Here is a 56695-nt window from a genome sequence, read left to right as displayed (position 1 = left end):
GCCAGGGTGGAGGGGGAGACGCTGGCGGTCACCCTATACGCCGAGTGCCGGGAGGAGATCACCACCGAACAGCCCGGACGGGCGCTGCGTGAATTTCAGGGGGCACAGGCCCCCACAGGATAAGGCAGGAGATCAATACCAATGACAGAACAGACCATCAGCCTGGAGCGGCTGGAGGAGACCATCAACGTCTTCGGCTCCTTTGATGAAAACATCCGCCTCATTGAGCATGAGCTGGGGGTGACGGTGGTAAGCCGGGATTCCCAGCTGAAGGTGGCGGGGGAGGACCCGGAGGGCGTCATGCTGGCCGTCCGGGCCATTGAGAACCTCATGCAGCTGGCCTCCAAGGGGGAGACCATCCATGAGCAGAACGTGCGCTATATCATCCAGCTGGTGCGGGAGGGCAAGGAGAGCCAGATCGTCAGCCTGGCCGCCGATGTGCTGTGCATCACCGCCAAGGGGAAGCCCATCAAGGCCAAGACCCTGGGCCAGAAGAAGTATGTAGAGGCCATCCGGGACAATGTGGTCACCCTGGGCATCGGCCCGGCCGGTACCGGCAAGACCTATCTGGCGGTGGCCGCGGCGGTGGCCGCCTTCCGGGCCAAGGAAATTAACCGCATCATCCTCACCCGCCCCGCCGTGGAGGCGGGGGAGCGGCTGGGCTTCCTGCCCGGCGATTTGCAGAGCAAGGTAGACCCCTATCTGCGCCCCCTGTACGATGCCCTCTTTGAAATGCTGGGCCCGGAGACTTATCAGAAATACCTGGAGCGGGGCAACATCGAGGTAGCCCCCCTGGCCTATATGCGCGGGCGCACCCTGGACGACTCCTTCATCATCCTGGACGAGGCCCAGAACACCTCACGGGAGCAGATGAAGATGTTCCTCACCCGCCTGGGCTTCGGCTCCAAAATCGTCATCACCGGCGACGTCACCCAGATCGACCTGCCCGGAGACAAGGTCTCCGGCCTGCGGGAGGCCATGCGGGTTCTCAAGGGCGTGGAGGGCATTGCCATCATGCGCCTGGGAGAGGCCGACGTGGTCCGCCACGCCATGGTGCAGAAGATCATCAAGGCCTATGAGGCCGATGAGCAGCGCCGGGAAAAGAAGGAAAAGCGGTAAGGAGATTTTTTCATGGTACAAGAGACAAAGCGGTTCCTCTCCTATATCTGCCCCCACTGCCTGCAGTCGGTGATCGTGGAGCGGGACCTGTTTTCCCTGGCGGCCCAGCCCGCCCACATCAAATGCCCCTGCGGCAAGTCGGAACTGCTGGTGGAGTTTCTGCCCAATCGGGTGCGGCTGAAGGTACCCTGCCTCTTCTGCGGGCGGGAGCACGAGGTGTCCTGTTCCTCCCAGGCGTTCATCCGGGAGAAGGCCCTAGCCTTCTCCTGTGCCCAGTCGGGGCTGGATTGCTGCTACGTGGGGGAGGAGGGCCCCGTCTACGCCGCCACCGCCCGGCTGGAGCAGGCGGTGGACAAGCTGGGGGAGGACGCGGCCAAGGACGGCGCATTCCTCGACCCCCTGGTGATGGAGGAGGTCCTGGGGGAGATCCGGGACATTGCCAAGCGGGGGGGCATCTCCTGCGCCTGCGGGTCGAAGAAGTGGACCTTCCGGGTGAATTTCAGCTCCGTGGACCTTCTCTGCCAGGACTGCGGGGCCGAAATGCGCATTCCCGCCGCCACCGCCGACGATATTGACGACATCTGCTGCAAGACTACGCTTCTCATTCGGGGAAAGGACAAAACATGAGCACATTTTATGAGTGCAGCTTCCGCCTGTCCGGCCTGGACGTGGACGGGCGGGGACACTGCAAGGCGTCAGCCCTCTTGAACCACCTGCAAAACGCCGCCACCCTGGCCGCGGAGGATGGGGGCTTTGACCGGGAAGTCCTTGTGGAGCGGTACGGGGCCTTCTGGATGCTGGCCCGGTCCTGGTTCCGGCTGTCCCGGCCCCTTCACTATGAGGACAAGCTCACCATCCGCACCTGGCACCGGGGCGGCCACGGGGCCATCATGTACCGGGACTATGACATCTTCGCCGGGGACGAGCAGGTGGGCGAATCGGTGTCCGCCTGGGTGCTGGCCAGCCTCAACGGCCATAAGCTCATGCGGCTGGGTGCCATTACTGAGCTGGCGGGCACCAGCGGAGAGGAGCTGTGCAAGACCATGACCCTCTCCAAGCTCCACCGGCCTGACGGCCTTCAGAGCGTGGACTGTCGGAAGATGCGCTACAGCGACACCGACGTAAACGGTCACGTGAACAACACCCGCTACGCCGACTTTATCTGTGACGCGGTGGAGCTGGAGAAGCTGCCGGAAAACCGTTTTCTGGCGGAGATGCAGATCGGCTATCTGGCCGAGTGCCGCCCTGGGGAGGTGCTGGACATCCAGTGTGCCGGCCAGGGGGATGGACGGTTTGTGTTAGGGGTGGATGAGGCGGGGAAATCCCGATTTGAGTCCGCCATGATTTTCGGTGAACTCTTTTCTTGACAGGATTTCCCACAGAGGTTACAATAAATCTAATATCCATTCACGGAAGAATGCGGCCCCGGAAACGGGGCGGAAAAGGAGTTGTTTGAGTATGGTCAATCAGGACGCCGCTCAGAAGTTCGTCAAGCAGGGGCTGACCTTTGACGATGTGCTGCTCATCCCTGCCGCCAGTGATGTGCTGCCCGCCGACATTGATCTGCACACCCGCCTGACAAAGAAGATTCGTTTGAATATCCCTCTGATCAGCGCCGCCATGGATACCGTTACCGAGTACCGCATGGCCATCGCCATCGCCCGTGAGGGCGGCATTGGCATCATTCATAAAAATATGTCCATCAGCCAGCAGGCTGAGCAGGTGGACATGGTCAAACGCAGTGAGAACGGCGTCATCACCAATCCCTTCTGGCTGGGCCCAGGCCACACCCTGGCTGAGGCCGACGAGCTGATGGCTAAGTACCGCATCTCCGGCGTGCCCATCTGTGACAATGGCCGGCTCATCGGTATCATCACCAACCGCGACATGAAGTTTGAAACCGACATGTCCAAGCTCATCGACAACGTGATGACCAAGGAGAACCTGGTCACCGCGCCCGAGGGCACCACCCTGGCCGAGGCCAAGGAGATCCTCCGTCAGCATAAGATCGAGAAGCTGCCCATCGTGGACAGCGAGTTCCGCCTGAAGGGCCTCATTACCATCAAGGACATCGAGAAGGCCGAGGTCTACCCCAACTCCGCCCGTGACGAGAAGGGCCGTCTGCTGGTGGGCGCCGCCATTGGTGTTACCGCCGACGTGCTGGACCGGGTGGCCGCCCTGGTGGAGGCCGGCGCCGACGTGCTGTGCCTGGATTCCGCCCATGGCCATTCCCAGAACATTATCAACTGCGTCAAGCGCATTAAGTCCCTGTACCCCGACGTGCAGCTCATCGCCGGCAACGTGGCCACCGCAGAGGGCACCCGCGCCCTCATCGAGGCGGGCGCCGACTGCGTGAAGATCGGCATTGGCCCCGGCTCCATCTGTACCACCCGTGTGGTGGCCGGTATCGGCGTGCCTCAGATCACTGCCGTCTACGACGCCGCCTGCGTGGCTGCGGAGTACGACATCCCCATCATTGCCGACGGCGGCGTGAAGTTCTCCGGCGACATCGCCAAGGCTCTGGCTGCCGGCGCCAGCGTGGTCATGCTGGGCTCCCTGCTGGCCGGCTGTGAGGAGTCTCCGGGGGACACCGAGGTGTTCCAGGGCCGTCAGTTCAAGGTCTACCGGGGCATGGGCTCCCTGGCCGCTATGAACCACGGCTCCAAGGACCGCTACTTCCAGCAGAACAACAAGAAGCTGGTGCCCGAGGGCGTGGAGGGCCGTGTGCCTTACAAGGGACTGGCCAGCGAGACCATTTACCAGCTCATGGGCGGCCTGAAGGCCGGTATGGGCTACACCGGCTGCCACAATGTGGAGGAGCTGCACACTAAGGCGCAGTTCATGCAGATCACGGCTGCCGGTCTCCGGGAGTCTCACCCCCACGATATCTACATCACCAAGGAAGCTCCCAACTACACCGTCAACCCCACCTAATAGGCAGAGAAAACCCCCGGCCGTCTGGCCGGGGGTTTTTTGTTTATTCGGTTTTGCCGAAGTTCTGATAGAGGAAGGTGACGATCTGGCTGCGGTCACAGATCGCCTCCGGGGAGAAGGCAGCTTCCCCGGTGCCGCTGGTGATGCCCTCCTGCACGGCCCAGGCCACCGCCTGAGCATAGTCGGCATCGGGGTCAACATCGGAAAAGGCGGGGGCGTCCATCTCAGGGGCCCCGGCCAGCTTCCACAGGAAAACCATGGTGTTGGCGCGGGTGCAGGGGGTATCTCCCGAAAGCTGGGGGCCGGAAACCAGGCCCTGCTCATAGGCCCAGAGGGCGGGGGTCCGGTACCAGGCGTCCTCGGCAACGTCGGAGAAGGGATTGTCCGTTGTGGTGGGCTGGGGAGAACCGGCCGCACGCCACAGGAAGGTGAGGATCTCCGCGGTGGTACAGGTTTTTTTCGGGGAGAAGGTATTGCTTCCCGTACCGCTGGTGACGCCCTGTTCCACGGCCCAGGCCACGCTCTTGGCGTACCAGGCGTTGGCGGCCACGTCAGAGAAGGCGGCGGGCTGCTCCGGCTCCTGGGGCTCCGTCTGCCCGCCCGATTCTTCGGTGCTCTCAGAGCCGCTCTGGGCCTGGGAATCAATTTTCACATAGAAGCGCCAGAAGTAGTAGTAGTCCGGTTTTTTGGATTTGGGATAGTGGGCCTGGAAATCCACCCGGTACATCTGTCCCTCGACCGCGTCAGGGAGGGAGAAGGTGTGGGAGCCCCGTTCCTCCACTTTCAGGATGTTCTGGGGGTTGCTGGCCCCATTGACCCAGGTGCCGTCGTCCAGCAGGTACTTTCCGCCCCAGTCGGTCTCGGAGTAGACGTAATAGGTAAGCTCCTCCTCCAGCTCCACCGGCTCGTCGGGGGTGAGGCTATTTTGCTTTTCGATTTTCCGGGCATATTTGGCCTCGATCTGCGCCTTGTCCATCTCCTCAAAGGACACCACGGAGATGGTCAGGTAGCAGTCCTGTACGCCGCCCTGGTTAAACAGGGTCAGGGATGCGTCCGCCGGGATGGTATAGTAGCCCTCCACCGGATAGGTGTTGAAGGTCCCGGATTTCACATAGTTGACTCCCACGTGAAAGCTCTCCTCCACGGAGGGGTAGTCGGCGCTCTGGCCGTCGGCGTCCAGGAACTGATAGGCAATGGGCTTGATCCCATCTTCCAGGGTCAGATCCGGAACAGCTGCCGCGGGGGTGCACATCAGCCCTGCCAGCAGGGCCGCGGACAGCAGCCGGCAGCAGGCAGAGCGGAGGCGTTTTTTCATGAAAAATCTTCCTTTCCAATGAAATAGGCCCGGAAGGAAAAGAGGCCGGGCCGTCAAGGGACTGCGCGCGGCAGTCCAGGCAAATTTTAACAGAAAGGGATGGAAAATACAAGGGAATTTCCAGGATCGTTGGGGTGTTTTCCATATTTTTTATTATATCTGAACCAGATCCAGGGGGATTTTGAAGGTTTGTGGACCGGAAAAAAGCGCCCTTCTCCAAAGGGGAATGGCCTGCCGCGCTTGTTTCCCAGGGCTTTTTTTCCCCGGAAAAGTGTGGTACAATGTCCCATACGAATGTTTGAGAGAGGAGGGGCCCTATGTTCAAGGTCATTCTGGGCCGGGCGGGCAGCGGCAAGACGGAGCTGGTGCTGCGGCGGCTTTGTGCGGCAGGACAGGCGCGTCCTCAGGTGCTCCTGGTCCCCGAGCAGCAGTCCCATGAGGCTGAGCGGGCCCTGTGCCGCTCCGGCGGGCCGGAAATCAGCCTTCGGGCAGAGGTGCTGTCCTTTTCCCGCCTCTGCAACCGGATCTTTCACACGGCGGGGGGACTGGGAGAGGAGGAGCTGGACGAGGGAGGACGGCTGCTGCTCATGTACCGGGCGGTGCAGAGCCTGAGCACCCAGCTGAAGGTCTATGGCCGGCCTTCCAAACGCGCCCCCTTTCTCCAGTCCCTGCTGGCCACGGCGGACGAGCTGAAGGGGGCCTGCATCCCCCCGGACAAGCTGCTTCAGGCCGGACAGGACAACCCCGGACCCGAGGGAGACAAGCTCTTTGACCTGGGGCTGATTCTGGGGGAGTATCAGGCTCTCACCGCCCTGGGGGCCCTGGACCCCCGTGACCGGCTCACCCGTGGGGCGGATAAGCTGCTCACCTGCCCCTGGGGGGAGGGCAAGGACTTCTGGCTGGACGGCTTTACCGACTTTACCCCCCAGCAGCGCCGGGTGCTGGAGCTGCTTATGGCCCAGGGGGCCAACATGACCCTCACCCTCACCTGCGACCACCTGGAGGAGGACGAGGGGGGCACCGGGATCTTTTCTCCCGCCCGCAAGACCGCCCGCCAGCTGCTTTCTCTGGCCCAAAAGCGGGGGATACCCTGTGAAGTAGAATACCTTGTCAATGTGGAAACGGGAAAGAATCCCGCGCTGGTTTATCTGGAACAGAACCTCTTTGCCCAGGAACGGGTGGAACCGGTCCCCGCCGAAGGGGCGGTGGAGCTCTTCCGCGGCCGGGACCGGCGGGGCGAGGTGGAGTGGGCCGCCGGGCGGATGCTGCAGCTGGTCCGGGAGGAGGGCTTCCGCTTCCGGGACATGGGCGTGGCCGCACGGGACTACGCTTCCTACCGGGACCTCATCGAGTCGGTGTTCCCCCGGTATGGGGTACCGGTGTTCTCCTCGGCCATGACGGACATTTTGGAAAAGCCGGTGCTGGCCCTGGTCACCGCCGCGTTGGAGACGGCGGCGGGGGAGTACCGCTATGAAGACGTGTTCCGCTATTTAAAAACGGGCCTCACCGACTTGCCGGAGGAGGACCGGGACCTTTTGGAAAACTATGTGCTCCGGTGGGACATCCGGGGCAGCCGCTGGACGCAAAAGAAGCCCTGGCCCTGGCACCCGAAGGGGTATGGCCTTCCCTGGAGCGAGGAGGACAAGGCCCTGGTAGAGCGGCTGGACGCAGCCCGGCGCCAGGTGGCCGGGCCCCTGGAACGTCTGCGGAAAAATTCCTTGAAAACCGGAGAGGGTCAGGCGAAAGCACTTTACATGTTTATGGAGGAGATCGGCCTTCCGGAGCGGCTGGACGACCGGGTGCGGCAGCTGGAAGAGCGGGGACAGCCCGCCCTTTCCGAGGAGTACCGCCAGCTCTGGGATATCCTGAAGCTGGCTTTGGAACAGTGCGCCCAGCTTTTGGGGGAGGCCCCTATGGAGCTGGAGGAATTCTCCAAGCTCTTCCGTCTGGTGCTCTCCCAGTATGACGTGGGCACTATCCCTGTGTCCCTGGACCGGGTGACGGCGGGAGAGCTCCAGCGGCTCACCGGCCACCCGGTAAAGGTGCTGTTTCTGCTGGGGGCGGACGACAGCTCCCTGCCCCAGGTGAGCGACAGTCCGGGCCTTCTCTCCGATGACGACCGGGCGCTGCTGGCCAGCTACGGCCTGGAGGCGGAGCAGAGCCAGCGGGACCTGCTTTACCGGGAGATGACCTCCATCTACCTGATCTGTGCCCGGCCCAGGGAAAAGCTGCTGGTGTCCTGGCCTGACCTGGGCCCCGGCGGGGAGGAGCGGCGGCCCAGCTTTCTGGTGAGCCGCCTGGAGCTGCTCTTTTCCGACGCAGCGGTGTGCCGGGAGGAGGACCTCCACGGTTCCTTCCGTCTGCAGGCTCCGCTGCCCGCCCTGGAGCTGGCGGGAAGCAATCTGGCGGTGTGCCGGGCCCTGGAGAATGTCCCAGGGCTGGAGCGGCCCCTGGAAGGCCTGCGCCGGGCAGCCCGCTGGCAGCGGGGCAGCCTGTCCACGCAGGCGGCGGAGAGGCTCTACGGGCGGAAGGTGCCCATGTCTGCCTCCCGGATGGACAAGTATAAATCCTGCCACTTCTCCTATTTCATGCGCTATGGGCTCCGGGCAGAACCCCGCAAGCCTGCGGGCTTTACAGCGCCTGAATATGGTACCTTTGTCCACTATGTATTGGAGCATGTCCTCCAGGATGAGATGTTTCAGCAGACCACCATCCCCGGTATGGAGGACACGGCGGACGTTGACCGCCAGGCCCGGCTGCGGGCGCTGACGAAAGCGGCGGTGGAGCGCTATGTCACCGAGGAGCTGGGGGGGCTGGAAGGCCAGACGGCGCGGTTCCAGTACCTGTTCCGGCGGCTTCTGCGCACGGTACAGGCGGTGGTGGACAACGTGGCCCAGGAGCTGCTGTGTTCCAAATTCAAACCCATCTCCTTTGAGCTGGGCTTTGGCCGGGGCGGAGACCTGCCCCCGGTGGAGCTCACTGTAGACGGGGTGACCCTCAGCATTTCCGGCTTTGTGGACCGGGTGGACGGCTGGGTGGAGGATGGAAAGCTCCATCTGCGGGTGGTGGACTATAAGACCGGGCGTAAAAGCTTTGACCTCACCGAGGTCTGGAACGGCCTGGGGCTTCAAATGCTCCTGTACCTCTTCACCCTGGAGGAGAAAGGACAAGCCCTTTACGGTCTGCCCGTGGAGGGGGACGGGGTCCTGTATCTCCCGGCGCGGGAGGCCATCGTCCGGGGCAGCCGCACCATGGGGGACGAGGAGCTTCAAAAGAAGGTGGACAAGGAGCTGACCCGCAGCGGCCTTGTGGTGGACGACCCCAACGTACTGGAGGCCATGGAGGCTGCCGGGGAGGGGGGCTACCGCTTCCTGCCCCTGAAGGTGAGCAAATCTACCGGGGCCATCACCGGTGAGGCCCTGTGCAGTGCCGAACAGCTGGGCAAGCTGGGCCGGCACATCCAGAAGGTGCTGGAGGAGATCTGCCGGGAGCTGAAAGCGGGCAACATCGCCGCCGACCCCTTCTGGCGCAGCCCGGAGAAAAATGCCTGCCGCTACTGTGACTACGCCGCCGCCTGCCACTTTGAGCCCGGCCGGGGCGGGGACTGCAAGCGGTGGCTGCCCGGCCTCAGCGCCCAGGAGTTCTGGACGCTGGTGGAGGAAACAAAAGGTTAGGAGATCATATCGCCATGGAACAAAACAAAAACATTCTCATTATCAACGATATGTGCGGCTACGGCAAGGTGGCCCTGGCCGCCATGCTGCCCATTCTGTCCAGCATGGGCCACAGCGTCTATAACCTGCCCACCGCCCTGGTGTCCAACACCCTGGACTACGGCACGTTCCATATCCTGGATACCACCGATTATATGGTGAAGGCCATCGCCGCGTGGAAGCAGCTGGGGTTCCAGTTTGACTGCATCACCACCGGCTTTTTGGCCTCGGCGGCCCAGGTGGGCATCATCCGGGACTTTATCGCCTCCCAGAAGAAGGAGGGACTTTTGGTGATGACCGACCCCATCATGGGGGACGAGGGGAAGCTCTATAACGGCGTGGACGCCGAGACGGTAGACAACATGCGCCGATTGCTGGGGGTGGCCGACGTGATCGTCCCCAATCTCACGGAAGGGGAATTTCTCACCGGCCAGTGCGAGGGCAAGCAGGCCCTCACACGGGACGAGGCCCGGCGGATGGTGGACGGCCTTCTCTCCTTTGGTCCCAGGAGCGTGGTCATCACCAGCGGCAAGGAGGCGGAGACGGGCAATTCCGTGGTCTGGGGCTACGACCACCACAGCGGGGAGTACTTCACCATCCCCTACCGCCTCATTAAGGTCCATTTTCCAGGGACCGGAGACATGTTTTCTGCGGTGCTGGCCGGGGAGCTGCTGGCTGGCAAGTCCTTCCCCCGTGCGGTGAAGCGGGCTATGGACGTGATCGAGCGGCTCATTTTCCTGGAGCAGGACGAGATCGAAAAGAACAAGGGCATCCGCATTGAGCGGTTTTTGGACATTTTGAAAGAATAAAATATTTCGAACCGGCGGCGTAGCCGCCGGTTCGAGAAGGATTGCACGCATGCGGCGAAACTCCTTGCAGGAGGGCTTTCTCTCCGCAGGCTGAAAAAAGAAAAAGGAAGCGAGAGATATGTGGATCGTATTAGCTATGCTGTCCGCGGGCTTTGCCGCCCTGACGGGCATTTTCGCCAAACTGGGCATGGAGGGCATCAACTCCAATCTGGCCACCGCCATCCGTACGGTGGTGGTGCTGGTGATGGCCTGGGGGATCGTGTTCCTTACGGGCAAGCAGGCGGGGATCGCCGACATCACCACCAAGGGCTGGACCTATCTCATTCTGTCCGGAGCAGCCACGGGTCTCAGCTGGCTGTGTTACTTCTATGCCCTCCAGCTGGGAGAGGCCAGTAAAGTGATTCCCATTGACAAGTTCAGCGTGGTCCTCTCCATGGTGCTGGCCTTTGTGGTGCTGGGGGAGAAGGTGACCATGACCAAAATCATCGGGGGCGTGCTCATTACCCTGGGCACCTTTGTGATGATTCTGTAAGTGATTGAGAGGAGGCGGGGGCCATGGCCTTTCCCCTGACACAGGAACAACGGGATATTGTAGACGACCGGGGCGGGGAGCTGCTGGTGTCCGCCGCCGCCGGGTCGGGCAAGACACGGGTGCTGGTGGAACGGCTGCTGGACCGGGTGACCGGGGAGGGGCTGGACATCGACCGCTTCCTGGTCATCACCTACACCAAGGCCGCCGCCGGAGAGCTGCGGGGGCGCATCGCCCAGGAGCTGTCCAAGCGCCTGGGGGAGCAGCCCAACGACCGGCATCTGCGCCGCCAGACCACCCTGGTCTACAAGGCCCAGATCTCCACCATCCATTCCTTCTGCTCCGCTCTGCTGCGGGAGAGCGGCCACCTGCTGGACCTGGACGGGGACTTCCGGCTGTGTGACGAGGGAGAGAGCGCCGTCCTCCGCTCGGAGGTCCTGGAGGAGGTGTTGGATGGCCGGTATGAGGACCTGGAGGAGGGCAGCCCCTTTGCCCGTTTGGCCGACACCCTGGGGGCGGGCCGGGACGACAGCCGTTTGGCCCAGATCGCCATGGACATCTTCCTCCGGGTGCAGAGCCACCCTGACCCCCGCCGCTGGCTGACCCAGCAGAAGCAGCTCTGGAGCCTGGAGGGGATCGGCGACCTCAGTGAGACCCCCTGGGGCGCCCTCCTCCTGGAGGACGCCAAACGCCAGGCCGCCTTCTGCCGGGAGCGGCTTGGAAAGGCTCTTTCCCTTACAGCGGGAGATGAGCTGCTGGAGCAGAATTACGCCCCGTCCCTCTCCGCCACCCTGGAGGAGGTGGAGGCTCTGCTGAGGGCCAACACCTGGGACGAGGCGGCCGGGCACATGCCCATCCCGTTCCCCGCCGCCGGGCGGAAGAAGAAGCGGAAGGTGGAAGTGAGCCCCATGGAGGAGGAGGCCGCCCTCCGGGCCGGGGAGGAGCTGAAGGCCATCCGCACCCGATGCAAGAAGCTGCTGGACAAGGTGGCCGAGGCCATGGAGGGGGACACCGCCGCCCTGCTGGAGGAGTTATCTTTGTCCCGCCCGGCGGTGCAGGCCCTGATGGACCTGGTGCTGGACTTTGGGCAGGCTTACGCCAAGGAAAAGCGCCGCCGGGGGGTGCTGGACTTCTCCGACCTGGAGCATTTTGCCGTGGAGCTGCTGGTGGGGGAGGACGGACAGCCCACCCAGCTGGCCCAGTTCTGGAGCAGCCGCTATGACGAGATCCTGGTGGACGAGTACCAGGACACCAACCAGGTGCAAAACGCCATCTTCTATGCCATTTCCGATGAGGGGCGGAAGCTCTTTGAGGTGGGGGACGTGAAGCAGTCCATCTACCGCTTCCGCCTGGCCGACCCCACCATCTTTCTGGACAAGTACCGCCGCTTCCCCATGGGGGATGAGGCGCAGGAAGGAGAACCCCGCAAGCGGCTCCTCTCCCGGAACTTCCGCTCCCGTGGGGTGGTGCTGGAGGGGTGCAATGACCTGTTCCGAAGCATTATGTCAACAGAATTCGGCGAGCTGGACTACACCGATGACCAGGCCCTGGTGCCGGGGAAGGAGTTTCTGGGCGAGCCGGAGGACTACGCCCTGGAGCTACACGCCCTGGACCTGTCCTGCCTGGGGGACCAGGAGGGGGAAAAGGAGAGCAAGGACCTGCTGGAGGCCCGGTTTGCCGCCCGGCGGATCCGGGCGCTGCTGGATAAGCCGTTGATGATCGAGGAGGGGGAGGGCCTGCGGCCGGTGTGCCCCTCCGACGTAATGATCCTGCTGCGAAGCCCCGGTACGGTACTGCACCACTACCTGCGTGCTCTGGGGGAGGAGGGCATCCCCTGGACGGCGGAGGGGGGCGGGGACTTCTTTGAGACTACCGAGGTGCAGGTGGCCCTGGCCATCCTCCAAGTGGTGGACAACCCCCGCCAGGACGTGCCTCTGCTGGCTGCCCTGCGCTCGCCGGTGTACGGTTTTACCGCCGACCAGCTCTCGCTGCTGCGCGCGGAAAGCGATGGGGACTTCTACACCGCCCTGGTGAAGGGAGCCGAAAAGGGCGATGAGGACTGCCGGCGCTTCCTTCAGGACCTGGAGGAGCTGCGCTTTGGGGCGGGGGAGCGCACCTGCCGCCAGCTCATCTGGCACATCTATGAGAAAACCAACATCCTGGGGCTGTTCGGGGCTATGGAGGGGGGCGCGGAGCGCCGGGACAACCTGCTCTGCCTCTACGCTCTGGCCGGACAGCTGGAGGAGGGGGGCTGCCGCAGTCTCTTTTCCTTCCTGCTGCGCCTGCAGCGCCTGCGGGAATTGGGTTCCCGGTTCCCGGCCCCAGGAGGGGGCGGGGGAGACGGGGTGTCCATCCTGTCCATCCACCGCTCCAAGGGCCTGGAGAAGCCGGTGGTGCTGGTGTGCGGCCTCACCCGGCGCTTAAACCGGGAGGACCTGATGGGTCCGGTGCTGTTCCATCCGGTGCTGGGGGTGGGCCCCAAGGGCCTGGACCGGGAGCGGATGGTGGAGTATGAGACGGTGGCCCGCCGTGGGGTGAAGCGGGCGCTGGAACGGGAGATGATGGCCGAGGAGCTGCGCCTTCTGTATGTGGCCATGACCCGAGCCAGGGAAAAATTGATTCTCACCGCCGCCCTCCCCGACGGGCTCAATGCCCTGAAGCGGCTGGGGGAGGACCTGTCCCTGCCCATCCCACCCATGGTGCTGGAGGGGCAGCAGAGCGTGGGGGCCTGGGTGCTGCTCCACGCCCTCACCCGCCCGGAGGGGGAGGCTTTCCGCACCCTGGCCGGAGCAGCCGAGGTGGTGGCCCAAACCCTGGGCCCCCGGTGGGAGATCCGCTGGGTGGAGGGCCAGGGGCTTATGGAGCCCTCCCGGCGGGAGGGGCGGCTCACAGACCTGCCCCAGGAGGACCAGGACCAGCTGGAGGGACTGGGGGAGCGGCTTTCCTGGGAATATCCCCACCAAAAGGCCGCCTTTGTCCCTTCCAAGCTCACCGCCACCCAGATCAAGGGCCGGGCCCTGGACCGGGAGGCGGCGGAGGAGGCCCAGGCTCCTACCCGCAGGGGAAAACCCTTGACACGGCCTCAATTTATTGCAAAAGAGCGGGGCCTCACCCCTGCCCAGCGGGGTACCGCCCTCCACCTGGCTATGGAATACCTGCCATTGGAGGGGGAGCACAGCGAAGAGGCCATCGCCGCAGAGCTGGACCGTCTGACGGCGCAGGGCTTTCTCACGTCCCTCCAGCGTGAGGCCATCGATGCGGGAAAGCTCTCCGCCTTCTGGCAAAGCCCCATTGGAAGGGAAATGTGCCGGGCAAAGGAATGCCGCCGGGAGTTCAAGTTCTCCCTGCTGGTGCCGGCCCAGGACTACTACCCCGGCCTGGAGGGGGAGGAAATCCTCCTCCAGGGCGTCATTGATGCCTGGTTTGAGGGGGAGGACGGCCTCACCGTTCTGGATTTCAAGACCGATCAGGTGCGTCCCGGCAAAGAGCGGGAACGGGCCGAGGAGTACCGCCCCCAGCTGGAGGCCTATGGAAAGGCCCTGTCCCAGATTTTGGGGCGGGAGGTTAGGCGGATGGTGCTGTGGTTCTTTGAGACGGATACCGCTGTGGAAGTTTGAGTGTTTTGCCTGCGGGCAGGGATGGAGTGGTTTCGCCGCCGGGGCGGCGAAACCAAATAAAACCCTTTGCACGTTAATCGGTGCAAAGGGTTTTTCCTTGCCGGGATAATTCTGGGGAGATGGGCCTTTACCCCCGCCTGGGGCGGCGGCGCGTCCCCTGTTCCTCCACCAGGATGATGTCCTCCCCAAACCGGCGCACCGCGTTCCAGGGGATGTACCGGTCCTCCTCCCGGCCCAGAAGGCCGAACAGCCGCCGCCGTCCCGGCACCACCAGGGCCCGCACCTGGCCGCTGTCCAGGTCCACCTCCATATCTCCTACAAAGCCGAAGCGGCTGCCGTCCTCCACGCTGATGACTTCCTTATAGCGAAGCTCCGCGATCCTGGTCTCCATGGTCCTGTCCTCCTTGCTGGCATGATCTGATTGGTTCAGACTATGCGCCCTCCGGCCCGTCCTATGTCAAAAAAACGCCCCGGCCTGTTTGCCGGGGCGCTTGAAGTTAGATTGGGTTCTCAGCCCTCCAGAAGGCCCTTTTCCACCAGAAATTCATGGGCCACCTCCTGGACGCCGCGGCCGTCCACGTCCACGGCGTAGGTGAGCTCCACCATGTCCTCGCTGGTGACCTGGCCGGTGAGCAGCTCCAGTACCTGCTCCAGGTTGGGAGCCACATCGTAGAAGTCCTCAAACAGGTCGTTTCGCACCAGGAAAGCTCCGTAATACTCGGGGAAGAAGCCCAGGTCGTCCTCCAGAATGGTGAGATTGGCCCGTTTGTTGAGCCCGTCGGTGGCGTAGACCACCATGGCGTCAAAGGAGCCCGACTCCACGGCGTTATATTTGAGCACCACGTCCACCGGAGTGGCCGACTGGAACGTTAGGCCGTAGAAATCCACGAAGGGCTGGTATTTCATGCTGCCCTCCTCGGTAAAGAACTCGTGCTCCGCCCCAAACCGGAGGGAGGAGGCGATGGGCACCAGGTCGGAAATTTTGCTCACCCCGTACTGGTCCACCACATCCTGGGTGACCCCGATGGCGTAGGTGTTGTTGAGGCCCACCTTGCCCAGCATGTGAAGGCCCTCCCGCTCACTGACCGTCTCATTGACAAAGTCGTAGAGGGTCATCCCCTCCGGGATGTCGGTGGTGTCCAGGCCCAGGAACGTGGTGAGGATGGTGCCGTCATAGCTGAACATCAGATCACAGCTGGGGGTTTCTCCCCTAAGCTCGTTGTGGTTATTGACCTGGGTCATCTGGTCCAGAATGACCACCTCCAGGTCGGTTTTGTCCTCCACCAGCTGCTCCACCATGGCGTGCATGAGCTTTACCTCGGAGTAGTCCCCGTCGTAGAGGGTGAGCTGGCCGGAGGTGTCGGCGGGCAGGAGCATATAGGCCACCAGGGCCACCCCCGCCAGGGCCAGGGCCCCCGCACCCGCCGCTTTTACCGGGGCGGGGAGCTTCTTGCGGCTGTGGGAGGACAGCCGCCGCTCCACATAGCCCAAAAGGGCGTCCAGCACCAGGGCCATGAGCATGAGTACCCCGGTGCCCGCCAGAAGCATGGGGGTATCCTTCTGACGGATGGCGGTGTAGAACAGCCCGCCCAGGCCGCCCCCGCCCACGAAGGCGGCAAAGACGGCGGTGCCGATGGCGTTGACGGCGGCAATGCGGATGCCCGTGACCACCATGGGGAAGGCCAGGGGGAGGTCCACATGGGTCATGCGGTAGCTGCGGCGCATGCCCATGCCCGCCGCAGCCTCTTTCAGGTGGCCGGGGACCTGCTGAAGGCCCAGGCAGGTGTTGCGCACGATGGGCAGCAGGGAATAGAGGGCCAGGCCCAGCATGGCCGTGGGGGAACCGGGGTCCATCACTACCATGATGAGGCCCAGCAGGGCCAGGGCGGGGATGGTTTGGATGAGGTCCACCACCCAGAGAATGACTTTTCCGAATTTGGGGGACAGGTAGGCCAGAAGCCCCAGGGGCACCCCGGCGGCAATGGCCAGGGTCAGTGCGGAGAGCACCAGGGACAGGTGGTCCCAAATCATAGACAGGCTCATGGACTCACCCTGCCTTTCCCCATGGTGCGCCGGGTGACGTACCGCTGGAGCAGATCCACCAGGGCGCCCAGCACCAGGGCCAGAACGGCGGCGGGAATGGCCCCCTGGAGGATGAGGGCGTTGTTGTTGGAGCTGACCCCTTTATAGATAAAGTCCCCCAGTCCGCCCAGGCCGATCATGGCGGCCAGCACCGCCCAGGAGACGGTGTAGACGGTGGACATGCGCAGCCCCCCGATGATGGAGGGCAGGGCCAGGGGCAGCTCCACCCGCCACAGGCGCTGGAGCTGGTTCATGCCGCAGCCACGGGCTGCTTCTTTATATTGCTGATCCACTCCATTGAGGCCGGTGACGGTGTTTTTCAGCACCGGGAACATGGCGTAGATGGACAGGGCGATGATCACCGTGGCGGGGGTCATGCCCAGGTAGATAAAGAGCAGGCCGATAAAGACGATGCCCGGCACGGTGTTCAGAATGGACAGCAAAGGCAGCAGGTACCGGGACAGGGTGGGCAGCCGGGAGAGCCCTATGCCGATGGACACCCCCAGCACAAAGCCGATGGCCACGCACACTAGGGTGTAGCCGGTGTGCACCAGGGTGGCGTGAAGAATGGACATCAGAACATCGCGCATCGTCTCACCCCCACAGCTGCTCGGCCATGGCGGAGGCCATACTGGTTTTGGTGACAATGCCCGCCACGGTCTGGTCCTCGTTGAGGACCACCAGATAGGGGAAGCCGCTGGAAATGAGCTGGTCGAAGCACTCCTTGGCGTTGTCCCCCACGTGGACCACCGGGGTGGTGCTGCGCACCAGGGGGCCGATGGTCTTGACCACATGGCCGGTGAGGCGGATGTCGGCGATGGAGACGGTGCCCTGATACCGCCGGTACTCGTCCACCACCAGCAGGGTGTCCACGTTATAGTGCTGCATGCGGCTGACACACTCGTTGATGCCCCGGTTCTGGTTGACGGTGACGATGCCTGTGCGCATGAAGTGGTCCACGGTGAGCTCGGCAGGGGAGGGCCCGGTGTGGTGCTTGCCCAGAAACTCCCGGATCTGGTCGGTGGCGGGGGACTCCAGCATCTCCTCCGGGGGCGCCATCTGGACGATGCGGCCGTGGTCCATGAAGATGATGACGTCGGCCAGGTCCAGAGCCTCCTCCATGTCGTGGGTGACGAAGATGATGGTCTTATTGAGCTTTTGCTGCAGGTTCTTCACCTCCAGCTGGAGAGAGCGCCTTGTCATGGGGTCCAGAGCGGAGAAGGGCTCATCCATGAGCACAACCGGCGGGGAGGCCGCCAAAGCCCGGAGGATACCGATGCGCTGCTGCTGGCCGCCGGACATCTCGCTGGGGTACTTGTGGGCGTACTGGTCATAGGGCAGGCCCACCATCTCCAAAAGCTCCCGGACCACCTGGTCGCACTTGTCCTTCGGCCACTTGAGAAGCTTTGGCACCACGCAGATGTTCTGGTGGACCGTCATGTTGGGAAACAGGCCGATCTGCTGGATGACGTAGCCCGTGTGCCGCCGCAGCTCATAGCGGTCGATGGTGGCGATGTCCTTCCCATCCAGATAGATGCGGCCGCTGTCGGGCTGGATGAGGCGGTTGATCATCTTCAGGGTGGTGGTCTTGCCGCAGCCCGAGGGGCCGATAAAAACGGCAAACTGGCCCTGCTCAATTTCAAAGGAAATGTCGTTTAAAATGGTTTGTCCTCCGTAGGACAGATTCACGTGTTCAAAGCGAAGCAAAGTGACCTCCTTTTCCGGGCCCCGCCGATGGGGGCTGGGGTGGCCGGACAGCAAAAAAGGCCGCCCCGAGGCAGCCTTTTGGATCTCTTCATTTGGTGCCCTGGGTGGGTGTCCGGCATAATGTACAATTACAGTATAAAACTTTTCGCAAAAACTGTCAAATGAAGAAAATGTAAACGTTTGTCGAGGGACGTAAACCCGCTGCAAAGAAAAAGCGGAAGGGTTTCTTAAGAAAACTTTATCAAATCTTAAAGCTTTTCCCAGTCCATCCTTAACATTCCCCTGCTAGAATCCAGGTATACGATCCGCAGGGAGGTATTGTTATGAACTGGTTATTCCCCGCCGCTCTGGCGCTGACAGGTGCTATGGGCGTAGTGATGGCCCTGTGGGGCCTTTGGTATCTGGCCGGAGGGGCCTTGTGCTGGAAGAAGGCGGAGGACTACGGCTGGCACCCCGCCCGGACAAAGTTTGCCGTCCTCATCGCCGCGCGCAATGAGGAGCTGGTCATTGGCCCGCTCATCAATAGTCTGCTTACCCAGAACTATCCCCCCGAGCTCTATGACATCTGGGTGCTGCCCAACAACTGTACCGACAACACCGCCCTGGCCGCCCGGAACTTTGGCGCCAAGGTGCTGGAGTTTCCCGGTCAGGCCCACAGCAAGGGGGAGGTACTTCAGTTTGCCTACCACCGCCTCCGGGGCCGCCGGTACGATGCCTACTGCGTCTTTGACGCGGACAATGTGGTCCACAAGGATTTCCTGATGGAGATGAACCACGCCTATATGGCCGGGGCACGGGCGGCCCAGGGCTTCCGGGACAGCAAGAACCCCTATGACACCGCCATCTCCGGCAGCTATTCCATCTACTACTGGATGATGAACCGCTTCCACAACGCCGGGCGAAGCGCCCTGGAGGTCTCCGCCATGATCGGCGGGACGGGCTTTATGGTGTCCCAGCGCCTGCTGGACAAGCTGGGGGACTGGCAGGCCCAGACCATCAGCGAGGACCTGGAGCTCACCGCCCAGACCATCCTGGCCGGAGAGCGGGTGCGCTGGGTGCCGAAGGCCATCACCTATGACGAGCAGCCCAACTCCTGGGAGCAGTCCTTCAAGCAGCGCCGCCGGTGGACCAGCGGCACCATTCAGGTGGCCCGTGCCTATTTCCCGGCGGTGGTCCGGGAGATGGGGAAACAGCCCCGCCTGGGCCTGGCCGACCTGGGGGCCACCCTCATCATCCCCGCCTACCAGATCTCCGCCCTGGCCAGCATGGCGGTAGGCGCCCTGGCGGCGGCTATGAGCTGCCTCACGGTGCAGGGGGCCATTCTGGCGGCTTTGGCGGCCGCGGCGGCCAACCTGGGCTCCGCCGCTCTTACGGCCACCGCCCTGGCTGCCATCGTCATCACCATGGAGGGAAAGTGGGACCGCCGTCTGCTGCCCGCCCTGGGGTTCTACTGGCTGTTTTTGCTCACGTGGCTTCCCATCACAGCGGCCAGCTTCCTGAAAAACACCACCGTGTGGGAGGAGATCCGCCACACCCGGAACGTGGCCCCCGAGGCCATGGTGCGGTGAGGCTTTATCATAGAAAACCGCCGGAGGACATCCTCCGGCGGTTTTTTGATGGGGTTCTTACTTCTCAGGGGCAAAGTGGCTCTTGTCGGCGCCGCACAGGGGGCAGACGTAGTCGTCGGGCATGGGGCCCTCCACGGCCTCATCGTAGATGAAGCCGCACAGATCGCAGACCAGTTTCATGGCTATCGCTCCTTTCTGATAAATTTCAGCTCAGCGGCTCAAAGTCGCTGGCGGGACGGCGGCAGATGGGGCAGACAAAGTCCTCGGGCAGGGTGTCGCTCTCATAGATGAAGCCGCAGATCTTGCACACAAAGCCGCGGGGCTTGTCCTGGGGGGCTTCCTCCTGGGCGGGGGAAGGCTCCTCTCCCTTGACGGAGGCCGCCAGAACCTGGGCCAGGGCCTCCAGCTCCTGCTCCTGGCCGGGGGCCAGAGCGGACTTCAGGGTGACGGGGGCCTCCAGCAGCTCCATGTTCTTCATCTGGCACAGAAGCTCGCTCATCAGCTTGCCGCTGGCAGGGGCCCAGGAGCCGTTCTGAATGAGGGCCACAGTGCGGTTCTGGAAGTTGTGGTGGCACAGGTCCCGCATGAGGTGCTCCATGGTGTCAAACAGGCCGTTATTGAAGGTGGGAGCCGCAAAGACGATATGGCTATATTTGAAGCACTCGGCCAGGACATAGGAGTAGTGGGTGACGGACACGTCGTACATCTCCACCTTCACCCCCAGCTCACTGAGGCGGCAGGCCAGGATGTTGGCGGCGGTCTCGGTGCCGCCGTAGATGGAGGCGAAGGGGATGAGCACGCCCTTGACCTCGGGCTCGTAGGCGGCCCACTTGGCGTACTTGTCCACGATGAGGGAGAAGTCCTTACGCCACACGGGACCGTGGAGGGGGCAGATCATCTGGATGTCCAGGGCGGCGGCCTTCTTCAGCAGGGCCTGGACCTGGGGGCCGTACTTGCCCACGATGTTGGTGTAGTAGCGCCGGGCCTCATCCATCCAGTCCCGCGCAAAGTCCACCTCGTCGGCAAAGAGGTAGCCGTTGAGGGCGCCGAAGGTGCCGAAGGCATCGGCGGAGAAGAGGATCTTGTCGGTGGAGTCATAGCTCACCACCACCTCGGGCCAGTGGACCATGGGGGCGGAGACAAAGGTGAAGTTGTGCCGGCCGGTGCACAGGGTGTCCCCCTCGCCCACCAGAACGGCGCCGCTGGGGTCGGTGCAGTGGAACTGGCGGATCAGATTCACCGCCTTGCCGTTGCAGACGATCTTCGTCTCCGGGTGGCGGATGAGCAGATCGCCCAGGGTGGCGGCGTGGTCGGGCTCCATGTGGTGGACCACCACATAGTCCAGCTTCCGGCCCCCGAGGGCGTGGTCCAGGTTTTCGAAGAACTGGGTCTGGACGGCCCGGTCCACGGTGTCAAACAGGACGGTCTTTTCATCCAGCAGCAGGTATGCGTTGTAGGACATGCCCCGAGGCACGGGGTGGGCAGCCTCAAAAACGGGGGACTGCCGGTCGTTGCCGCCGATCCAGAGGAGATCTTCGGTGACCTTGCGGATACAATACATCTATTATGACCTCTCTTTCCGATGGTTTTTTACCATCCCTCATCATATCACAAATTGGGGAAGAGGGGGAGGATTTTTTCCGAAAAGAAGAAATTTCTTCACTTTGGAAAACCTCGTTGAAAACCGGCGGAAAATTTCGTATAATATAGCGACGCTTAGTAAACAAAAAAGGAATGAAGCAGGATGTATCGCATTGACATTATGACATTATTTCCCGATGTGGTGGGAGATATGCTGTGCGAGTCCATTTTGGGCCGGGGGCAGGAGCGGGGCTATATCCGCATCGAGTGCCACCAGATCCGGGACTACACGGTCAATAAGCAAAAGCAGGTGGACGACTACCCCTACGGCGGGGGCCGGGGTGCGGTGATGCAGGCCGACCCGCTCTTTCGGTGCTGGGAGCACATCTGCAATGAGGCGGGGGAGCGGGTGCATACCATCTATATGTCCCCCGCGGGCAAGACCTTCACCCAGAGTGACGCCCGGCGGCTGAAGGCGGACTATGACCGGCTCATCCTGGTGTGCGGCCACTACGAGGGCATTGACGAGCGCTTTATTGAGGAGTGCGTGGACGAGGAGATCTCCCTGGGAGACTTTGTGATGACCGGGGGAGAGATCCCCGCCATGGCCGTGGCCGACGCGGTGTGCCGCCTGGTGCCCGGAGTGCTGTCCGACCCCTCCTGCTATGAAAATGAGAGCCACTGGAACGGCATGCTGGAGGCCCCCCAGTACTCCCGGCCGGAGGTGTGGCACGGTCGGGCGGTGCCGCCCATTCTGCTCTCGGGCAACCACGCCAAGGTGGACCAGTGGCGGCGCAAGCAGTCCATCCTCCGTACCCGCCAGCGCCGCCCCGACCTCTACGAAAAGCTGGACCTCACCTCCAAAGCCGACCGCAAGCTCCTTCAGGAGCTGGAGGCGGAGCTGCAGGCCGAAGCGGGCGGGGGAGAGGACTGATTTCCCCTTTACTTTCCCGCCGGACTATGGTAAACTATTTACACGAATATAATTTTTAAGATTATGTCTGGAGATGGAACACATGAGTTTTAAAATTGTAGTGGACAGCTGCTGCGACCTCACCCCCCAGATGCTGCAGGACCCCTGCTTTGTAAAAGTCCCTCTGACCATCCGGGTGGATGAGAGCACCTTTGTGGACGACGAGACCTTTGACCAGGCCGATTTGCTGTGGGCCATGCACCACAGCGAGCACGCCCCGTCCACCTCCTGCCCCTCTCCCCAGGCATATCTGGACGCCTACCAGGGGGTGGACGACGTCTATGTGGTCACCCTGTCCGCCCTGCTCAGCGGCTCCCATAACAGCGCCGAGCAGGCCCGGATGATGCTGGAGGAGGACGAGCCCCAGGTGAACGTCCATGTGTTCAACTCCTGCTCCGCCGCCTCCGGCGAGGTGCTGGTGGCCCTGAAGATCCGGGAGCTAGCTTCCTCGGGCATGGCCTTTAAGCATGTGGTGCGGGAAGTGGAGCAGTTCATCTATAAGATGCAGACCTTGTTTGTGCTGGAGTCGCTGGAAAACCTGCGCAAGAACGGGCGCCTGACGAAGCTGCAGGCGGTGGTCACCGGGGCGCTGAAAATCAAGCTCTTTATGGGCGCCACCCCCGAGGGAGAGATCTGCAAGCTGGGCCAGGCCCTGACCATCAAGCAGGCCTTGGGCAAGATGGTGGACAAGGTGGCCTCTGACCCCGAGCACAAGGGCCGCAAATTGATCCTCAGCCACTGCAACTGCCTGGAGCGCGCCTTCCAGGTGAAGAAGATGCTGGAGGAAAAGTGCCAGCTGTCTGAGGTGATCATTGTGGATGCCAAGGGCATCACCACCGTCTATGCCTATGACGGCGGGGTCGTCATCGCGTACTGAGCCGTTCCGGTTTTCCTGCGTTTCGCCGCCTGCGGGCGGCGAACTTATTTCCAGAGGCGGTCCGGGGGTGCCGGACCGGAAGAAAAGTATAAGAGGTGTTTCAAATGGCAATGGATCGTTCCCAGGCCTGGGAGCTGCTGAAGGAATATAACAAGGAGCCCTTCCACCTGCGCCACGGGGTGACCGTGGAGCATGTGATGGGGTGGTATGCCCGTGAACTGGGCTATGGGGACGAGGCGGCGTTCTGGTCCCTGGTGGGCCTTCTCCACGACGTGGACTTTGAACAGTGGCCCGAGGAGCACTGCGTCAAGTGCCAGGAGCTGCTGAAAGGCGCCGGGGCGGAGGAGCGCCTCATCCGGGCGGTGGCCTGCCACGGCTGGGGCCACTGCGTGGACATCAAGCCCGAGCACGAGATGGAAAAGGTCCTCTTTGCCGCCGACGAGCTCACCGGCCTCATTGGGGCCGCCGCCCTCATGCGCCCGTCCAAAAGCACCAAGGACATGGAGCTCAAGTCCCTGAAAAAGAAGTTCAAGGACAAGAAGTTTGCCGCCGGCTGTTCCCGTGACGTGATCGCCCAGGGGGCGGAGCTTCTGGGCTGGGAGCTGGACAAGCTGCTGGAGCTGACCCTGCGGGCCATGCAGGAGGAAGAGGACGCCATTGAGGAGGCTCTGGGCTGAAAATCCCCGGAAATCGGCAAAAATCCCCCCAGATGGGCTTGCAAAGGCCACCTGGGAGTGATATAATGTTTGCGCTTTTGATTTGATCAAACAAGAAGGGAAGATTTTCATGTCCGGACATTCCAAGTGGCACAATATACAAAAGACGAAGGGCGCGGCAGATGCAAAGCGCTCCCAGATTTTTACCAAGATCGCCCGTGAGATGATCGTGGCCGTCAAGACCGGCGGCAGCGGCGATCCTGCCAACAACTCCCGCCTGGCCACCGTCATCGCCAAGGCCAAGGCGGCCAACATGCCCAACGACAACATCAAGCGCACCATCGACAAGGCGCTGGGTTCCGGCAACACCGACAACTTCGAGAGCGTGGTCTACGAGGGCTACGGCCCCAACGGCGTGGCCGTCATCGTGGAGGCTCTGACCGACAACCGCAACCGCACCGCTCCTGAGGTGCGCCACCTGCTGGACAAGTACGGCAAGGGCCTGGGCGCCACCGGCTGCGTGTCCTGGAGCTTTGACCGCAAGGGCGTCATTGTGCTGGACAGCGAGGACCTGGACGAGGATACCGTGATGATGGACGCTCTGGAGGCCGGCGCCGACGATATGCAGGCTGACGACGAGGTCTTTGAGGTCTACACCGATCCCGACGCCTTCTCCGCCGTCACTGAGGCCCTGGAGCAGAAGGGCTACACCTTCCTGGAGGCCGGTGTGCAGATGGTCCCCCAGAACTATGTGAAGCTCACCGATGAGGGCGACATCAAGAACATGGAGAAGCTCATCGACCTGCTGGAGGACAATGACGACGTGCAGAACGTCTATCACAACTGGGAGCAGGACTAACCTACTTTTTTCGAGAAAAAAGTAGGCAAAAAAGCTTCCTACGAAGCTCCGCTTCGCCTCTGCAAAAAGACATACAAAAAGGGAACCCGCCAATCGGCGGGTTCCCTTTTTTGCTCTGTTCTTTGCCATTTAATTGAGTTTTAGTCGTCCCAATCCTGCTCCCACTTGAGGAAGCTGCCGGTGACGGCGTCGATCTCAAAGTCATACTCGGTGCGTCCGTCCCGGAGCTCTCCCTCGTAGATGGCCCGGCCGTCGTCATAGTCGAACTCCAGCTTGACGAGGGTGGCGTTGGGGGCTTTGGCCTGGGCCAGCTGCTGGGCCTTCTCCTTGGAGATATAGTCGCCGCTCTGGGAGGCGGAGGGGATGGAGTAATTTTCGATGTCGTAGTCATAGCTGAGGATGGAGCCGGTGGCGGCGTCGATCTCGTAGTCATACTCCTTGCTGCCGGAGTAGAAGTCCACATCATAGACCTGGCGGCCATCGTCCCAGTCCAGCTTGGCCTGGACAAAGGACACCTTGCTGCTGGTCAGCCCCGCGTGGTTCAGGGCAATCTCCTTGGCCTTGGCCTCGCCGATGAGGTTGGTGGAGGTGCCAGTGGAAGGAATGGTGTAGTTCTCAATGTCGTGATCATACCCCACAATGGAGCCGGTGGACGCATCGATCTCATAGTCATATTCCGTGCTGCCGGAGTAGAACTCTACCTCATAGACCTGACGGCCGTTCTCCCAGTCCAGCTTGACCGGACGGAAGGAGGCTTTGCTGCTGGAGACATTGGCGTGGTTCAGGGCGATCTCCTTGGCCTTGGCTTCGCCGATGAGGGTGGAGGCGGTGTCCGCGTCATGGACGACCACGGTGCTGGTGGCGGCATCCCAGCTCACATCTACGTCCAGTAGCTGTCCCAGGGAGGACAGGGGCAGGTAGGTGGTACCGTTGTAGATGAGGGGAGAGACCAGGTTGCCGTTGGTATCCCGGACGTTGTAGGCGGTGCCGTTGACTTCCAGGGTAATGTCGGGACGGAAGGTGGCGACCACGTTCTGGGGCTGGCTGACTGCGGCGGCGCCGACTACCATGCATCCGGTGAGGGCCAGGGCGGCGGCGATGTAAGACTTCTTCATAAATGATTCCTCTCTTTCTTCATTAGGCTGTTTTGTTTGCCGTTCTGACTGTACAATGCGGGAGGACTGGGTTTTATTGCACCCTTCCAAAAATTTTTTTAAAATATTTTTTCTCTCCCTGTTTCGCCCACCGGAAGAGGGCACAGTTTACATAACAGTATTCAAAACTAGCTTTTACACTACTATAACTATAACAGAGACCATTACCATTTCTATTTCCGTAACAGTAACCGTTACCATCTCCCTTCGGTGTACGAAAACATGCAACAAAGCACACATGGCCGCCAGAGGTAAGGAGGGAGTTTTATGGAAAATCAAAAAAACAGTTTCTTACTTTACCTGGACAATTATCCGGTTTTAATGACCCTGCCTCCGGAGCAGCGGGGGTGGCTGCTCACGGCGCTTTACGTCTATGCCCAGAGGCTGAGCCGGGAGGAGCAGGCGGACATGACCCAGATCATGGAGGAATTTCCCCAGATGACGGAGCAGACCCAGGTTGCCTTCGGCTTTATGGCGGGGAACATCTGCCGGGACACCCAAAAGTGGCTGGCCCAGCGCCGCTCCAGGCTGGAGCGAAAAGGCCAGTGGCCCCAGTCCCAATCTTCCGCGGCGCCTCAGCGCCCTGGCGGAGACTGGAGCCGGGAGCGGGAGGATATGGAGCGGATCCGGCGGCTGATGGAGCAGGGCCGGGACACGCTGCCCCCGTCCAAATGGCTCAGGGGAGGCACGGCACAAGAAACCGTTTGACAGAAACGTTTTTTTCCTGTATTATGGTCGGGCAAGCAGGCTGGACAGCCGCGCCGGTGGGGCGAAAGGCCCATTGGTGAGGAAAGTCCGGGCTCCACAGGGCAAGGATAACGGGTAACACCCGCCGGGGGCGACCCTAGGAAAAGTGCAACAGAAATAGACTACCGGCCTTCGGGCCGGAAAAGGTGGAAAGGTGAGGTAAGAGCTCACCCGATGGCTGGGAACAGCCCATCGCTGTAAACTCTATCCGGAGCAACGCCGTGGAGGGACAATAGGCTGGCCCGGCCGTCCCAGGGAGGCGGCTTGAGCGCGTCGGCAACGGCGCGTCGAGATAGATGGCTGTCTTAAAAGACAGAACCCGGCTTACAGGCCTGCTTGCATTTACTTCAAAAAATGGCCCGGCCATTTTTTGAGGGAGCTGCACAAAAATCCCCCCTCGATTTCTTTGAAATGGTCGGGGGTATTTTTGCGAGAAGTGTTTTTGGGGTCGGCAAAGCCGCCCCAAAAACGGATTAGACTTTCTTTCACCGCCTGCGGGCGGCGAAACTCCTTGCAGGAGGGCTTTTTGCCGCTGCATATTATCGGCGCCCGGCCGCTCGTTGTTTCCTTGCCCCGGTCAGAGGACCGGGGCTTTTTTACGCCTGCAGAAGACAAAATTTTTCCATGCCCCATTGTAGACGGGCTTGAAATGTGATAAAATATTTGACCAGTGTATACAATGTGATAGGTATGCCCATGTGTTGTAAACGAGGTGTTTCGAAATGAAAATATTGGTTTTGGCCGGTGGACTGAGCCCGGAACGCAACGTCTCTCTGTCCTCCGGGGCCCTCATCGCCCAGGCCCTCCGGGACCTGGGCCACCAGGCAGCTCTGGTGGATCTGTTTTTCGGTCTGGACGGGATGGATGTGGCCGGGGAGGAGCTCTACCGCCAGCCAATTCCCGAAAAGCTGCGTCACATCAGCCCCCAGGCTCCGGATCTGGGAGAGATCCGGGCCCAGCGGAAAACCGGCGGCCGGTCAGCCATCGGCCCTGGGGTGCTGGAGCTGTGTGCCGGGGCGGACATCGTATTCCTGGCCCTCCACGGCTCTTGCGGCGAGGACGGGCGCATTCAGGCCACCCTGGACCTGTTGGGCGTGCCCTACACCGGCTCGGGGTATCTGGGCTCAGCCATGGCTATGGATAAGGACCTTACCAAGCGCCTGGTGGCCGGTGAGGTCATGACCCCCCGGTGGGAGACGGTCACCGTCACCCAGGAGAACATTCCCCAGCTGGTGGAGCGCACAGAGCTTCCCGTGGTGGTAAAGCCCATCGCCAGCGGCTCCTCCATCGGGGTGTATATCGCCAAAACCCAGCCGGAGCTGGAGCACGCCCTTCAGGAGAGCGTGAAGCTGGGGGGACGCACCGTGCTGGAGCAGTATGTCTCCGGCCGGGAGATCCAGGTGGCCCTGTTGGAGGACCGGGCCCTGCCTTCCATCGAGATCATCCCCAAAGAGGGCTTTTATGACTATGAGAACAAGTACCAGCCCGGCGCCGCCCAGGAGGTCTGTCCCGCTCAGATCCCCCAGGAGTGGGAGACGCGCCTGCGGGAGGCGGCCTTGCAGGTGTTCCATATTCTGGGCCTGGGGGTCTATTCCCGTGCGGATTTCATCGTCACCCAGGACGGGACCCCTTATTTCCTGGAAATCAATACCCTGCCCGGCATGACCCCCACCAGCCTGGTGCCCCAGGAGGCGGCGGCGGTGGGCATTGACTATCCCGCCTTGTGCCAGCGGATCATTGACGCCTCCCTGGAGGAGCGGAAGGAGAGCCTGTAATCGTGGAGACTATTACCTTAGGACAGCTGCTTCAGGCGGTAGACGGGCAGCTTTTGGGGGAGTTTGACAAGAACACCCCTATTTTCCATGTGGACACCGACAGCCGGGACATCCATCCCGGCTCCCTGTTCATCCCCCTGGCCGGGGAGCGCTTTGACGGCCACGCCTATATCAACGCCGCCCTGGAGTCCGGGGCGGCGGGGTGCCTCACCCAGCGGGAACGGGAGAGCTACCAGCCGGGAAAATTCTATGTAAAGGTGTCCTCCACCCAGCGGGCCCTGCGGGATCTGGCCGCCTGGTATAAAGAGCAGTTCCAGATCCCCTTTGTGGCCGTCACCGGCAGCGTGGGCAAGACCACGGCCAAGGATATGCTGGCCGCGGTGCTGGGGGTCAAATATAAGGTCCTGAAAACCGAGGGGAACTTCAACAACAACATCGGCCTGCCCCTGACCCTCCTGCGCCTGGACAGCAGCCACCAGGTGGGCGTGGTGGAGATGGGCATGGATAAATTTGGAGAGATCGACTACCTGGGCGGCATTGTCAAGCCCGAGGTGGGGGTCATCACCAACATCGGCGATGCCCACATTGAGCGCCTGGGCAGCCGGGAAAACATCTTCAAGGCCAAGTGCGAGCTGCTGCCCCACATCAAGCCCGACGGCCTGCTGGTCCTCAACGGAGACGACCCCATGCTCGCCACCCTCCGGGGCCACGCCCCGGTGCAGACCGTGTTCTGCGGCCAGGGGGAGGGGATGGAGTACCGGGCCCAGATCACCGGGGGCGACGGGGTGAGCCACATCCACTGCCGCCTGACCACCCCCCATATGGACCGGGAGGTGTGCATCCCCGCCCTGGGGGAGCACATGGTCTATCCCACCCTCATTGCCGCGGCGGTGGCCGAGCGCTTTGGCCTCACCGCCGACGAGATCGAGCAGGGCATCCGCCAGTTTGTCCCCACCCGCATGCGCATGAATATTCTGCGCCGGGGGAATGGGATCATCATTTTGGACGACACCTATAACGCCAATCCCCAGTCCATGCGGGCGGCCATCAGCGTTTTGTCCGACAGCCAGAGCAGCTATAAGATCGCCGTACTGGGTGATATGCTGGAGCTGGGGCCATTCTCTCCCGCCCTTCACGCGGAGGTCGGGGAGTACCTGGGCCAGGCGGGCATCCAGTGCCTGGTGGCTGTGGGCGAGCAGTCGGCGGCGATGGCCCAGGGGGCACGGGACGCCGGGGTGCCCCAGGTCCTCTATTGCCAGGACAAGGGGGAGGCCATGGAGCGCCTGCCTATGCTGCTGCGGGGGGACTGCACCATTTTGGTGAAAGCCTCCCGTGGAATGAAGATGGAGGACATTACCGCCTTTTTGGTGAAGCAGACACCGGAGCACTGAGCAACAAGCAACAAAAGAGGAACGCTATGATTGACATTTCCGTATCCGGCCTGGTCAAGGAGTTTGAGGTCGGCAGCAAAATACTGGACGGACTCACCTTTCAGGTGGACACCGGCGAACGGGTGGGATTGCTGGGCCCCAACGGCTGCGGCAAGACCACCCTGCTGCGCATCCTCACGGGCGTGGTGGACTATGACGAGGGCGAGGTGATGATCGCTCCGGGCAAGCGCCTGGGCCTCATCTCCCAGATCCCCGTCTATCCCCAGGGCTACACTGTGGAGGACGTGATCGACACCGCCTTTGCCCCCCTGCACAAGATGGAGGAGGAGATGGCCGCTCTGGCCGGACGCATGGCCGACGGGGAGAGCGACCCCGCCATTCTGTCCCGGTATGACAAGCTCACCGCCGCCTTCCAGGCCGGGGGCGGCTATGAGACGGACACCAACAAAAATAAGGTGTGCAACGGCCTGTCCATCCCCCAGGCCATGCGGGAGCAGCCCTTTGACAAGCTCTCCGGGGGTGAAAAGACACGGGTGAACCTGGCCCGGCTCATTCTGGAGGATACGGACATCCTCCTGCTGGACGAGCCCACCAACCACCTGGACCTGCGGGCCACCGAGTGGCTGGAGGAGTACCTGGAAAAATTCAAGGGGACGGTGCTTACCGTCTCCCACGACCGGTACTTCCTGGACAAGGTGGTGGACCGGGTCATCGAGATCCAAAACGGCAAGGCGGAGTTCTACTCCGGCAACTACAGCTTCTACGCCGTGGAAAAGGAGCGGCGCTACGAGGAGAAGCTCAAGCAGTATGAGAAGGAGCAGGCCAAGATCCAGCAATTGGAGAAGGCCGCCGAGCAGCTTCGCATTTGGGCCTACTCGGGCAACGACAAGACCTTCAAGCGGGCCCAGTCCATGGAAAAGCGCATTGAGAAAATGCGCTCCACCGACCGCCCCAAAAAGGAGCGGAAGATGGAGGTCCGCTTTGGCGAGCGGGAGTTCCGGGGGGACGAGGTGCTCACCATCAAAAACCTGAAAAAGTCCTTCGGAGAGCGCACCCTCTTTTCCGACGTGAATTTGGAGGTGGCGGGGGGCGAGCGCATCGCCCTGCTGGGGGACAACGGCACCGGCAAGTCCACCCTCATTAAAATCCTTATGGGGGAGGAGGAGCCCGACAGCGGAAAGCTCCGCCTGGGCCCCACGGTGAAGATCGGCTACCTGCCCCAGATCATCCACTTTGGCCACCCGGAGCGCAGCCTGGTGGACACCATGATCTACGACCTGGACTGCACCGCCCAGACCGCCCGGAACCGGCTGGCTTCCTTCAAGTTCCGGGGGGAGGACGTATTTAAGAGCGTGTCCACCCTGTCCGGCGGGGAGCAGAGCCGCCTGCGGCTGTGTATGCTCATGGACAGCCAAATTAACCTGCTGATCCTGGACGAGCCCACCAACCACCTGGACATCCAGAGCCGGGAGTGGATCGAGGAGGCGGTGGAGGAGTACGAGGGGAACCTGCTCTTTGTCTCCCACGACCGCTACTTCATCGACCGCTTTGCCACCCGGATCTGGATGCTGGAGGACGGGCACATCACCGACTTTAAGGGCACCTATCAGGAGTACCAGGCCGCCAAGGCGAAAAAAGCGGCTCCCGTCCCCCCTCCGGTGAAGGAGGAGCCCAAGAAGGAGAAGCCCAAGCGTCCAGGGGGCACCAAGACCCTGGAAAAGGAAGTGGCCGCCGCCGAGCGGGCGGTGGGCAAGGCGGAGGAGGAGATGTACGACCTCACCCTCCAGATGGAGGAGGCCGCCGCCGATTATTTGAAGCTCCAGGAGCTTTATGAGAAGAAGGAGGCCCTGGAGGAGGAGATCCTGAAGCTCTACGCCCGCTGGGAGGACCTGGCGGCTCAGCTGGAGGAGGCCAGAGGATGAGCAAACTCGAAGTGTACAGCTATAAGGGAAACCGTTTCCCCCGTTGGGCGAAGGCCCTGCTGGCCCTCGTGGGGGCTGGGGTCCTGTCCTTTGCCATTTTGCTGGGGCTGGTGCTCACCGGCTCCTACGACCATATCTCCGGCGATCCCCAGGTGATGATCATCCTGGGCTGTCAGGTGCGCGAGAACGGCCCCTCGGTATTGTTAAAAGACCGCCTGGATGAGGCCCTGGGTTATCTGGAGGAGCACCCGGACCTGACCGTGGTGGTCTCCGGGGGCCAGGGACCGGACGAGCCCACCACCGAGGCCCAGGCCATGGCCGACTACCTGGTGGAGCGCGGGGTGGAAGAGGAGAACATCCTTCTGGAGGGGGAGTCTCACAATACCACCCAGAATTTCCAGTATTCCAAGGAGCTTTTGAGCCAGGAAGACATCGACTGCTCCGACGGGGTACTGGTGGTGTCCAACGGCTTTCACCTGACCAGGGCCAGAATGCTGGCCCAGCGTGCGGGATTTGACAACGTCTCCACCCTGGCCGCCCCGGAGAGCCATCTGCCCTCCCGGCTCTATATGTACATACGGGAGCCGTTGGCCCTGGTGAAGTCCTTTGTCTTTGACCGGTAAATATTCCAACCCTTTGGAGGTCCCCTATGCTGGATAAGCTCAACGCAATCGAAGCAAAATACAGCCAAATCGAGGCCCGCCTGGCCGCGCCTGAGACCTACGATGACCCCGCTCTGGTGGCAAAGCTCAACAAGGAGCAGGCAGAGCTCCAAACCCTGGTAGAGACCTTCCGCACCTACCGGCGTACCCTGGAGCAGCGGGACCAGGCCCAGGAGCTGATGAGCGACCCGGAGATGAAGGAGCTGGCCCAGGAGGAGTACCAGCAGGCCCTGGAACAAATTCCTCAGCTGGAACGGGAGCTGCAGATCCTCCTGCTCCCAAAGGACCCCAACGACCATAAAAACGTCATCGTGGAGATCCGGGCCGGAGTAGGAGGGGAGGAGGCCGCCCTCTTTGCCCATTCCCTGTACCGCATGTACTCCATGTACGCCGAGTCGCGCCGGTGGCGCATTGAAATAGACTCGGTGAGCGAAACGGAGCTGGGCGGGATAAAGGAAATTTCCTTTACCATCGAGGGGGATGGAGCCTATTCCCGTCTGAAGTTTGAAAGCGGCGTGCACCGGGTCCAGCGGGTGCCGGAGACCGAGTCCGGCGGCCGGGTCCACACCTCCACCGCCACCGTGGCGGTGCTGCCGGAAATGGAGACGGCGGACGTGCAGCTAAACCCCGCCGACATCGAGATGCAGGTGTTCCGCTCCTCCGGGGCGGGGGGCCAGCACGTGAATAAAACCTCCTCCGCCGTGCGCCTCATTCACAAGCCCACAGGTACCGTGGTGGAGTGCCAGCAGGAGCGCAGCCAGTTCCAGAACCGGGACAAGGCCATGCGCCTTCTGGCCTCAAGGCTCTATGAGGCGGAGCAGGAGAAAATTTCCAGCGAGTATACAGCCCAGCGGCGAAGCCAGGTGGGCAGCGGCATGCGCAACGAGCGCATCCGCACCTATAACTTCCCCCAGGGCCGGGTCACCGATCACCGCATCGGCCTGACCCTTTATAAGATCGACAGCGTGATGGACGGGGACCTGGACGAGATCCTGGACGCCCTGGCCGCTGCCGACCAGGCGGAGAAATTGAAAGGAAGCGACTGAGCCGCAGCGAGCAGCGCGGATCAAACGATATTAATAGCGCAAAGGAGAATGTTCCATGGAACTCTACATTCATTATACCGCCCTCCCCGAGGGCAAGGAGCTGGGCGACGTGGTAGAGGAGCTCAACCAGGTGCTGGAGGACGGCGGCGCTGTCTGCGGCGGAGAAACCGGCCGCATTGACCTGGAGCTGGAGGACGAGCGCCACAATCCCAAGTACGCCCAGATCGCCGTGAAGGCCTACCTGCAGCAGGCGGGCTTTGCCAAGGACACCAAGGTGGAATTTGGCTGTATGGAGATCGGGCTTTACGAGTAAGAGGGCGTTTTTATGTATCAGAATGTGATTTTTGACCTGGACGGCACCCTCCTCAACACCATTGACGACCTGGCCGACGCGGCCAACTGGGTGTGTGGGAACCACGGCTGGCCCACCCACACGGTGGAGGAGTACAAGCAGTATGTGGGCAACGGCATGAAAAAGCTGGCCCAGCGCTTTGTCCCGGAGGACTGGCGTACCCCGGAGGGCCTGCAGCAGGTGCTGGAGGAGTTTATGCCTTACTACGATGCCCACAAGGAGGACAAAACCGCCCCCTATCCCGGCATTCCCGCCCTGCTCCCGGAACTGAAGGCGGCTGGGGTGAACATCGCCGTGCTGTCCAACAAGGCCCACTCCCTGGTGCCCTCCATTCTGGAGGGGTATTTCCCTGGAGTGTTCTCCCATGCCCAGGGGGCCTTGGACGGCCTGCCCACCAAGCCCGACCCCACCCTTCTGCACCGGCTGATGGAGGAGATGGGGGCCACAAAGGAGAATACCCTCTTTGTGGGGGACAGCAATGTGGATATCCAGACCGCCAAAAACGGCGGCCTCACCAGCTGCGGTGTCCTCTGGGGGTTCCGCAGCCGTGGGGAGCTGGAGCAGGAGGGAGCAAACTTCCTGGCAGAGAATACCCAGCAGTTAAAAGAAGTGATTTTAAGTGATGCGTAACGCAATTCTGACCACCCGGCGGCTCTTGCTCCGGGAGATGACCGATGAGGATTTCCCCGCCCTGTGCCGCATGCTCCAGGACCCGGAGGTCATGTATGCCTATGAGCACGCCTTTCCCGAGGAGGAGGCGTGGGAGTGGCTTCGCCGCCAGCAGGAGCGCTATGCACGGGATGGCATCGGCCTGTGGGCGGTGGTGGAACAAGCCACCGGGGAGATGGTGGGCCAGTGCGGCCTTACCTGGCAGGACTGCGGCCGGGAGGAGCCGGTGCTGGAGGTGGGCTATCTGCTGGAGAAAGCCGTCTGGCACAAGGGCTATGCCACCGAAGCTGCCCAGGCCTGCCGGGACTACGCCTTTGAGCAGCTGGGAGCGGAGGAGGTCTTTTCCATCATCCGGGACAACAACCTTCCCTCCCAGGCTGTGGCCCGCCGCAACGGCATGGAGGTCCGGGGCGTGTTTGTCAAGCACTACTACGGGGTCACTATGCCCCATTTGATTTTCTCGGTGAAAAAGGCCGGGAATTAGGAGTCTTTGTTGTGAAAACCAAGCTTTTGACCGAAACAGAACTGGCTGAGGCCGCCGTCCTCCTGCGGGAGGGGGGCCTGGTAGGCATCCCCACCGAGACCGTGTACGGCCTGGGGGCCAATGGCCTCAATGAGCAGGCGGTAAAGAACATCTTTGCCGCCAAGGGCCGCCCCCAAGATAACCCGCTCATCTTACATATCCCAGATGTGTCCTGGCTGGAGCGGTATTGCAAGGATATTCCCTTGACAGCCTATCAGCTGGCGGAAGCGTACTGGCCCGGCCCCATGACCATGATTCTCTACCACAAGGATATGGTGCCGGAGGCGGTCACCGCGGGACTGGACACCGTGGGCATGCGCTGCCCCGCCCACAAGCTGTGCCGGGACATCATTGCCGCCGCCGGAGTGCCGGTGGCCGCCCCCTCGGGGAACACCTCCGGCCGCCCCAGCCCCACCACCGCTCAGCACATGCTGGAGGACATGGACGGGAAGATCGAGGCCATCGTGGACGGAGGCCCCTGCTCCGTGGGGGTGGAGTCCACCATCATTGACTTGACCTGCAATCCGCCCCGTCTGCTGCGGCCCGGCGGGATTACCCTGGAGCAGCTCCGGGACGTGCTGGGGGAGGTGGACGTGGACCCGGCGGTCACCCGGCTGCTGGGGGCGGGGGAGAAGCCCAAAGCCCCCGGTATGAAGTACCGCCACTACGCGCCGAAAGCCCCGGTGACCGTGGTCACCGGCGACCCGAAGAAGAGCGCGGAGTATATTGCCGCCCACGCCCAGAGCGAGGACGGCATCATCTGCTTTGACGAGTTTTTGCCCCTGTTTACCGGACGCTCCTCCGCCCGGCCCGTGATGGACCTGGGCCCCGCCGGGGACAAGGAGGAGCAGGCAAGGCACATTTTTGACGCCCTGCGCTCCTTCGACCATACCAGCGTCCCCGCCATCTGGGCCCAGTGCCCGGACACCAGCGGCATCGGCCTGGCCATCGCCAACCGCCTGAATAAGGCGGCGGGGTTTCATATCATCGAGGTGTAGGCTATGAAAATCATCGGCATCACCGGCCCCACCGGGGCGGGGAAAACCACCGCCCTGCGTGAGGTGGAGGCCCTGGGGGGCGCAGTCATCGACTGCGACGCCGTGTACCATCAATTACTGGAAAGTGATCTTACTTTACAGAAAAGACTGGAAGCGGAGTTTGGTCCTCTCCGGGGAACGGACGGGGCCATCAACCGGAAGAAGCTGGGAAGTATGGTGTTCGGTGACCCTGAAAAGCTCCAGCGCCTCAACGCCATCGCCCAGCGGGCCACGGTGGAGCGGACAAAGGAGCTTCTGGAGGAACACCGCCGCTCCGGGCGGCCCCTGGCGGCGGTGGATGCCATCGCCCTGCTGGAGAGCGGCCTGGGAGAGCTGTGCCACGCCACCATTGCCGTGGTGGCGCCCCCGGAGGTCCGGGTGCGCCGGATCATGACCCGAGAGGGCATTTCCGAGGAATACGCCTGGGCGCGGGTGCGGGCCCAGAAGCCGGACCGCTATTTCACCGATGGCTGTGATATTGCCTTCGTCAACGACTGCCCCACCCAGGAGGCGTTTGCCTCCCAGGTACGGGCGGTACTACATAAGATCCTGGAAGAATAACATACTAAGTTTCAAAGGAGGTCTTTTTATGGACGAGTTTAAGGAACTGAGCCGGGGCGAGCAGCTTCGGAAGGCCCTGGTTTATGACCGGAAGAACGGCTATGACCGGCTGCTGGATGGGGAGTATGAGGCCATGGAGGCCTACTGCACCGGCTATAAGCAGTTTTTGGATGCGGGCAAGACCGAGCGGGAGTGTGTGGACCGCACCATCGCCCTGGCGGAAAACGCAGGCTTCCGGCCTCTGGTCCGGGGCCAGGAGCTGAAGGCCGGGGACAAGGTCTACCGGGTAAACCGGGGCAAGGCCATTATGCTGGCGGTCATCGGCAAGGAGAGCCTGAGCCAGGGCGCCCACATCGGTGCCGCCCACATCGATTCTCCCCGGCTGGACCTGAAGCAGAACCCCCTTTATGAGGCCGACGAGCTGGCCTTCCTGAAAACCCACTACTACGGCGGGCTCCGGAAGTACCAGTGGGTGACCATCCCCCTGGAGCTCCACGGCGTGGTGGCCCTGAAAAACGGCCAGGTGATCCGGGTGTCCATCGGCAACGGGGAGGGGGACCCCATCTTCACCATTGACGACCTGCTGCCCCACCTGGGGGTGGAGCAGTCCAAGAAGCCCCTGAGCGAGGCCATCCCCGCCGAGACCCTGAACATCCTGGTGGGCAGCCGCCCCCTCAGTGACGACGAGGGCAAGGACCGGGTGAAGCTCCACGCGCTGGAGCTTTTGAACCGCAAGTACGGCATCACCGAGGAGGACTTTATCTCCGCGGAGCTCTCCGCCGTCCCCGCCTTCAACGCCCGTGACATCGGCTTTGACCGCTCCCTCATCGGCTCCTATGGCCACGATGACCGGGTGTGCGCCTACGCCTGTCTGGCCGCCCTGCTCCAGGTGAAGGAGCCCCAGCACACCGCGGTGTGTATGCTGGCCGACAAGGAGGAGATCGGTTCCGAGGGCGTTACGGGCATGAAGTCGGCATCCTTTGATACCTTTATGGAGGACCTGTGTGAGAGCCAGGGGGTACCCCTGCGGGTGTGCTATGAGAATTCCTTCTGCCTGTCCGCCGATGTGACTGCCGCCTATGACCCCAACTTCCCCGACGTGTATGAGAAGCGCAACAGCGCCTTTGTGAACTACGGCATGGGCCTTTGCAAGTACACTGGAGCCCGCGGCAAGTCCGGGGCCTCCGATGCCTCCGCTGAGGTGGTGGCCCGCGCCCGCCGGGTGCTGGACGAGGCCAACGTGGTCTGGCAGATGGCCGAGCTGGGCAAGGTGGACGCCGGCGGCGGCGGCACCGTGGCCGTATTTATGGCCGAGCGTGACATCGACACCCTGGATGCCGGCGTGCCGGTGCTGAGCATGCACGCCCCCTATGAGACGGTGGGCAAGCTGGACTGCTATATGACCTTTAAGGGCATGAAAGCAATTTTTGAGTCAACCAAGTGATGTTATCACTTGGTTGAGGAGGATAGCACGAAAAATTCACCTCGATTTTTTCAAAATTGTCGGCAAATTTTTCGTGAGAAGTGTCATTTCCGACGCACATGTCGCCGGAAATGAAGGAAGGTTTTGGAAACCTTGGTTTCCAAACGGCGTTTTGCCCACTTTGCCGCTGTTGGCAAAGTGGGTCGCCGCCGGAGCGGCGAAATATTCTTTCCCCTGCTCCGGAGGGGCAACCTGTATAAGATAAGAAAAGCGAGGCGCTTGGGAGAGCGCCCCTCCAAACTGAGCCAATGGGAGAGAGAAATGGCCATGTTCAAACAAATTACAGCTGCCTTCCGCCGGGACGTGGTGCTCACCGTGTCTCTGGTGCTGGCGGCGGCCTCCTGCTTCATTGCGCCCCCCAGCGGGGCGTACCTGTCCTATATCGACTTCAACACCCTGATCATTCTGTTCTGCCTTATGCTCATTGTAGAGGGCCTGCGGCGGCAGCGCTTTCTCCAATATGTGGCGGGCCGGGTGCTGGGGCAGGTGGGGACCGTGCGGGGGCTGGTGTGTACGCTGGTATTTTTGTGCTTTGTCAGCAGCATGCTCATCACCAATGACGTGGCCCTCATCACCTTTGTCCCCTTCGGCATTATGGTGCTGGAGATGGCAGACCAGCGGGAGAGGGTGTGCTACACCGTCACCCTGATGACCATTGCTGCCAACCTGGGCAGCATGTTCACCCCCATCGGCAACCCCCAGAACCTGTACCTCTTTTCCCTGGCGGGGCTGGACATCCCGTCCTTCCTTCGCCTCACCGGCCCCTACACTCTGGGGGCGGCGGTGCTGCTGCTGGCGGCCATTTTCTTTGGCTATAAGCAGTCGGAGCTATACATAGAGGTGGGCAAGTCCGACCCGCTGGACAAAAGGGCCATTGCCTTTTTCGGGGTGCTGTTTCTCCTGTGCGTGCTCACCGTGGCCGGTTTCATCCCCCATGAGGCCCTGTTTGTGGTGGTGACCCTGGCTCTGCTGCTGCGCAGCCGGGAACTCTTTGCCGGGGTGGATTACTCCCTCATCTTCACCTTTGTCTTTTTCTTTATTTTCGTGGGCAACCTCAAGCACCTCACCGCCGTGGAGAACTGGATCGCCGGGATGATGGCCGGACACGACCGCCTGGTGGGCGTGCTGGTGAGCCAGGTCATCAGCAACGTCCCCGCCGCCATGCTGCTCTCCGGATACAGCGAGAATTTGCGGGAACTGATCGTAGGGGTGAACCTGGGGGGATTGGGTACCCTCATCGCCTCCATGGCCAGCCTCATCTCCTACAAGCAGGTGGCCAACCGCTACCCCCAGGAGAAGCAGAAGTATCTGCTTTTGTTCACCATCCTCAACGTGGCCTTTTTGGTGCTGCTCTATTGGATTTAAAAAAGTGCCCCGGCTTTCCAACGAAAGCCGGGGTATTTTGCTGCCTTACTTCATATTTTTTGTCAAGCGTATTACCTTTACGGCCAGGACAATACAGAGGATCAGCCCGACAAGTGCGATCACGATGCCGCCCCATGTGTCCCACCAGGTGAGGGTTCGGGTGGCGGTGATGATGGCGGTGGGGCCGTCCGCGCCGCCGATGACGCCGTAGTCTCCAGGGGCAAATAACGGGCTGAATTTTCTCCAATGAATCAGGAAACCGATCAGAGGAATGAGCTGCAGCAGACACATGGCGCCAATGCCCATGAGCAGGGCGGAGAGCAGCTTCAGATACCGCCGGGCGGTGGCCTTCTGGGACCGGTCCATGGCCTGGGAGACCACCTGCTCCGCCTCAGCCACAGGCAGGGCGTCCGCCTCCAGCCGTTCCCCCCGCATAAGCTCCACCAGGGACACCCCCAAAGTCCGGGCCAGGGGCTCCAGCAGCTTCATGTCGGGAAAGCCCTTGCCCGTCTCCCATTTGGACACCGCCTTATCGGTGACATGGAGGGCATCGGCCAGCTCCTTTTGAGTCAGATTGCGTTCTTTTCGCAGCTGGGCCACAAAGGCCCCGAATTGCAGATTGTCCATGAAGATAGCTCCTTTCTGTTGGGGCCATTATGCTCCAAGGAGGGCAAAAATGCAACCTACGAAAAGTAGAGAAGGGGTTTTTGGCTAAAATCTCCCTTCCCGGCACATGCTAACCGGGAACAGGAGGGATTTTTTATGGACGAAACCATTCAGGAGCCGGGGGGAGAGGAGAACCTTCAGCCCATTGTAGACCTGGGCTCCTCTCTGATCCGCACAGACCGGGGAACCATCTATGTGCTTACCATCGTAGGGCAGATCGAGGGCCACCAGCTCCTGCCCCAGAGCAGCAAGAGCACAAAATATGAGCATGTGCTGCCCCTGCTGGCCTCGGTGGAGGGGAGCGACCAGATTGACGGGCTGCTCATTTTGCTCAACAACGGCGGGGGAGACGTGGAGGCGGGCCTTGCCATCTCCGAGCTCATCGCCTCCATGTCAAAGCCCACGGTCTCCCTGGTGCTGGGGGGCAGCCACTCCATCGGCGTACCGCTGGCGGTGTCCGCCAAGGTGTCCTTCATCGCCCCCTCGGCGGCCATGACCATCCATCCGGTGCGCCTCAACGGCCTGGTCATCGGGGTGCCCCAGACCTTCTATTACTTTGAGCGGATCCAGGAGCGCATCCTCCAGTTTGTGACTGCCAACAGTCATGTGAAGCGGGAAGACTTTACACGTCTTATGCTCCAGACCGGAGAACTGGCCGCCGATGTGGGCAGCGTCATCTATGGGGAGGAGGCGGTGGAGCTGGGGCTCATTGACCGGATCGGCGGGCTCTCCGATGCACTGGAGGAACTGCACAACATGATTCGGGAGAAAAAGCAGGGGTAGGGGGGCAGGGCCTCCCTCTCCTCAAGTTGACATAATTTATTCATAAAATACTGGAATTGTTTTCCCCTTTGTGTTAATATAGTAATAGCGTCCATTGAGGCGAACAAACACTTCAAGGGGGATCTGATTTTGACCTACTTAATGTCTGCCGTCCTGGGATTTGTCCAGGGCGTGGCCGAGTTTCTGCCCATCTCCAGTTCCGGGCACCTGACCCTGTTCCAGCACTTCTTCGGCATGGAAGAGCCGGACAATCTGTTCAATATCCTGCTCCACTTCGCCACCCTGCTGGCGGTGTGCATCTATTACTTCCAGGATGTAGTGGAGATGATCGTAGAGTTTTTCCGGGGCGTGGCCTCTCTCTTTTCCCACGACCCCTCACGGGGGAATCCCCCCGAGGCACGGCGGCTGGTGCTGCTGATCATCGTGGGCACGCTGCCTTTGTTTTTGGTGCTGCCCTTTGAGAGCAAGGTAGAGGCCTTTGGCTCCAATCCGATTTTTGTCTGCTGCGCCCTGCTGGTCACCGGCTGCATCCTCTTTTTCTCCGACCGGATGAACCAGGGACGCAAGACCGCCCGGAACGCCACTTTGGTGGATGTGCTGCTGGTGGGCGTGGCCCAGGGCTTTGCCACCATCCCCGGCCTGTCCCGGTCGGGCTGCACCATTTCTGCCGGTATGGCCCGTGGCTTTGACCGGAAGTTTGCCGTGCGCTATTCCTTCCTCATGTCCCTGCCCGCCGTGCTGGGCGCTACGCTGCTGAAGGTCATTAAGACCGTTCAGGCCGCCGAGCCTCTCCCCGAGGGGGCCCTGCCCAAGTATCTGCTGGGCATGGTCATCGCCGGAGTGGTGGGCTATTTCGCCATCGGCCTTGTGAACCTGCTGGCCTCCAAGGGCAAGTTCGGCGCCTTTGCTTACTACTGCTGGGCCGCGGGAGCTGTGTTCCTTGTTCTGACCCTGATGGGCTGGACCCTGGTTCCCGCCGTCTAAGCCTGAATCCGGAAAGGATCGAGAGTTTATGGCATCCACACAAAAGAAAACCGGGGGCAGCCGCGCCAAATCCTCTTCCGGAGGAAAACGGACCGCGGCTTCCTCCCGTGCCAAAAGCGGCAGCCGAAAAAGCCAGCCCGCCTCCAAAAGCCGCCCCTTCCGCCGGGAGCTTGGGGGCGTGGTCTGCTTTCTGCTGGCCATTTTTACCGCCTTTGGCTATTTCAATACCGAGGGGATCTTCATCCATTGGTTCTGTAACCTGGTGAAGGGCCTGTTGGGCTACGGCTTCTGGCTTACGCCCCCTGCACTGCTGCTGGGGGCCTATATTCTGGCCTTCCACCGGGGCAGACCGGTGCGGCTGCGCCTGGTGTGCGCCCTGCTGCTGCCCCTGATTTTCTCCTGCCTGGTCCACGGCCTGTTGGTGGACCCCCTGCCTTGGGACACCAAGCTGTGGGGCACACTGGTGGCCAGCGGAATGGAGCTGAAGTCCGGCGGCAGCCTGGGCGGCGTGATCGCCCAGGGGTTTGTGGCCCTCTTTACCCCCATCGGCGCCACCATCCTTTTTGTGCTGGTGGGCCTGGTGGTGGGCCTGGCCGCCTTCCACCGCACGGTGGGAGATGTAGTGCGCTGGGTCACCGACCGGCCGGAGTATGACTACGAGCCGGAGCCCGAGCCTGCCCCCCGCAGAAGCCGCCGGGAGGAGGTGCGGGAGGAGGCTCCCGCACCCAAGACCGCACGGGCTCCCATCGACATTCCCGTGGACGACGGCCCCCTGGTGGGCCAGGAGCCCCGAAAAGAGGAGAAGCGCGGGTTTTTCAACCGCACCCCTCGGGTGCCTGCCCCCGATCTGCTTCTCCAGCCCAAGGTAAAGCAGGAGCAGCCGCCCCAGCCGGCTTCTCAGCCCGAGCAGCCCGAGCACCTGCCGGAAGCACCCCAGCCCATTCCGGTGGTGCCTCCTGTGACCGCTCCCCCTCCGGGCGAGCCAAAGGTCCCCAGCGCCCCGCTGCGGGAGGAGCCTGCGGTGATCGCCCCGAGCGTGGAGGCTCCTGCCCCTGCCGTCCAGCCCGAGCTGGAAAAGGTCACGAAGGAGGAGGCACGGGCCCAGGCGGCCCAGGTGGCCCAGGACATCCGGCAGACCATGGAACAGGGGGCCGCCCCCTATCAGTACCCGCCCCTGTCCCTGTTGCAGGAGGGGAGCGGCGAAATTGGGGGAGAGGCTCTGGGCGAGCTCAATTCCAACCGCCAGCGCCTTTCCGACACCATCCGCTCCTTCGGCATCGAGGCCAACATCGTCAACGTGGTCCGGGGCCCCTCGGTCACCCGGTACGAGCTGGAGCTGGACCAGGGGGTGCGCCTCAATAAGCTCACCAACCTGGCCGACGACATTGCCCTGGCCCTGGGGGCCACCGGCGTGCGCATCGCCCCCATTCCGGATAAGATTTCCGTGGTGGGCATTGAGGTGCCCAACAAGGTGGTTTCCCCCGTGTCCATCCATGCGGTCATTGGCTCCAATGCCTTTACCGGCAGCAAGTCCAAGATCTCCTTTGCCGTGGGCAAGGACATCAGCGGACAGGCCATTGTGGGGGATATCGGCAAGCTGCCCCACCTGCTCATTGCCGGTACCACCGGCTCCGGTAAGTCGGTGTGTACCAACTCCCTGATCATTTCTCTGCTCTATAAGGCCACTCCCGAAGAGGTACGCCTCATCATGGTGGACCCGAAGATGGTAGAGCTGGGCATTTATAACGGCATTCCCCACCTGCTCATCCCCGTGGTCACCGACCCGAAGAAGGCCGCCGGCGCCCTGCAGTGGGCGGTCACCGAGATGATGAAGCGCTACCGTACCTTCTCTGAGGTGGGGGTGCGCAAGCTGGAGGAGTATAACGCCCTGGCCGCCAAGACCGAGGGCATGGAGAAGATGCCCGCCATCGTGGTGGTCATCGACGAGCTGGCTGACCTCATGCTGGTGGCCGCCAAAGAGGTGGAGGAGTCCATCTGCCGGGTGGCCCAGATGGGCCGTGCCGCCGGCATGCACCTGGTCATCGCCACCCAGCGTCCCTCTGCCGACGTCATTACCGGCCTGATGAAGGCCAATATCCCCAGCCGCATCGCCTTTGCCGTGGCCTCCGCCATGGAGTCCCGGATCATCCTGGACACCCAGGGCGCGGAGAAGCTGGTGGGCCGGGGCGACATGCTCTTTGCCCCTCTGGGCAGCGGAAAGCCCACACGGGTCCAGGGCTGCTTCATCTCCGACGGGGAGGTGGCCTCCGTGGTGGACTTCGTGAAGAAGAACAGCGGCTCGGCCCAGTATGACGATGCCGTCATGGAGGAGATCGAGCACAACGCCTCTGAGAAGGACAAGGGCTCCAAGGGTGTGGGCGGCTCTGCCCCCGAGGATGTGGACAGCGAGTTTGACGAGCTCATCGACGCCGCTGCCGAGGTGGTGGTGGAGACGGGCCAGGCCTCGGTCTCCATGCTCCAGCGGCGGCTGAAGCTGGGCTATGCCCGTGCCGCCCGGCTGGTGGACCAGTTGGAGGAGAAGGGCATTGTGGGCCCCTTTGAGGGCAGCAAGCCCCGGCAGCTGCTCATTACCAAAGAGCAGTGGCAGGAGATGAAATACCGCCAGGGCGGCGGTGTGCCCCCTGGGGCTGGAATTCCCGCAGCGGAGGAGGATACGCCTCCCTTTGATGTGGAGGAAGCCCTGGACCGTTCGGAAGAGGACACACTTTAAGGAATTATTTCATTTCTATTAAATTTTCCTGGAACCTCTTTACAGTCCACACCTTTTGGAGTAGACTAGTCCCAAGGTTTATCTTTGTTGGGAGGTGTTTTTATGGCGGATATGGATTTTACGCGGAAATTCAGCCTGGGAGATCAGCGGGATCTGGAGATCAAGACGATCCTGTCTACGGTGTATCAGGCCCTGCAGGAGAAGGGATATAACCCCATCAACCAGATCGTGGGCTACATTCTTTCCGAGGACCCCACCTATATCACCAACCACAACAACGCCCGTGCCCTCATCCGTAAAGTAGACCGGGACGAGCTGCTCCAGACGCTGGTCAAGTACTATCTCACCCACTAAAGCCCGTCTGCGCACATGCACGACCGTTATGGCCCGCCCTGTGGCGGGCCATTGTGCTGTTTATCATCCAACGAGGGGAGCGATACCCATGAACATACTCATCAGCCACTGCTTTTTGGGAGAGCCCTGCCGCTATGACGGCTGCAGCCGTCTGGACCGCCAGGTCATCGAGCTGCACCGGGCGGGGCACAACCTGATCCCCGTCTGTCCCGAGGTATTGGGCGGACTGGATACCCCCCGTGCCCCGGCGGAGCTCCAGCCGGACGGCCGGGTGGTGAATGAGGACGGGGAGGACGTGACGGAGGCCTACCTGGCCGGGGCAAGGAAGGCCCTGGAAATTGCCCAGGAAAACGGCTGTACCCTGGCGGTGCTCAAGGCCCGTTCCCCCTCCTGCGGCAGCGGGGAGATCTATGACGGCACCTTTACCCATACCCTGGTCCCCGGCTGGGGTGTGACGGCAAAGCTGCTGCGGGAGGCAGGGATCGTCGTCCTAGACGAGGAGAACCTGGACAGCTGCCTGTTTGAGCCCCAGGGGTAAGAAAATCATCGTACTGCACGGCGGACCTCCATTGGGGGTCCGCCCTTTCTTTGCACGCTAGCGCTGAAAAATCCATCGAACCAGGTCACACGATAAAATATTTCCCTGCCTGCCGTCCCGTATGAAAGCACCCGCCGGGGAGATACTGGAAGTACAGTATCACCGGGCGGGAGGTTTTATGTTATGCAGCACAAGGTGGAGATCTGCGGGGTCAACACAGCCAAGCTGAAGGTGCTCAAAAGCGATGAGACCCAGGCCCTGCTCCTGCGGGCCAAGGCCGGGGACCAACAGGCCAGGGAGGAGCTCATTGCCGGGAACCTGCGCCTGGTGCTGTCGGTCATCCAGCGCTTCACCAACCGGGGGGAGAACGCCGACGACCTGTTCCAGGTGGGGTGCATTGGCCTCATTAAGGCCATCGACAACTTCAATACCGACCTCAACGTGAAGTTCTCCACCTACGGCGTGCCCATGATCGTGGGGGAGATCCGCCGCTACCTCCGGGACAACAGCACCATGCGGGTGTCACGGGCCATGCGGGACACGGCCTACAAAGTGCTCCAGGCCAAGGAGAGCTATATGGCCCAGCACCAGAAGGAGCCCACCGTGGAGGAGATCGCCAACATGCTGGACATCCCTCGGGAGGAGGTGGTCTTTGCCCTGGACGCCATTCTGGAACCTGTGTCCCTCTATGAGCCGGTCTATTCGGACAGCGGGGACAACATCTGTGTGATGGACCAGGTGAAGGACACCAAAAATAACGATGAGACCTGGGTGGAGCGCATCGCCTTGAAGGAAGCGGTGGGCCACCTCACCGACCGGGAGCGCAAGATCCTGTCCATGCGGTTCTTTCAGGGAAAGACCCAGATGGAGGTATCTGCAGAGATCGGCATCTCCCAGGCCCAGGTGTCCCGGCTGGAAAAGAATGCCCTGCGTCAGATCCGCAGAGAGATGTAAAAAAGCCGCCCGGCTCTTTTTGGCCGGACGGCTTTTCGTTTGAACGGGAAGAATCTTACGCGGCAGCGGAGGTGCGCACGTCATCCTTGCGCGCTACCCACTCACGCCACATAAAGATACCGAAGAACACCAGGGCCACCACAATGCCCACGGGGTAGGCGATGGAGGTGGACATGTTCAGGCACTCGGGAGCCTGGATGAAGTAGGTCACGGACACAGCGGACATGAAGGTGGCAGGCAGAGCGGCCATCATGCAGGCGATGGGGGGGAAGCCGTTGCGGTGCAGATACACAGCGCCGGCCCACAGGACCATCATAGCCAGGGTCTGGTTGGACCAGGAGAAGTACTTCCACAAGGTGGCGAAATCGCCCCATCTGGTCATCAGTGCGCCCACGCCCAGAACGGGAATGGTGAGCAGCAGACGGTTTTTCCAGTTGTGCTGGTCGATGTGGAACCAGTCGGCCAGGGTCAGGCGGGCGGAACGGAAGGCGGTGTCGCCGGAGGTGATGGGGCAGGCGATGACGCCCAGCAGGGCCAGAACGCCGCCCACAGGGCCCATCATGGTGGAGCAGATCTCCTCTACCACCACGGACTGGCCGCCGGCCAGAGCCTCGTTCAGAGAGCCGACGCTGCCGTAGAAGGTGACGCCGGCGGCGGCCCAGATCAGGGCGATAATACCCTCGGTGACCATGGCGCCGTAGAAGATGGTACGGCCCTCTTTCTCAGAGGTCATGCACCGGGCCACCATGGGGGACTGGGTGGCGTGGAAGCCGGAAATGGCGCCGCAGGCCACGCTGACGAACATCTGAGCCCAGATGGGGGTGTTGGTGGGATGGCCCATGCCCTCCACACCGATGTACTGCCACAGCTCGGGCATCTGAGCGCGGTAGTTGCCGTCAACGAGCATCACACCGGCAATGCCCACGGCCATGATGATGAGGCAGGCGCCAAAGAGGGGATAGAGCTTGCCGATGACCTTGTCAATGGGCAGGAAGGTAGCAATGAAGTAGTAGATCAGCACCACAGCCAGCCAGAAGTTGGCGTCCAGAGTCTCGGGGGTGAGGATGGCCAGCAGCTGGGCGGGGTTTTTGGAGAAGTTGACGCCCACCAGGATCAGCAGGATCACCGAGAAGACACGCATGACCTGCAGCATGAACTTGCCCAGATACTTACCGACGATCTCGGAGATGGAAGCGCCGTCGTGCCGCTCGCTGAGCATGCCGGACAGGTAGTCATGGACGCCGCCGCCCAGGATGGTACCAAAGACGATCCACAGGTACACCCGAGGGCCCCAGCAGGCGCCCGCCAGGGCACCGAAGATGGGCCCCAGGCCCGCGATATTCAAAAGCTGGATCAAAAACAGACGCCAGGTCTTCATGGGGGTGTAGTCCACTCCGTCGGGATGGGCCACTGCGGGGGTCTGGCGGCCGTCCACACAGAAGACCTTCTCAATGAGTTTGCTGTACAGGGCAAAGCCCACCAGCAGCACCACCAGAGAAATCAGGAACGTAATCATTGCTTCGTTTCCTCCTTTTTTCCTCGCTTCTTCCGTTTTTCCTGATAAAGGGCATAAAAAATGCCCCCTGTTTCTCCCTGAAAAGCGAAAGATACAACACGGGGCATTTCACAACCATCGGACTGCCCCCAAAGGCGGCTTTATTATAGCTCCGATTTGGAAAATGTCAAGGTCTTAGGAGGATAAACTTGCAGAATCTTTATCTGATTGGGCGTAATTACCCCAGTGCCACGTCCAAAATCATCATCAGCAGAAATCCGGCCATGACCCCCAGGGTACCGGAGTGGCCCCCCTGGGAGAGGTTGGCTTCGGGGATGAGCTCCTCCACCACCACATAGAGCATGGCTCCGGCGGCAAAGGAGAGAAGCCAGGGGAGCATGGGCTGCACCGTCCCCGCCACCAGTACGGTGATCAGGGCGAAAACGGGCTCCACCAGCCCGGAGGCTGCCCCGATGAGGAAGGCCTTCAACCGGCCCATCCCCTCCTGACGCAGGGGCAGGGAGATGGCTGCCCCCTCGGGGAAGTTCTGGATGCCCACTCCCATGGCCAGGGCGGTGGCGGCGGTGAGCAGGGCGGGGTCCCCGCTCTGGGCGGCCAGGGCAAAGGACACGCCCACGGCCATCCCCTCGGGGATATTATGCAGGGTCACGGCCAGCACCAAAAGGGCGGTGCGGCTGGGGGAGTTGTGTAGGTGGAAGGACTCGGGGGTCAAATGGGGGAGAAGATAATCCATGGCCAGCAGAAACCCGATGCCGAAAACCGAGCCGCCCGCCGCCGGCAGCCAGCCGGGCAGACCCATCTCCTGGGCCTTTTCAATGGCGGGAATGAGCAGGGACCACATACTGGCCGCGATCATCACCCCGGCTGCAAAGCCCAGCATGATCCGGTGCAGGGCGGGGGAGGACCGGTGGCGGAACAAAAAGACCACGGCGGAGCCCAGGGCGGTCATCAAAGCAGTGAACCCAGTCCCGGCGGCGGCCCATAAAAGCGCGTTGAGCACGACAGTTGCTTCCTTTCTGAAAACGGCGGCAGGGGCCGCGGGGCCCCGGCCTGTGCCTTTGCTTCCAGAATAGGCTATGCCCCAGGACAGGGCGGGGTGCATTCTTACAGAAAGGAGAGAAATATTTGGGCCGTCCAGTAGCCGATGGCCATACAGGCGGGGAAGGTGAGCAGCCACACCAGCCCCACCCGTCCGGCCACTGCCCAGCAGGGGCGGCAGCCCCCGGCCCGGCTCACCCCCAGCAGGGCGGCAGTCCGGGTGTGGGTAGTGGAGACGGGCAGCCCCAGCAGGGTGGAGACCAGCAGGCAGGCCATGGTGGCTCCATCCGCCGCAAGCCCCTCCCGCGGGCCGATGTCCACCATGTCCCGGCCCAGGGTGTCAATGATCCTCCGCCCGCCCAGAAGCGTACCCAGGGCCATGCACCCCGCACACAGGCCCATCAGCCACACCGGCGCCGCCCCCATGGCCGCCTCCCCCTGTCCCTGGGCCAGGGCCGAGCCCAGCAGAAAGACCCCCAGAAACTTCTGCCCATCCTGAGCCCCATGGAGAAAGGCAGCTCCGGCCGCTCCGGGAATTTGCGCCAGAAGGAAGGTATGGTCGTTCCACGTTACAGAATCAAGACGCCTCCGGGCCCATTCTCCCGCCCAGAAACCCGCCAGAAGGGACAGCCCCAGCCCCACCAGCACCTTAGCCCAGGCCACCGGGTTAATGCAGGAGAAGCTCCCCTCCAACGCGGCAGCCGCTCCCGAGATCCCGGCCACCAGGGCATGGCTCTCGCTGGTGGGGATGCCCAGGGCCCAGGCCAGCACGGCCCAGAGGACAATGGCCGTCATGGCGGCGCACAGGGCGGTGAGGGCGGCCTTGGTCCCGCCGCCGAAGCGGGCGATGGAGTAGACCGTCTCCGCTACAGAGGCGTTGACCTTCGTGACACAAAAGACCCCTAAAAAGTTGCACCCCGCCGCCAGCAGGGCCGCCCGGCGGAAGGGGAGGGCCCCGGTGACCACCGCGGCGGAGATGGCGTTGGGAGCGTCGGTCCAGCCATTGACCAGCAGCACCCCCAAGAGCAGCACGGTGGTAAGCAGCAGGGCCGGATTTTCCAGCAATTGCAGAAAAAAGGCAGAAAAAGACAGGGGCATGGCTTCACCTCCATGCCCCAGCGTATGAACTTATTCCGCATCATATGTCCGGTGGCCTCCGGGAGGGGGAGCGTGGCGTTCCTTTCTGCCATCACGGGGGGCCGAAGCGGGAACAATGGCCCCAGGGCCGAACTTGGCCCGGATGGCATCCATGGCCCCCTCCAGCTTCTGAAGCTTCTCCCGCTTCTCCTCCTGCTGCCCGGAAAACAGGTTCATCTGGGCCCCCGCCTCCCCGGCGGGAATGAGGTAGATGGCGGTGACGGTGAGGGCCCGGACAGGCTGGTCCATGTTCCAGCAGCTTTCCGCCAGCTCCATGGCCGCCTGACTGAGCTCCCGGCCCAGATCGGTGGGCGAAGATAGGCGCTGCTGACGGCTCAGGTCCCGGAAGGCCGGGTCACGGATCGCAAGGGAAACACCTTGACATTTCATGCCGCACTTGCGAAGGCGGACAGCCACCTGGTCCGAGAGCTGGGCAATGCCCGCCCGGATCTCCTCCCGGCCCTGGAGGTTTCGTGGGAAGGTGTAGCCGTTGCCCACCGACTTGGGCGGGGTGTGCTGGTTGGCGGGAGCCACGGGGGAGGCGTCCAGGCCGTTGGCGAAGTCGTGAAGCTGCACCCCGTTTTTTCCCAGCAGGGTATAGAGGCTCTCCCGGTCAAAGGCAGCCAGATCCCCGATGGTGCGGATGCCGAACTTCTCAAAGGCGCGGGCGGCCGCCCGTCCCACATACAGAAGGTCGGTGACCGGCAGGGGCCAGACCATGGACTTGAAATTTTCCTGGGTAATGACCGTGGTGGCGTCGGGCTTTTTATAGTCGCTGCCCAGCTTGGCAAAGACCTTGTTGAAGGACACCCCTACTGAGATGGTCAGGCCGAAGCGGCTGCGCACCTCATGGCGCAGACGGTTGGCCAGGGCACGGGGGTCGCCGCCGAAGAGGTGGAGGGTGCCCGTCACGTCCAGCCAGCTCTCGTCAATGCCGAAGGGCTCCACCAGGTCGGTATACGCCTGATAGAGGCCGTTGACCTTTTTGGAGAATTCCCGGTACTTGCTGTGGTGGGCAGGGAGGAGGACCAGGTCCGGGCACTTTTTCCGGGCCTGCCAGATGGTTTCGGCGGTCTTGACTCCGAACTTCTTGGCGGGCTCGTTTTTGGCCAGGATGATGCCGTGGCGGCTGTCCGGGTCTCCGCACACCGCCACGGGCAGGTGCCGAAGCTCTGGGTGGGAGAGAAGCTCTACCGAGGCATAAAAGCTATTCAAATCGCAGTGAAAGATGACCCGGTCCATAACGCCGCCCTCCTTCGTTTGGTTCTGAGACTATGATACCCCATTCGCAGCGAAAAGTCAAACCTATGTTCTATAACCAGCCAAAAGAAATGCGGCCCACCGGCCGCGTTTCTTTATTTCATCTCTCCGCCGCAGTGGGGGCAGAATTTACCTGGAACGTAGAGGGCCACATAGCGGTGGCAGAAGGGGCAGCGTATGAGCATAAATTCCAGCAGAATCCCTGCAAAAAAGGTCAGAATTCCGGGGATGTACAGCAGGGAGCGGTCGGTCAGAAAGCCTGCCAGCATGAGCAGGCACCCCAGCAGCATCACGCCGCAGCACAGCCGAAACTTTTTCTTCATGCCTATTCTGCCTCCTGTTCACAGGCCGCAGTCTTGCGCTTGGCCAGGAAGAACCCGGCGCACAGGGCGGTGAAGGGGGCCACGGTGACCAGGCCGAAGGAGCCGATCACCGTATGGATGAGCTCGGCGGCCACATACTTGTAGTTGAAAATATTGGACAGGGGAGTGCCCTGGGCCATAAAGACCATGAGCAGGGCCACATAGCCCCCCGAGTAGGCAAAGAGGAGGGTGGTGGTCATGGTGCCCATGGCGGCCCGGCCCACGTTCATCCCCGACCGGGCGGCCTCCCACCAGCCCAGATCGGGCCGCTTCTCCACCACCTCATATACCGCCGAGGTGATGTCCACGCTCAGGTCCATGATGGCACCGGAGGCGCCGATGAAGATGGAGGCCATGAAGATCCGGGTGAGGTTCAGGTCCTGATATCCGGCATAAAGAAGGCTCTCGGAATAGGACATCACCGCCCCGTGGATCTGGAAGAGGTCGGTAAAGATCATGCCCATGACGCAGGTGACCAGAATGCCCAGGGCGGACCCGGACACCGCGGCGGCACACCGCCGGTCAAAGCCATAGACCAGAGCGATGATCAGCACCGTCAGGGCCAGGGTGATGAAAAGTCCCACCCAGATGGGGTTCCAGTTCTTCAGGTACAGGGGGACCATCACCTTCCAGATCATCAGCACCGTGAGGATGAAGGACAGCACCGCCCGGATTCCGGTCCTCCCGGCAAACAGCACCAGCAGCAGCACAAACATGCCGCCCATCACCAGCTCCCAGGGCATGCGGTAGTGGTCGATCATGGACACGCTGAGCACCTGGTCTCCCTCATAATTGATGCGCACCAGGGCCTTGTCCCCCACGGCGAAGATCTTGTCCTGCTCCAGAGAACCGTTGAGGGTGTTTTTTCCCTCCACGATCTGCCCCTGGAAGGGGCCGCTGAGCACTTCCAGGCGGCAGCGCTGCTCGCCGGAGCGTACAAGGCCGGTGTCGATGACGGTGGAGTCATCGGTTTCCAGCACCAGGGCGGGCCGGATGTCCGACTCCTGAAAGACCACATTGTCTTCATAGCCCGTGGGCAGAACGATCAAAATCAAAGTCAGAAGCAGACACACCCACACCGGGGCGTGGTAGCGCAGGGACTGGGGGGAGAGGGTGAAGTGAGGCATAATGGTCAGGCTCCTTTGGAAGGGGAATGTTCTATATGATTGGGCCCGTCCCGGCCGGAACAGCCGGGGCGGGCCTTGGAAGAGGGAGAATGCTTACTTGACGGCCAGCATTTGAGCCAGCTTGTTGAAGATGTCGGTGTTGTCGTAGTAGCCCTTGAACTGGTCGGCGTTGACGCCATCGGCGAAGACGGCCACGGGCAGGCCGGTGTGGCTGTAGGAGGTGAAGGACACGCCGGACTTGTTGTTGAGGATATGGGTGATGGTCACGGTGAGGGGCTCGTAGGTGCCGTAGGCCACATACTCCGCCTGCTCAGCCATGCCGGTGGCGGTGCCGTTGATGGACTTCTCATAGGCAGTCTTCAGAAGGCCCAGCTCATAGTCGGTGAGCACCAGCCGGTCGCCCGCCTCGCCCTTGGCCTTCAGGCCGAAGAACTTCTCAATGTCGGTGAGAACGGCCTCAAAGGAGGTCTTGTTGGTCTTGTAGGAGGCGACATAGTCGCTGTCGAACTTGGCGAAGGAGATCTTCTGGCTGTCCAGCTGGCTGAGATAGGTGTCGTAGTCGGTGCCGGCAAAGCCGATGGTCAGACCGCCGGTCTCGTGGTCGCCGGTGACCAGAATGAGGGTCTCAGCGGGGTGCTCCTTGGCAAAGTCAATGGCTTCCTGCACCGCGTCGGCCAGGGCCAGGGTGTCGTGGATGGAGGAGGCGGCGTCGTTGGCGTGGCAGGCCCAGTCGATCTTGCCGCCCTCGCACATGAGGAAGAAGCCCTTGTCGTTGTCCAGGACCTCGATGCCCTTTTCCACGTAGTCGGCCAGGGACCACATATCATCGGTGCGGTCCAGCTCATAGGCCATGGCGTCGCCGTCGGCCAGGTGCTCGTCAATGAGGATGACCTTGCCGTTCTCGGCGGTGACCTTCTCGGCCTCGGCCTGGGTCTTTACCACGTCATAGCCGGCCTTCTCGGCCAGGGTGTACAGGTCTGCCTGGTCTCCTTCCGCGCCGGTGGGCTTGAGCAGGCCGCCGCCGGCGAAGTACTCAAAACCGGACTCCACCAGCTCCAGGCCGATGTCATAGTAGTCGTTGCGGCTGGCCTGGTGGGCATAGAAGGCGGCGGGAGTTGCGTGGTTCAGGTTGACGGAGGAGATGACGCCCACCTTCATGCCCAGCTGGTCGTGGACCTTCTCGGTGATGGTCTCATACTCCACGGTGGCGGTCTCGTCCACGTTGATGGAACCGGAGTAGGTCTTGTGGCCGGTGGAGATGGAGGTGGCAGTGGAGGCGGAGTCGGGGGCGAAGGAGTTGGAATCATAGGTGACCGCGGAGCCGGCCACATCAAAGCCCATGGAATTCAGCGCCACGGGGCCGTTGAGCACTGCACCTTGGTTATCATCCAGGCTGGGCTCGGCCAGCTGATAATCCGGGTCGGCCAGAGCGCCCAGGTAATCGGAAGCGGATTGGAACTGGGGGTAGCTCATGCCGTCGCCGATGAACAGGAACACATATTTGGGGGCCTTCAGAGCCGTGGAAGTGGCGCTGAGGGCGGCAGCCTGAACGGGCTGCTGGGTCTGGGCGTCGGTCTGGCTGGCGCTCACATTGCACCCGGCCAGGGCGGTCAGGGCCAGAGCGGTGGCAATGGCCGCAGCGAGAAGCTTTCTCATGGTTTCATTTCCTCCCTAGGTTTTTCGTAGTTTGATTCGCTTGGGACAGCACTATTCTAGGGGGCGTTTGTTAAGTGTGCTACCGGAGTTTTGTGAAACCTGAGTTAAATAGCCCCGAGCTTCCGGGGCATAAAAAAGGCCCGGCGGAACATTCCGCCGGGCCTGCGAGCTCGGGTTTGAGATAATTACATCTCGGTGGTGAGAACCTTCTTCAGGTGAGCGAAGCGGGGCAGAGCGTTCTCCTTGGGGGTGTCCAGCTCGCCCTGGATGAGGGGCAGCACATAGTCGATGAAGGGCTGCTCCACGCCGTTGCCGGCAGCGTTGATCCACTCCAGGGGGACCTTCTTCTCGAAGTTGGCCACGATGTCCAGGGGCTCCAGAGAGATCTGGCAGTCGTACTTGCCGTTCTCACGGGTGCACTGGAAGGCCACCATCTTGTCGGTGACGCCGGACACGGCGGCCTCCACGGCGGCGGAGCCAGCACGCCAGGCCTCTTCCACGTCGGTCTTGGAGGCCAGGTGAGAGCCGCAGCGCTGCAGCAGGGACAGCTCGATGCCCCGGACCTTGGCGCCGGTCTGCTTCTTGATGATGTCGGCCAGCTTCACGGCCAGGCCGCCCAGCTGGGCGTGGCCGAAGCCGTCGGTGGCGGAGGTCTCAGCCTCGGAAACGAAACGGCCGTCGGCGAAGTGGATGCCCTCGGACACGGCCACCATGCACTTGCCGGTCTTCTCGTAGATGGCCTTCACGTCGGCGACGAACTTGTCCATGTCGAAGTCCACCTCGGGCAGGTACACCAGGTCGGGGCCGCAGCCGGTGAGGGAGGCCAGGGCGGCGGAGCCGGCCAGCCAGCCGGCGTGACGGCCCATGATCTCGATGACGGTGACCATGCCGGTGTCATAGACGTGGGCGTCCTGCCAAACCTCAGCGCAGGAGGTGGCGATATACTTGGCGGCGCTGGCAAAGCCGGGGCAGTGGTCGGTGCCGTTCAGGTCGTTGTCAATGGTCTTGGGCACGCCCATGATCCGGCACTCATAGCCCACCTTCTGCATATACTTGGAGATCTTGTTGCAGGTGTCCATAGAGTCGTTGCCGCCGTTGTAGAAAAAGTAGCGGACGTTGTATTTTTTGAAGATTTCCAGGATACGCTTATAATCGGTGTCGTCCTTGTCAGGATCGGCCAGCTTATAACGGCAGGAACCCAGAGCGGAGGAGGGGGTGAACTTCATCAGCTCCAGCTCGGCGGGATCCTCCTGAGACATGTCATAGAGCTTGTCCTCCAGCACGCCCTTGATGCCGTGGGCAGCGCCCAGCACGCGGGTGATGCACTCGGACTTCAGAGCGGTCTGAATGACGCCCTGAGCACTGGCATTGATGACCGCGGTGGGACCGCCAGACTGGCCGATAATACAAGCGCCGGTAAGTTTCTCCATGTTTACTTCCTCCTAAAACAATATGAAATAGTGCTAAAAAGCGATAGGTCAACTTTCTTTTTTAATATAACATGTCCTCTTGTTTTTATCAACTATCAATGGTACAATATGAATCGCAAAAAATATATGAGGAGATGGTAATTATGCCATTGGTCACCACTACCGAAATGTTTAAGAAGGCTTACGACGGCGGTTACGCCATCGGCGCTTTCAACGTCAACAACATGGAGATCGTCCAGGGCATCACTGAGGCTGCCAAGGAGGTCAACGCCCCCCTGATTCTTCAGGTTTCCAAGGGCGCCCGTGCCTATGCCAACCACACCTATCTCGTCAAGCTGGTCGAGGCCGCTATCATCGAGACCGGCCTGCCCATCTGTCTGCATCTGGACCACGGCGACAGCTTTGAGACCTGCAAGAGCTGCATCGACGGCGGCTTTACCTCCGTTATGATCGACGCCTCCTCCAAGCCCTTCGCCGAGAACATTGAAATCACCAAGAAGGTGGTAGAGTACGCCCACGACCACGGCGTGGTGGTCGAGGCCGAGCTGGGCGCTCTGGCCGGCGTGGAGGACGAGGTCAACGTCTCTGCCGAGCAGTCCCACTACACCCGCCCCGAAGAGGTGGAGGAGTTCGTCTCCAAGACCGGCTGTGACTCCCTGGCCATTGCCATCGGCACCAGCCACGGCGCTTACAAGTTCACCGCCGCTCAGTGCACCCGCAATGAGAAGGGCGAGCTGGTTCCCCCGCCCCTGCGCTTCGACATCCTGGACGAGGTCGTCAAGCGTCTGCCCGGCTTCCCCATCGTGCTCCACGGCTCTTCCTCCGTGCCTCAGAACTTCGTGAAGATGATCAACGAGAACGGCGGCAAGATGCCCGACGCTGTGGGTATCCCCGAGGAGCAGCTGCGTCAGGCTGCCCGTGGCGCTGTGTGTAAGATCAACATCGACTCTGACCTGCGCCTGGCCATGACCGGCACCATCCGTCAGTTCTTCACCGAGCACCCCGACAAGTTCGATCCCCGCGAGTACCTCAAGCCCGCCCGTGCCGCCATCAAGGAGCTGGTCAAGCACAAGCTGGTCTACGTTCTGGGCTGCGACGGCAAGGCGTAAGCAACCGTTTTCCCTTAAATTCAA

51 protein-coding genes and 1 other RNA gene (1 of these 52 cut by a window edge) are annotated in these 56695 nt (G+C 61.8%); 35 read left to right on the top strand and 17 right to left on the bottom strand.

Annotated elements, in window-relative coordinates; translation table 11 throughout:
• The 5 genes from ACTQ3R_RS02985 to guaB all read left to right on the top strand — a co-directional run.
• Nucleotides 1-123 carry the 3' portion of a sporulation protein YqfD gene (locus ACTQ3R_RS02985; protein WP_441777917.1) on the top strand. The gene continues 1098 nt to the left of window position 1, outside the view, so 123 of the gene's 1221 nt are visible here — the last part of the coding sequence; the start codon falls outside the window, past its left edge; the stop codon is at nt 121-123.
• Between the two features lie 18 nt (nt 124-141).
• On the top strand, nt 142-1119 hold the full coding sequence (locus ACTQ3R_RS02980; protein WP_441777916.1) for a PhoH family protein: 978 nt from the start codon (nt 142-144) through the stop codon (nt 1117-1119).
• A gap of 12 nt (nt 1120-1131) precedes the next feature.
• Nucleotides 1132-1746: a hypothetical protein gene (locus ACTQ3R_RS02975; protein WP_441777915.1), complete on the top strand. Its 615-nt coding sequence runs from the start codon at nt 1132-1134 to the stop codon at nt 1744-1746.
• Nucleotides 1743-2486, top strand: coding sequence for an acyl-[acyl-carrier-protein] thioesterase (locus ACTQ3R_RS02970; RefSeq protein ID WP_441777914.1), 744 nt, complete (start codon nt 1743-1745; stop codon nt 2484-2486). Before ACTQ3R_RS02975 ends, ACTQ3R_RS02970 begins: the two co-directional genes overlap by 4 nt.
• 91 nt (nt 2487-2577) lie before the next feature.
• Nucleotides 2578-4053 carry an IMP dehydrogenase gene (guaB, locus tag ACTQ3R_RS02965; RefSeq protein WP_441777913.1) on the top strand — a complete coding sequence of 492 codons (1476 nt, stop codon included), beginning with the start codon at nt 2578-2580 and terminating at the stop codon, nt 4051-4053.
• A gap of 43 nt (nt 4054-4096) precedes the next feature.
• On the opposite strand, the gene ACTQ3R_RS02960 is transcribed toward guaB, so the two are convergent.
• Nucleotides 4097-5368 (bottom strand): S-layer homology domain-containing protein, encoded by a 1272-nt coding sequence (locus ACTQ3R_RS02960; RefSeq protein WP_441777912.1) that lies wholly within the window; start codon nt 5366-5368, stop codon nt 4097-4099.
• 317 nt (nt 5369-5685) lie between these two features.
• Here ACTQ3R_RS02960 and ACTQ3R_RS02955 point away from each other — a divergent pair, with 317 nt between their 5' ends.
• The 4 genes from ACTQ3R_RS02955 (at nt 5686) to addA (ending at nt 14036) form a co-directional block, all read left to right on the top strand.
• Nucleotides 5686-9042 (top strand): PD-(D/E)XK nuclease family protein, encoded by a 3357-nt coding sequence (locus tag ACTQ3R_RS02955; RefSeq protein WP_441777911.1) that lies wholly within the window; start codon nt 5686-5688, stop codon nt 9040-9042.
• 14 nt (nt 9043-9056) lie between these two features.
• A complete protein-coding gene (locus ACTQ3R_RS02950) occupies nt 9057-9890 on the top strand; it encodes a pyridoxamine kinase (protein ID WP_441777910.1) in 834 nt (277 codons plus the stop codon).
• A 118-nt stretch (nt 9891-10008) separates the two neighbouring features.
• Nucleotides 10009-10422 (top strand): EamA family transporter, encoded by a 414-nt coding sequence (locus ACTQ3R_RS02945; RefSeq protein ID WP_441777909.1) that lies wholly within the window; start codon nt 10009-10011, stop codon nt 10420-10422.
• A 23-nt stretch (nt 10423-10445) separates the two neighbouring features.
• Nucleotides 10446-14036, top strand: coding sequence for a helicase-exonuclease AddAB subunit AddA (gene addA / locus ACTQ3R_RS02940; protein ID WP_441777908.1), 3591 nt, complete (start codon nt 10446-10448; stop codon nt 14034-14036).
• A gap of 127 nt (nt 14037-14163) precedes the next feature.
• Here the strand turns inward: addA and ACTQ3R_RS02935 are convergent, their stop codons facing one another.
• The 4 genes from ACTQ3R_RS02935 to ACTQ3R_RS02920 all read right to left on the bottom strand — a co-directional run bounded on the left by ACTQ3R_RS02935 (nt 14164) and on the right by ACTQ3R_RS02920 (nt 17825).
• Nucleotides 14164-14427 (bottom strand): YlmC/YmxH family sporulation protein, encoded by a 264-nt coding sequence (locus tag ACTQ3R_RS02935; RefSeq protein ID WP_441777907.1) that lies wholly within the window; start codon nt 14425-14427, stop codon nt 14164-14166.
• Between the two features lie 119 nt (nt 14428-14546).
• Nucleotides 14547-16079: a glycine betaine ABC transporter substrate-binding protein gene (locus tag ACTQ3R_RS02930; protein WP_441777906.1), complete on the bottom strand. Its 1533-nt coding sequence runs from the start codon at nt 16077-16079 to the stop codon at nt 14547-14549.
• A complete protein-coding gene (locus ACTQ3R_RS02925; RefSeq protein ID WP_441777905.1) occupies nt 16076-16708 on the bottom strand; it encodes an ABC transporter permease in 633 nt (210 codons plus the stop codon). Before ACTQ3R_RS02925 ends, ACTQ3R_RS02930 begins: the two co-directional genes overlap by 4 nt.
• A 4-nt stretch (nt 16709-16712) precedes the next feature.
• Nucleotides 16713-17825 carry a betaine/proline/choline family ABC transporter ATP-binding protein gene (locus tag ACTQ3R_RS02920; RefSeq protein WP_441777904.1) on the bottom strand — a complete coding sequence of 371 codons (1113 nt, stop codon included), beginning with the start codon at nt 17823-17825 and terminating at the stop codon, nt 16713-16715.
• A gap of 323 nt (nt 17826-18148) precedes the next feature.
• Between ACTQ3R_RS02920 and ACTQ3R_RS02915 the strand changes: the two genes are divergently transcribed.
• Nucleotides 18149-19393, top strand: coding sequence for a glycosyltransferase family 2 protein (locus ACTQ3R_RS02915; RefSeq protein WP_441777903.1), 1245 nt, complete (start codon nt 18149-18151; stop codon nt 19391-19393).
• A 57-nt stretch (nt 19394-19450) separates the two neighbouring features.
• Here the strand turns inward: ACTQ3R_RS02915 and ACTQ3R_RS02910 are convergent, their stop codons facing one another.
• Both ACTQ3R_RS02910 and ACTQ3R_RS02905 read right to left on the bottom strand, forming a co-directional pair.
• Entirely contained in the window at nt 19451-19573 is a 123-nt protein-coding gene (locus ACTQ3R_RS02910) for a rubredoxin (protein ID WP_441777902.1), read from the bottom strand.
• Nucleotides 19574-19598: 25 nt separating this feature from the next.
• Nucleotides 19599-20954, bottom strand: coding sequence for an MBL fold metallo-hydrolase (locus ACTQ3R_RS02905; protein WP_441777901.1), 1356 nt, complete (start codon nt 20952-20954; stop codon nt 19599-19601).
• Between the two features lie 183 nt (nt 20955-21137).
• Here ACTQ3R_RS02905 and trmD point away from each other — a divergent pair, with 183 nt between their 5' ends.
• The 4 genes from trmD (at nt 21138) to ACTQ3R_RS02885 (ending at nt 24339) form a co-directional block, all read left to right on the top strand.
• A complete protein-coding gene (gene trmD / locus ACTQ3R_RS02900; RefSeq protein WP_441777900.1) occupies nt 21138-21908 on the top strand; it encodes a tRNA (guanosine(37)-N1)-methyltransferase TrmD in 771 nt (256 codons plus the stop codon).
• Between the two features lie 82 nt (nt 21909-21990).
• Nucleotides 21991-22824 (top strand): DegV family protein, encoded by an 834-nt coding sequence (locus ACTQ3R_RS02895; RefSeq protein WP_441777899.1) that lies wholly within the window; start codon nt 21991-21993, stop codon nt 22822-22824.
• A 104-nt stretch (nt 22825-22928) separates the two neighbouring features.
• Entirely contained in the window at nt 22929-23501 is a 573-nt protein-coding gene (locus tag ACTQ3R_RS02890; RefSeq protein ID WP_441777898.1) for a hydrolase, read from the top strand.
• Between the two features lie 109 nt (nt 23502-23610).
• Entirely contained in the window at nt 23611-24339 is a 729-nt protein-coding gene (locus tag ACTQ3R_RS02885; RefSeq protein ID WP_441777897.1) for a YebC/PmpR family DNA-binding transcriptional regulator, read from the top strand.
• 140 nt (nt 24340-24479) lie between these two features.
• On the opposite strand, the gene ACTQ3R_RS02880 is transcribed toward ACTQ3R_RS02885, so the two are convergent.
• Entirely contained in the window at nt 24480-25454 is a 975-nt protein-coding gene (locus ACTQ3R_RS02880; protein ID WP_441777896.1) for a PepSY domain-containing protein, read from the bottom strand.
• A gap of 306 nt (nt 25455-25760) precedes the next feature.
• On the opposite strand from ACTQ3R_RS02880, the gene ACTQ3R_RS02875 reads away from it, so the two are divergent.
• The 14 genes from ACTQ3R_RS02875 to ACTQ3R_RS02810 all read left to right on the top strand — a co-directional run bounded on the left by ACTQ3R_RS02875 (nt 25761) and on the right by ACTQ3R_RS02810 (nt 39026).
• Nucleotides 25761-26201 carry a DUF6291 domain-containing protein gene (locus ACTQ3R_RS02875; RefSeq protein WP_441777895.1) on the top strand — a complete coding sequence of 147 codons (441 nt, stop codon included), beginning with the start codon at nt 25761-25763 and terminating at the stop codon, nt 26199-26201.
• Nucleotides 26202-26233: 32 nt separating this feature from the next.
• Nucleotides 26234-26583: RNase P RNA component class A (gene rnpB / locus ACTQ3R_RS02870), an RNA gene on the top strand.
• Nucleotides 26584-26962: 379 nt separating this feature from the next.
• Nucleotides 26963-28015, top strand: coding sequence for a D-alanine--D-alanine ligase (locus ACTQ3R_RS02865; RefSeq protein ID WP_441777894.1), 1053 nt, complete (start codon nt 26963-26965; stop codon nt 28013-28015).
• A 2-nt stretch (nt 28016-28017) separates the two neighbouring features.
• The gene (locus tag ACTQ3R_RS02860) at nt 28018-29406 is read left to right on the top strand and encodes a UDP-N-acetylmuramoyl-tripeptide--D-alanyl-D-alanine ligase (RefSeq protein WP_441777893.1); all 1389 of its coding nucleotides are present in this window, start codon (nt 28018-28020) and stop codon (nt 29404-29406) included.
• A 26-nt stretch (nt 29407-29432) separates the two neighbouring features.
• A complete protein-coding gene (abc-f, locus tag ACTQ3R_RS02855) occupies nt 29433-31328 on the top strand; it encodes a ribosomal protection-like ABC-F family protein (protein ID WP_441777892.1) in 1896 nt (631 codons plus the stop codon).
• Entirely contained in the window at nt 31325-31951 is a 627-nt protein-coding gene (locus ACTQ3R_RS02850; RefSeq protein WP_441777891.1) for a YdcF family protein, read from the top strand. Before abc-f ends, ACTQ3R_RS02850 begins: the two co-directional genes overlap by 4 nt.
• A gap of 26 nt (nt 31952-31977) precedes the next feature.
• Complete coding sequence (prfA, locus tag ACTQ3R_RS02845; protein ID WP_441777890.1) at nt 31978-33036, top strand: peptide chain release factor 1; 1059 nt, start codon at nt 31978-31980, stop codon at nt 33034-33036.
• A 55-nt stretch (nt 33037-33091) separates the two neighbouring features.
• The gene (locus tag ACTQ3R_RS02840; RefSeq protein WP_441777889.1) at nt 33092-33349 is read left to right on the top strand and encodes a hypothetical protein; all 258 of its coding nucleotides are present in this window, start codon (nt 33092-33094) and stop codon (nt 33347-33349) included.
• 12 nt (nt 33350-33361) lie between these two features.
• Nucleotides 33362-34018 carry an HAD family hydrolase gene (locus tag ACTQ3R_RS02835; RefSeq protein ID WP_441777888.1) on the top strand — a complete coding sequence of 219 codons (657 nt, stop codon included), beginning with the start codon at nt 33362-33364 and terminating at the stop codon, nt 34016-34018.
• Nucleotides 34011-34541 carry a GNAT family N-acetyltransferase gene (locus ACTQ3R_RS02830; RefSeq protein ID WP_441777887.1) on the top strand — a complete coding sequence of 177 codons (531 nt, stop codon included), beginning with the start codon at nt 34011-34013 and terminating at the stop codon, nt 34539-34541. The genes ACTQ3R_RS02835 and ACTQ3R_RS02830 overlap by 8 nt, the downstream gene beginning before the upstream one ends.
• Before the next feature lie 11 nt (nt 34542-34552).
• Complete coding sequence (locus tag ACTQ3R_RS02825) at nt 34553-35578, top strand: L-threonylcarbamoyladenylate synthase (RefSeq protein WP_441777886.1); 1026 nt, start codon at nt 34553-34555, stop codon at nt 35576-35578.
• Between the two features lie 3 nt (nt 35579-35581).
• Nucleotides 35582-36178 carry a dephospho-CoA kinase gene (gene coaE, locus ACTQ3R_RS02820; protein WP_441777885.1) on the top strand — a complete coding sequence of 199 codons (597 nt, stop codon included), beginning with the start codon at nt 35582-35584 and terminating at the stop codon, nt 36176-36178.
• Between the two features lie 28 nt (nt 36179-36206).
• Nucleotides 36207-37622, top strand: a complete 1416-nt coding sequence (locus tag ACTQ3R_RS02815) for an aminopeptidase (RefSeq protein WP_441777884.1) — start codon at nt 36207-36209, stop codon at nt 37620-37622.
• A gap of 306 nt (nt 37623-37928) precedes the next feature.
• Nucleotides 37929-39026 (top strand): SLC13 family permease, encoded by a 1098-nt coding sequence (locus tag ACTQ3R_RS02810; protein WP_441777883.1) that lies wholly within the window; start codon nt 37929-37931, stop codon nt 39024-39026.
• A 45-nt stretch (nt 39027-39071) separates the two neighbouring features.
• Here the strand turns inward: ACTQ3R_RS02810 and ACTQ3R_RS02805 are convergent, their stop codons facing one another.
• Complete coding sequence (locus tag ACTQ3R_RS02805) at nt 39072-39653, bottom strand: helix-turn-helix domain-containing protein (RefSeq protein ID WP_441777882.1); 582 nt, start codon at nt 39651-39653, stop codon at nt 39072-39074.
• Between the two features lie 135 nt (nt 39654-39788).
• On the opposite strand from ACTQ3R_RS02805, the gene ACTQ3R_RS02800 reads away from it, so the two are divergent.
• The 6 genes from ACTQ3R_RS02800 to sigG all read left to right on the top strand — a co-directional run bounded on the left by ACTQ3R_RS02800 (nt 39789) and on the right by sigG (nt 46036).
• Nucleotides 39789-40475: a ClpP family protease gene (locus tag ACTQ3R_RS02800; RefSeq protein ID WP_441777881.1), complete on the top strand. Its 687-nt coding sequence runs from the start codon at nt 39789-39791 to the stop codon at nt 40473-40475.
• A 129-nt stretch (nt 40476-40604) separates the two neighbouring features.
• Entirely contained in the window at nt 40605-41459 is an 855-nt protein-coding gene (locus ACTQ3R_RS02795; protein ID WP_441777880.1) for an undecaprenyl-diphosphate phosphatase, read from the top strand.
• A 28-nt stretch (nt 41460-41487) separates the two neighbouring features.
• Entirely contained in the window at nt 41488-44190 is a 2703-nt protein-coding gene (locus ACTQ3R_RS02790) for a DNA translocase FtsK 4TM domain-containing protein (protein WP_441777879.1), read from the top strand.
• Nucleotides 44191-44292: 102 nt separating this feature from the next.
• Nucleotides 44293-44544, top strand: coding sequence for an IreB family regulatory phosphoprotein (locus tag ACTQ3R_RS02785; protein WP_441777878.1), 252 nt, complete (start codon nt 44293-44295; stop codon nt 44542-44544).
• An 88-nt stretch (nt 44545-44632) separates the two neighbouring features.
• The gene (locus ACTQ3R_RS02780) at nt 44633-45082 is read left to right on the top strand and encodes a DUF523 domain-containing protein (protein ID WP_441777877.1); all 450 of its coding nucleotides are present in this window, start codon (nt 44633-44635) and stop codon (nt 45080-45082) included.
• A gap of 183 nt (nt 45083-45265) precedes the next feature.
• Entirely contained in the window at nt 45266-46036 is a 771-nt protein-coding gene (gene sigG, locus ACTQ3R_RS02775) for an RNA polymerase sporulation sigma factor SigG (RefSeq protein ID WP_441777876.1), read from the top strand.
• Between the two features lie 55 nt (nt 46037-46091).
• Here the strand turns inward: sigG and ACTQ3R_RS02770 are convergent, their stop codons facing one another.
• From ACTQ3R_RS02770 to ACTQ3R_RS02735, 8 genes are all read right to left on the bottom strand, one after another.
• Nucleotides 46092-47552, bottom strand: coding sequence for a carbon starvation CstA family protein (locus ACTQ3R_RS02770; RefSeq protein ID WP_441777875.1), 1461 nt, complete (start codon nt 47550-47552; stop codon nt 46092-46094).
• A gap of 217 nt (nt 47553-47769) precedes the next feature.
• The gene (locus ACTQ3R_RS02765) at nt 47770-48501 is read right to left on the bottom strand and encodes a ZIP family metal transporter (RefSeq protein ID WP_441778051.1); all 732 of its coding nucleotides are present in this window, start codon (nt 48499-48501) and stop codon (nt 47770-47772) included.
• Nucleotides 48502-48656: 155 nt separating this feature from the next.
• Complete coding sequence (locus ACTQ3R_RS02760; protein WP_441777874.1) at nt 48657-49688, bottom strand: anion permease; 1032 nt, start codon at nt 49686-49688, stop codon at nt 48657-48659.
• A 30-nt stretch (nt 49689-49718) separates the two neighbouring features.
• Complete coding sequence (dinB, locus tag ACTQ3R_RS02755) at nt 49719-50969, bottom strand: DNA polymerase IV (protein ID WP_441777873.1); 1251 nt, start codon at nt 50967-50969, stop codon at nt 49719-49721.
• 113 nt (nt 50970-51082) lie between these two features.
• The gene (locus tag ACTQ3R_RS02750) at nt 51083-51310 is read right to left on the bottom strand and encodes a hypothetical protein (RefSeq protein WP_441777872.1); all 228 of its coding nucleotides are present in this window, start codon (nt 51308-51310) and stop codon (nt 51083-51085) included.
• Nucleotides 51311-51312: 2 nt separating this feature from the next.
• On the bottom strand, nt 51313-52476 hold the full coding sequence (locus ACTQ3R_RS02745; protein ID WP_441777871.1) for a YibE/F family protein: 1164 nt from the start codon (nt 52474-52476) through the stop codon (nt 51313-51315).
• Between the two features lie 93 nt (nt 52477-52569).
• Nucleotides 52570-54132 carry an alkaline phosphatase gene (locus tag ACTQ3R_RS02740; RefSeq protein WP_441777870.1) on the bottom strand — a complete coding sequence of 521 codons (1563 nt, stop codon included), beginning with the start codon at nt 54130-54132 and terminating at the stop codon, nt 52570-52572.
• A gap of 185 nt (nt 54133-54317) precedes the next feature.
• Nucleotides 54318-55562, bottom strand: coding sequence for a 6-phosphofructokinase (locus ACTQ3R_RS02735; RefSeq protein WP_441777869.1), 1245 nt, complete (start codon nt 55560-55562; stop codon nt 54318-54320).
• A 143-nt stretch (nt 55563-55705) separates the two neighbouring features.
• Between ACTQ3R_RS02735 and fba the strand changes: the two genes are divergently transcribed.
• A complete protein-coding gene (gene fba, locus ACTQ3R_RS02730; RefSeq protein ID WP_441777868.1) occupies nt 55706-56671 on the top strand; it encodes a class II fructose-1,6-bisphosphate aldolase in 966 nt (321 codons plus the stop codon).
• Nucleotides 56672-56695 lie beyond the last annotated feature (24 nt).

The organism is Lawsonibacter sp. LCP25S3_E2 (assembly GCF_052117285.1).
Lineage (GTDB): Bacteria > Bacillota > Clostridia > Oscillospirales > Oscillospiraceae > Lawsonibacter.
This window is presented reverse-complemented; position numbering and strand designations above follow the sequence as displayed.

Excerpts from the sequence above, each read along its gene's own strand:
- ACTQ3R_RS02785 (WP_441777878.1), top strand. The coding sequence starts at position 44,293 with ATGGCGGATATGGATTTTACGCGGAAATTCAGCCTGGGAGATCAGCGG.
- prfA (WP_441777890.1), top strand. The coding sequence starts at position 31,978 with ATGCTGGATAAGCTCAACGCAATCGAAGCAAAATACAGCCAAATCGAG.
- ACTQ3R_RS02810 (WP_441777883.1), top strand. The coding sequence starts at position 37,929 with ATGTTCAAACAAATTACAGCTGCCTTCCGCCGGGACGTGGTGCTCACC.
- ACTQ3R_RS02835 (WP_441777888.1), top strand. The coding sequence starts at position 33,362 with ATGTATCAGAATGTGATTTTTGACCTGGACGGCACCCTCCTCAACACC.
- ACTQ3R_RS02770 (WP_441777875.1), bottom strand. The coding sequence starts at position 47,552 with ATGATTACGTTCCTGATTTCTCTGGTGGTGCTGCTGGTGGGCTTTGCC.
- ACTQ3R_RS02980 (WP_441777916.1), top strand. The coding sequence starts at position 142 with ATGACAGAACAGACCATCAGCCTGGAGCGGCTGGAGGAGACCATCAAC.
- ACTQ3R_RS02905 (WP_441777901.1), bottom strand. The coding sequence starts at position 20,954 with ATGTATTGTATCCGCAAGGTCACCGAAGATCTCCTCTGGATCGGCGGC.
- ACTQ3R_RS02975 (WP_441777915.1), top strand. The coding sequence starts at position 1,132 with ATGGTACAAGAGACAAAGCGGTTCCTCTCCTATATCTGCCCCCACTGC.
- ACTQ3R_RS02815 (WP_441777884.1), top strand. The coding sequence starts at position 36,207 with ATGGACGAGTTTAAGGAACTGAGCCGGGGCGAGCAGCTTCGGAAGGCC.
- ACTQ3R_RS02850 (WP_441777891.1), top strand. The coding sequence starts at position 31,325 with ATGAGCAAACTCGAAGTGTACAGCTATAAGGGAAACCGTTTCCCCCGT.
- addA (WP_441777908.1), top strand. The coding sequence starts at position 10,446 with ATGGCCTTTCCCCTGACACAGGAACAACGGGATATTGTAGACGACCGG.
- coaE (WP_441777885.1), top strand. The coding sequence starts at position 35,582 with ATGAAAATCATCGGCATCACCGGCCCCACCGGGGCGGGGAAAACCACC.
- ACTQ3R_RS02890 (WP_441777898.1), top strand. The coding sequence starts at position 22,929 with ATGGCAATGGATCGTTCCCAGGCCTGGGAGCTGCTGAAGGAATATAAC.
- fba (WP_441777868.1), top strand. The coding sequence starts at position 55,706 with ATGCCATTGGTCACCACTACCGAAATGTTTAAGAAGGCTTACGACGGC.
- ACTQ3R_RS02800 (WP_441777881.1), top strand. The coding sequence starts at position 39,789 with ATGGACGAAACCATTCAGGAGCCGGGGGGAGAGGAGAACCTTCAGCCC.
- sigG (WP_441777876.1), top strand. The coding sequence starts at position 45,266 with ATGCAGCACAAGGTGGAGATCTGCGGGGTCAACACAGCCAAGCTGAAG.
- ACTQ3R_RS02950 (WP_441777910.1), top strand. The coding sequence starts at position 9,057 with ATGGAACAAAACAAAAACATTCTCATTATCAACGATATGTGCGGCTAC.
- ACTQ3R_RS02960 (WP_441777912.1), bottom strand. The coding sequence starts at position 5,368 with ATGAAAAAACGCCTCCGCTCTGCCTGCTGCCGGCTGCTGTCCGCGGCC.
- ACTQ3R_RS02780 (WP_441777877.1), top strand. The coding sequence starts at position 44,633 with ATGAACATACTCATCAGCCACTGCTTTTTGGGAGAGCCCTGCCGCTAT.
- ACTQ3R_RS02945 (WP_441777909.1), top strand. The coding sequence starts at position 10,009 with ATGTGGATCGTATTAGCTATGCTGTCCGCGGGCTTTGCCGCCCTGACG.
- abc-f (WP_441777892.1), top strand. The coding sequence starts at position 29,433 with ATGATTGACATTTCCGTATCCGGCCTGGTCAAGGAGTTTGAGGTCGGC.
- ACTQ3R_RS02880 (WP_441777896.1), bottom strand. The coding sequence starts at position 25,454 with ATGAAGAAGTCTTACATCGCCGCCGCCCTGGCCCTCACCGGATGCATG.
- ACTQ3R_RS02865 (WP_441777894.1), top strand. The coding sequence starts at position 26,963 with ATGAAAATATTGGTTTTGGCCGGTGGACTGAGCCCGGAACGCAACGTC.
- ACTQ3R_RS02740 (WP_441777870.1), bottom strand. The coding sequence starts at position 54,132 with ATGAGAAAGCTTCTCGCTGCGGCCATTGCCACCGCTCTGGCCCTGACC.
- ACTQ3R_RS02830 (WP_441777887.1), top strand. The coding sequence starts at position 34,011 with ATGCGTAACGCAATTCTGACCACCCGGCGGCTCTTGCTCCGGGAGATG.
- ACTQ3R_RS02885 (WP_441777897.1), top strand. The coding sequence starts at position 23,611 with ATGTCCGGACATTCCAAGTGGCACAATATACAAAAGACGAAGGGCGCG.
- ACTQ3R_RS02970 (WP_441777914.1), top strand. The coding sequence starts at position 1,743 with ATGAGCACATTTTATGAGTGCAGCTTCCGCCTGTCCGGCCTGGACGTG.
- ACTQ3R_RS02840 (WP_441777889.1), top strand. The coding sequence starts at position 33,092 with ATGGAACTCTACATTCATTATACCGCCCTCCCCGAGGGCAAGGAGCTG.
- ACTQ3R_RS02735 (WP_441777869.1), bottom strand. The coding sequence starts at position 55,562 with ATGGAGAAACTTACCGGCGCTTGTATTATCGGCCAGTCTGGCGGTCCC.
- ACTQ3R_RS02750 (WP_441777872.1), bottom strand. The coding sequence starts at position 51,310 with ATGAAGAAAAAGTTTCGGCTGTGCTGCGGCGTGATGCTGCTGGGGTGC.
- ACTQ3R_RS02915 (WP_441777903.1), top strand. The coding sequence starts at position 18,149 with ATGAACTGGTTATTCCCCGCCGCTCTGGCGCTGACAGGTGCTATGGGC.
- ACTQ3R_RS02875 (WP_441777895.1), top strand. The coding sequence starts at position 25,761 with ATGGAAAATCAAAAAAACAGTTTCTTACTTTACCTGGACAATTATCCG.
- ACTQ3R_RS02805 (WP_441777882.1), bottom strand. The coding sequence starts at position 39,653 with ATGGACAATCTGCAATTCGGGGCCTTTGTGGCCCAGCTGCGAAAAGAA.
- ACTQ3R_RS02790 (WP_441777879.1), top strand. The coding sequence starts at position 41,488 with ATGGCATCCACACAAAAGAAAACCGGGGGCAGCCGCGCCAAATCCTCT.
- ACTQ3R_RS02765 (WP_441778051.1), bottom strand. The coding sequence starts at position 48,501 with ATGACCGCCCTGGGCTCCGCCGTGGTCTTTTTGTTCCGCCACCGGTCC.
- dinB (WP_441777873.1), bottom strand. The coding sequence starts at position 50,969 with ATGGACCGGGTCATCTTTCACTGCGATTTGAATAGCTTTTATGCCTCG.
- guaB (WP_441777913.1), top strand. The coding sequence starts at position 2,578 with ATGGTCAATCAGGACGCCGCTCAGAAGTTCGTCAAGCAGGGGCTGACC.
- ACTQ3R_RS02760 (WP_441777874.1), bottom strand. The coding sequence starts at position 49,688 with ATGCCCCTGTCTTTTTCTGCCTTTTTTCTGCAATTGCTGGAAAATCCG.
- ACTQ3R_RS02745 (WP_441777871.1), bottom strand. The coding sequence starts at position 52,476 with ATGCCTCACTTCACCCTCTCCCCCCAGTCCCTGCGCTACCACGCCCCG.
- ACTQ3R_RS02935 (WP_441777907.1), bottom strand. The coding sequence starts at position 14,427 with ATGGAGACCAGGATCGCGGAGCTTCGCTATAAGGAAGTCATCAGCGTG.
- ACTQ3R_RS02895 (WP_441777899.1), top strand. The coding sequence starts at position 21,991 with ATGAGTTTTAAAATTGTAGTGGACAGCTGCTGCGACCTCACCCCCCAG.
- ACTQ3R_RS02910 (WP_441777902.1), bottom strand. The coding sequence starts at position 19,573 with ATGAAACTGGTCTGCGATCTGTGCGGCTTCATCTACGATGAGGCCGTG.
- ACTQ3R_RS02930 (WP_441777906.1), bottom strand. The coding sequence starts at position 16,079 with ATGAGCCTGTCTATGATTTGGGACCACCTGTCCCTGGTGCTCTCCGCA.
- trmD (WP_441777900.1), top strand. The coding sequence starts at position 21,138 with ATGTATCGCATTGACATTATGACATTATTTCCCGATGTGGTGGGAGAT.
- ACTQ3R_RS02925 (WP_441777905.1), bottom strand. The coding sequence starts at position 16,708 with ATGCGCGATGTTCTGATGTCCATTCTTCACGCCACCCTGGTGCACACC.
- ACTQ3R_RS02955 (WP_441777911.1), top strand. The coding sequence starts at position 5,686 with ATGTTCAAGGTCATTCTGGGCCGGGCGGGCAGCGGCAAGACGGAGCTG.